The 57,671-nt window shown below is 41.5% G+C and carries 48 protein-coding genes, 1 other RNA gene and 1 pseudogene (1 of these 50 running past the window's edge); 30 read left to right on the forward strand and 20 right to left on the reverse strand.

The genetic code is table 11. The features are described from left to right. Positions 1–191: 191 nt before the first annotated feature. Positions 192–1,475 (reverse strand): cytosine permease, encoded by a 1,284-nt coding sequence (locus AACX38_RS19595; RefSeq protein ID WP_228863325.1) that lies wholly within the window; start codon positions 1,473–1,475, stop codon positions 192–194. 23 nt (positions 1,476–1,498) lie between these two features. After that, positions 1,499–2,194 (reverse strand): helix-turn-helix transcriptional regulator, encoded by a 696-nt coding sequence (locus AACX38_RS19600; protein WP_228863264.1) that lies wholly within the window; start codon positions 2,192–2,194, stop codon positions 1,499–1,501. Between the two features lie 410 nt (positions 2,195–2,604). Between AACX38_RS19600 and AACX38_RS19605 the strand changes: the two genes are divergently transcribed. Beyond that, positions 2,605–3,219: a helix-turn-helix domain-containing protein gene (locus AACX38_RS19605; protein ID WP_228863265.1), complete on the forward strand. Its 615-nt coding sequence runs from the start codon at positions 2,605–2,607 to the stop codon at positions 3,217–3,219. Beyond that, positions 3,203–4,060: a queuosine precursor transporter gene (locus AACX38_RS19610; protein ID WP_099121403.1), complete on the forward strand. Its 858-nt coding sequence runs from the start codon at positions 3,203–3,205 to the stop codon at positions 4,058–4,060. Before AACX38_RS19605 ends, AACX38_RS19610 begins: the two co-directional genes overlap by 17 nt. An 818-nt stretch (positions 4,061–4,878) precedes the next feature. Here the strand turns inward: AACX38_RS19610 and AACX38_RS19615 are convergent. After that, positions 4,879–5,415, reverse strand: a complete 537-nt coding sequence (locus tag AACX38_RS19615; RefSeq protein WP_228863266.1) for a TetR/AcrR family transcriptional regulator — start codon at positions 5,413–5,415, stop codon at positions 4,879–4,881. A 251-nt stretch (positions 5,416–5,666) separates the two neighbouring features. On the opposite strand from AACX38_RS19615, the gene AACX38_RS19620 reads away from it, so the two are divergent. The 4 genes and pseudogenes from AACX38_RS19620 to AACX38_RS19635 all read left to right on the forward strand — a co-directional run bounded on the left by AACX38_RS19620 (position 5,667) and on the right by AACX38_RS19635 (position 10,656). Next, positions 5,667–6,146 carry a nuclear transport factor 2 family protein gene (locus tag AACX38_RS19620; RefSeq protein WP_228863267.1) on the forward strand — a complete coding sequence of 160 codons (480 nt, stop codon included), beginning with the start codon at positions 5,667–5,669 and terminating at the stop codon, positions 6,144–6,146. A gap of 361 nt (positions 6,147–6,507) precedes the next feature. Continuing rightward, positions 6,508–8,109 (forward strand): annotated as a pseudogene (locus AACX38_RS19625) (SEL1-like repeat protein); the annotation flags it as partial. A 30-nt stretch (positions 8,110–8,139) separates the two neighbouring features. Then, the gene (locus AACX38_RS19630; RefSeq protein WP_339385699.1) at positions 8,140–9,468 is read left to right on the forward strand and encodes an SEL1-like repeat protein; all 1,329 of its coding nucleotides are present in this window, start codon (positions 8,140–8,142) and stop codon (positions 9,466–9,468) included. A gap of 36 nt (positions 9,469–9,504) precedes the next feature. Further along, the gene (locus AACX38_RS19635) at positions 9,505–10,656 is read left to right on the forward strand and encodes a tetratricopeptide repeat protein (protein ID WP_228863269.1); all 1,152 of its coding nucleotides are present in this window, start codon (positions 9,505–9,507) and stop codon (positions 10,654–10,656) included. A gap of 90 nt (positions 10,657–10,746) precedes the next feature. Here AACX38_RS19635 and yegD read toward each other — a convergent pair whose 3' ends face one another. The 4 genes from yegD to AACX38_RS19655 form a co-directional block, all read right to left on the reverse strand. Next, positions 10,747–12,099 (reverse strand): molecular chaperone, encoded by a 1,353-nt coding sequence (yegD, locus tag AACX38_RS19640; RefSeq protein ID WP_228863270.1) that lies wholly within the window; start codon positions 12,097–12,099, stop codon positions 10,747–10,749. A gap of 214 nt (positions 12,100–12,313) precedes the next feature. Continuing rightward, positions 12,314–13,165 (reverse strand): S-formylglutathione hydrolase, encoded by an 852-nt coding sequence (gene fghA / locus AACX38_RS19645; RefSeq protein WP_228863271.1) that lies wholly within the window; start codon positions 13,163–13,165, stop codon positions 12,314–12,316. A 41-nt stretch (positions 13,166–13,206) separates the two neighbouring features. Then, positions 13,207–14,316, reverse strand: a complete 1,110-nt coding sequence (locus AACX38_RS19650) for an S-(hydroxymethyl)glutathione dehydrogenase/class III alcohol dehydrogenase (RefSeq protein WP_099111786.1) — start codon at positions 14,314–14,316, stop codon at positions 13,207–13,209. Positions 14,317–14,494: 178 nt separating this feature from the next. Further along, complete coding sequence (locus AACX38_RS19655) at positions 14,495–15,799, reverse strand: MFS transporter (RefSeq protein ID WP_228863272.1); 1,305 nt, start codon at positions 15,797–15,799, stop codon at positions 14,495–14,497. A gap of 447 nt (positions 15,800–16,246) precedes the next feature. Here AACX38_RS19655 and AACX38_RS19660 point away from each other — a divergent pair, with 447 nt between their 5' ends. The 5 genes from AACX38_RS19660 to AACX38_RS19680 all read left to right on the forward strand — a co-directional run bounded on the left by AACX38_RS19660 (position 16,247) and on the right by AACX38_RS19680 (position 20,898). Next, entirely contained in the window at positions 16,247–17,038 is a 792-nt protein-coding gene (locus tag AACX38_RS19660; protein WP_228863273.1) for a HisA/HisF-related TIM barrel protein, read from the forward strand. 2 nt (positions 17,039–17,040) lie between these two features. Next, complete coding sequence (locus tag AACX38_RS19665) at positions 17,041–18,324, forward strand: hypothetical protein (RefSeq protein WP_228863274.1); 1,284 nt, start codon at positions 17,041–17,043, stop codon at positions 18,322–18,324. A 2-nt stretch (positions 18,325–18,326) separates the two neighbouring features. Then, positions 18,327–18,986, forward strand: a complete 660-nt coding sequence (locus AACX38_RS19670; protein WP_228863275.1) for an HAD family hydrolase — start codon at positions 18,327–18,329, stop codon at positions 18,984–18,986. Positions 18,987–19,187: 201 nt separating this feature from the next. Beyond that, the gene (locus AACX38_RS19675) at positions 19,188–20,447 is read left to right on the forward strand and encodes an adenylosuccinate synthase (protein ID WP_228863276.1); all 1,260 of its coding nucleotides are present in this window, start codon (positions 19,188–19,190) and stop codon (positions 20,445–20,447) included. Positions 20,448–20,463: 16 nt separating this feature from the next. Continuing rightward, on the forward strand, positions 20,464–20,898 hold the full coding sequence (locus AACX38_RS19680) for an NUDIX domain-containing protein (protein WP_228863277.1): 435 nt from the start codon (positions 20,464–20,466) through the stop codon (positions 20,896–20,898). Positions 20,899–20,977: 79 nt separating this feature from the next. Here AACX38_RS19680 and AACX38_RS19685 read toward each other — a convergent pair whose 3' ends face one another. Then, entirely contained in the window at positions 20,978–22,177 is a 1,200-nt protein-coding gene (locus AACX38_RS19685; RefSeq protein WP_228863278.1) for an MFS transporter, read from the reverse strand. A gap of 135 nt (positions 22,178–22,312) precedes the next feature. On the opposite strand from AACX38_RS19685, the gene AACX38_RS19690 reads away from it, so the two are divergent. Together AACX38_RS19690 and AACX38_RS19695 are read left to right on the forward strand one after the other, a co-directional pair. After that, on the forward strand, positions 22,313–22,900 hold the full coding sequence (locus AACX38_RS19690) for a TetR/AcrR family transcriptional regulator (protein ID WP_228863279.1): 588 nt from the start codon (positions 22,313–22,315) through the stop codon (positions 22,898–22,900). 32 nt (positions 22,901–22,932) lie between these two features. Continuing rightward, a complete protein-coding gene (locus tag AACX38_RS19695) occupies positions 22,933–23,808 on the forward strand; it encodes an EamA family transporter (RefSeq protein ID WP_228863280.1) in 876 nt (291 codons plus the stop codon). 134 nt (positions 23,809–23,942) lie between these two features. On the opposite strand, the gene AACX38_RS19700 is transcribed toward AACX38_RS19695, so the two are convergent. Beyond that, positions 23,943–25,532, reverse strand: a complete 1,590-nt coding sequence (locus tag AACX38_RS19700) for an ATP-binding cassette domain-containing protein (protein ID WP_228863281.1) — start codon at positions 25,530–25,532, stop codon at positions 23,943–23,945. Between the two features lie 419 nt (positions 25,533–25,951). On the opposite strand from AACX38_RS19700, the gene mutT reads away from it, so the two are divergent. Then, complete coding sequence (gene mutT, locus AACX38_RS19705; RefSeq protein ID WP_099111411.1) at positions 25,952–26,353, forward strand: 8-oxo-dGTP diphosphatase MutT; 402 nt, start codon at positions 25,952–25,954, stop codon at positions 26,351–26,353. Between the two features lie 227 nt (positions 26,354–26,580). Here the strand turns inward: mutT and yacG are convergent, their stop codons facing one another. The 6 genes from yacG to ppdD form a co-directional block, all read right to left on the reverse strand. Beyond that, entirely contained in the window at positions 26,581–26,778 is a 198-nt protein-coding gene (yacG, locus tag AACX38_RS19710; protein WP_086955899.1) for a DNA gyrase inhibitor YacG, read from the reverse strand. Positions 26,779–26,809: 31 nt separating this feature from the next. Continuing rightward, a complete protein-coding gene (zapD, locus tag AACX38_RS19715) occupies positions 26,810–27,568 on the reverse strand; it encodes a cell division protein ZapD (protein WP_228863282.1) in 759 nt (252 codons plus the stop codon). Beyond that, a complete protein-coding gene (gene coaE, locus AACX38_RS19720) occupies positions 27,561–28,184 on the reverse strand; it encodes a dephospho-CoA kinase (protein ID WP_228863283.1) in 624 nt (207 codons plus the stop codon). The genes zapD and coaE overlap by 8 nt, the downstream gene beginning before the upstream one ends. Positions 28,185–28,372: 188 nt before the next feature. After that, positions 28,373–29,572, reverse strand: coding sequence for a protein transport protein HofC (gene hofC, locus AACX38_RS19725; protein WP_228863284.1), 1,200 nt, complete (start codon positions 29,570–29,572; stop codon positions 28,373–28,375). A 30-nt stretch (positions 29,573–29,602) separates the two neighbouring features. Continuing rightward, positions 29,603–31,111 (reverse strand): type II secretion system protein GspE, encoded by a 1,509-nt coding sequence (gene gspE, locus AACX38_RS19730; protein ID WP_228863285.1) that lies wholly within the window; start codon positions 31,109–31,111, stop codon positions 29,603–29,605. 122 nt (positions 31,112–31,233) lie between these two features. Then, positions 31,234–31,656 carry a prepilin peptidase-dependent pilin gene (gene ppdD / locus AACX38_RS19735; protein WP_228863286.1) on the reverse strand — a complete coding sequence of 141 codons (423 nt, stop codon included), beginning with the start codon at positions 31,654–31,656 and terminating at the stop codon, positions 31,234–31,236. Between the two features lie 334 nt (positions 31,657–31,990). Here ppdD and ampD point away from each other — a divergent pair, with 334 nt between their 5' ends. The 9 genes from ampD to mscS all read left to right on the forward strand — a co-directional run bounded on the left by ampD (position 31,991) and on the right by mscS (position 46,191). Next, a complete protein-coding gene (gene ampD, locus AACX38_RS19740) occupies positions 31,991–32,542 on the forward strand; it encodes a 1,6-anhydro-N-acetylmuramyl-L-alanine amidase AmpD (protein WP_099121384.1) in 552 nt (183 codons plus the stop codon). Next, positions 32,539–33,393: a beta-lactamase regulator AmpE gene (ampE, locus tag AACX38_RS19745; RefSeq protein ID WP_228863287.1), complete on the forward strand. Its 855-nt coding sequence runs from the start codon at positions 32,539–32,541 to the stop codon at positions 33,391–33,393. Before ampD ends, ampE begins: the two co-directional genes overlap by 4 nt. 1,085 nt (positions 33,394–34,478) lie before the next feature. After that, positions 34,479–35,243 (forward strand): pyruvate dehydrogenase complex transcriptional repressor PdhR, encoded by a 765-nt coding sequence (gene pdhR, locus AACX38_RS19750; RefSeq protein ID WP_228863288.1) that lies wholly within the window; start codon positions 34,479–34,481, stop codon positions 35,241–35,243. 240 nt (positions 35,244–35,483) lie between these two features. Next, a complete protein-coding gene (gene aceE / locus AACX38_RS19755) occupies positions 35,484–38,147 on the forward strand; it encodes a pyruvate dehydrogenase (acetyl-transferring), homodimeric type (protein ID WP_099121381.1) in 2,664 nt (887 codons plus the stop codon). 13 nt (positions 38,148–38,160) lie between these two features. After that, positions 38,161–40,026 carry a pyruvate dehydrogenase complex dihydrolipoyllysine-residue acetyltransferase gene (gene aceF / locus AACX38_RS19760; RefSeq protein ID WP_228863289.1) on the forward strand — a complete coding sequence of 622 codons (1,866 nt, stop codon included), beginning with the start codon at positions 38,161–38,163 and terminating at the stop codon, positions 40,024–40,026. A 202-nt stretch (positions 40,027–40,228) separates the two neighbouring features. Then, entirely contained in the window at positions 40,229–41,656 is a 1,428-nt protein-coding gene (gene lpdA, locus AACX38_RS19765) for a dihydrolipoyl dehydrogenase (RefSeq protein WP_099121379.1), read from the forward strand. Positions 41,657–42,086: 430 nt separating this feature from the next. Beyond that, positions 42,087–44,684 (forward strand): bifunctional aconitate hydratase 2/2-methylisocitrate dehydratase, encoded by a 2,598-nt coding sequence (gene acnB / locus AACX38_RS19770; RefSeq protein ID WP_228863290.1) that lies wholly within the window; start codon positions 42,087–42,089, stop codon positions 44,682–44,684. A 164-nt stretch (positions 44,685–44,848) separates the two neighbouring features. Further along, positions 44,849–45,220, forward strand: a complete 372-nt coding sequence (locus AACX38_RS19775) for a YacL family protein (RefSeq protein WP_228863291.1) — start codon at positions 44,849–44,851, stop codon at positions 45,218–45,220. Between the two features lie 98 nt (positions 45,221–45,318). Next, positions 45,319–46,191 (forward strand): small-conductance mechanosensitive channel MscS, encoded by an 873-nt coding sequence (gene mscS, locus AACX38_RS19780; RefSeq protein WP_228863292.1) that lies wholly within the window; start codon positions 45,319–45,321, stop codon positions 46,189–46,191. Between the two features lie 126 nt (positions 46,192–46,317). On the opposite strand, the gene AACX38_RS19785 is transcribed toward mscS, so the two are convergent. Beyond that, positions 46,318–48,204 carry an enterotoxin gene (locus tag AACX38_RS19785; RefSeq protein ID WP_228863293.1) on the reverse strand — a complete coding sequence of 629 codons (1,887 nt, stop codon included), beginning with the start codon at positions 48,202–48,204 and terminating at the stop codon, positions 46,318–46,320. Between the two features lie 348 nt (positions 48,205–48,552). Here AACX38_RS19785 and argO point away from each other — a divergent pair, with 348 nt between their 5' ends. Continuing rightward, positions 48,553–49,176, forward strand: coding sequence for an arginine exporter ArgO (gene argO, locus AACX38_RS19790; protein ID WP_228863294.1), 624 nt, complete (start codon positions 48,553–48,555; stop codon positions 49,174–49,176). A 218-nt stretch (positions 49,177–49,394) separates the two neighbouring features. Then, positions 49,395–50,123 carry an oxidative stress defense protein gene (locus AACX38_RS19795; RefSeq protein ID WP_228858401.1) on the forward strand — a complete coding sequence of 243 codons (729 nt, stop codon included), beginning with the start codon at positions 49,395–49,397 and terminating at the stop codon, positions 50,121–50,123. Here AACX38_RS19795 and AACX38_RS19800 read toward each other — a convergent pair. After that, a complete protein-coding gene (locus AACX38_RS19800) occupies positions 50,120–51,025 on the reverse strand; it encodes a LysR family transcriptional regulator ArgP (protein WP_099121372.1) in 906 nt (301 codons plus the stop codon). The two genes, AACX38_RS19795 and AACX38_RS19800, sit on opposite strands and share 4 nt — an antisense overlap. Positions 51,026–51,220: 195 nt before the next feature. Between AACX38_RS19800 and rpiA the strand changes: the two genes are divergently transcribed. Next, positions 51,221–51,880 carry a ribose-5-phosphate isomerase RpiA gene (gene rpiA, locus AACX38_RS19805; RefSeq protein ID WP_228858403.1) on the forward strand — a complete coding sequence of 220 codons (660 nt, stop codon included), beginning with the start codon at positions 51,221–51,223 and terminating at the stop codon, positions 51,878–51,880. Positions 51,881–52,150: 270 nt separating this feature from the next. Beyond that, complete coding sequence (gene serA / locus AACX38_RS19810) at positions 52,151–53,392, forward strand: phosphoglycerate dehydrogenase (RefSeq protein ID WP_099111390.1); 1,242 nt, start codon at positions 52,151–52,153, stop codon at positions 53,390–53,392. A 70-nt stretch (positions 53,393–53,462) separates the two neighbouring features. On the opposite strand, the gene AACX38_RS19815 is transcribed toward serA, so the two are convergent. The 3 genes from AACX38_RS19815 to zapA all read right to left on the reverse strand — a co-directional run bounded on the left by AACX38_RS19815 (position 53,463) and on the right by zapA (position 54,809). Further along, on the reverse strand, positions 53,463–54,059 hold the full coding sequence (locus AACX38_RS19815) for a 5-formyltetrahydrofolate cyclo-ligase (protein ID WP_099121370.1): 597 nt from the start codon (positions 54,057–54,059) through the stop codon (positions 53,463–53,465). A gap of 50 nt (positions 54,060–54,109) precedes the next feature. Beyond that, positions 54,110–54,294, reverse strand: a non-coding RNA gene (gene ssrS, locus AACX38_RS19820) — 6S RNA. A 209-nt stretch (positions 54,295–54,503) separates the two neighbouring features. Further along, positions 54,504–54,809, reverse strand: a complete 306-nt coding sequence (gene zapA, locus AACX38_RS19825; protein WP_086955933.1) for a cell division protein ZapA — start codon at positions 54,807–54,809, stop codon at positions 54,504–54,506. Positions 54,810–55,051: 242 nt separating this feature from the next. On the opposite strand from zapA, the gene AACX38_RS19830 reads away from it, so the two are divergent. From AACX38_RS19830 to ubiH, 3 genes are all read left to right on the forward strand, one after another. Beyond that, complete coding sequence (locus tag AACX38_RS19830; protein WP_228863295.1) at positions 55,052–55,627, forward strand: YecA/YgfB family protein; 576 nt, start codon at positions 55,052–55,054, stop codon at positions 55,625–55,627. 47 nt (positions 55,628–55,674) lie between these two features. Next, complete coding sequence (gene pepP, locus AACX38_RS19835; protein WP_228863296.1) at positions 55,675–56,985, forward strand: Xaa-Pro aminopeptidase; 1,311 nt, start codon at positions 55,675–55,677, stop codon at positions 56,983–56,985. A 90-nt stretch (positions 56,986–57,075) separates the two neighbouring features. After that, positions 57,076–57,671, forward strand: partial view of a 2-octaprenyl-6-methoxyphenyl hydroxylase gene (gene ubiH, locus AACX38_RS19840; protein ID WP_228863297.1) — the 5' portion only. The gene runs 595 nt beyond the window's last position; 596 of the gene's 1,191 nt are visible here — the first part of the coding sequence; it begins with the start codon at positions 57,076–57,078; the stop codon falls past the right edge of the window.

Here is a 57,671-nt window from a genome sequence, read left to right on the forward strand (position 1 = left end):
TATCTGCGGTGCTTTCGTGTATTTAACGGGGCCAGAAGCCCAATCACGTGCCCAAAAAGGATTGTTTAGGGATGAGGCAGGAAAAATCGAAAGATAAGGATTTATAATGAAAGCAACAAACCGCGTTATTTTCAACGCGGTTTGTCAGCAGTCTGATTGCTCCCTTAGTAGGGAGCAATATCTGGGGTGAATCATGGCAAGCGTTTAAGAGCAGATTTAGTGAACCAGTAAACCCCACTTGCTATTAATAATGAATTAAGGGCGGGTATTCCCCATTCAACAGTTAACCCAATAATACTGCCAACGAGACTGGCGATAATAGCAGCCCAGCCTATAACCGGTGTTTCAGGCGGAAGTTGTCCTTTTTGTCTACTTTCATCCAATACCTTTCGATAAGAACGCAAAATATAGTAATCAACCAGCATGACTCCCAAAATTGGTGGGAAGACAACGCCGAGTACAGTAAGGAAATCCACAAATCGATCTAGAATACCCAAAATAGAAAATAGGGTTCCCAATATCCCAATTACTATTGTTGTTGGAGGATAACGTAGTTTTTTCCCGGTAATTCCTTCGACAGCAATGATAACGCCCAATGATGAAGAGTACAGATTCAGGTCATTCACTCTTAATGTTGAAAACACTACAACGAACAAACCCGCACCACCCGCGGCCTGGGACATAATGGTGACAACATCGGCTGTATTTAATGCTTTCGCGATTAAAATAGCCAGCCCATTAATAACAAACTCACCGGCAAGAATCGTCAACAGTGTGATCCCAAAAACATGTTGCCCTGATTTGGTATAACGAGTCAGATCAGGAGTCATCAAACTGGCAACAATTGCGCCACCGACAACTATGGTGATACCTGCACTGATAGATAAAGTTTCATCTGAATGAGGTAACTGCATAATTTCATACCAATTCTGGGCGGAATCACCGGGCAGTACAATGGTGGAAATATAAACAACTAACAGGATAAACATGGGGACAGCAATTCTGGCAGTGAATCGCAATGCTTTAAAACCAAAAGCGACAAGAGTCGTCAATATAGTACCGGATATGATTGCCGCTAGACTAAAGCCAAGTTTATCCCCGCAAGCGAAGTTAAGGGATTTAGCGAAAATAGCATTTTGAATGCCAAACCAGCCTAATAAACTGACGGCAATAACAAGACCGATCAACACGGAACCTATTCGTCCAAAACCGCACCACCGGGCCAATAAACTACCGGATAAGCCTTCACGCATGCCGGCAAAACCGAGGCCAAAAGTGACAATACCAAATATCAGACTGCCAATAAAAATAGCAATAAATGCATCGGTCAGTGTCATAGCGTTGCCGAGGACAGCACCTAACATAAATTGATCCAATGCGGTTAACATGCCCATATGGACGATAGCCACGCTCAGCAAAGATAAACGTTGTTGTTGTGGTACTCGGCTTAGTGGGCTGTGTTCAATTTTGACCACTACCATCGATCATTCCCTGATTTTTAGATAAATAGAACGCCTTTCTCAATTAGACGTTCAGGAATATAACTATCTAATTGTAAATGCCTGCAAAATTCCTCAAATTGCTGATTCGAGTGAACATTCGCTTTCTGATAGATGTTATATATCCGATTTTCTATTGTCTTAGGCGTGACATTGTAAATCTGAGCTATTTCCTTACTTGAACGCCTTTGCAACATCAAAAAGATGACATCCAGTTCCCCTTTGGTAAACAGGTCTGTTTCAGCCTCAGTTGTTAACACGCTGGGTTTGTGTTGATTAATATATTTCAGAGGGGAAAGACTACTGAGTGGCTTGGCATTCCAGACAATGCCAATGCATTCTTTTTCATCGTTGTACACAGGGAATTTTTCGCTGATAAAAGGGGCGAGGCTATTTTTTCCATACCAATAATGGGTTTCGATGATGGAAACCCTGTCTTTTGATTCTTCGGTTCTCCGGTCATGCTCTTTTAAATCTTGTGTAAATTGATCTTCAGACCAGTGAGCCGGAAATTCACAATCAAGTTTACCCTCTACGTCAAAATTTTCAGGTGTATTAGTGTATAGATAGGCTGCTTTATTCATATAGATATGACGGGACTCTAAATCCTTTATGCCCCAAGGATCGCTGAGATGTTCCATCATAGCGATCAACCCTTTCAAGTAGGTTTCATTATTTTTATAGAGTGAACTCATTTTTATCTCATATAGTTTACATGTGGTAAATTTTATTATGTAAATAGTAACCAATATATCTATATGTTATTCCTCATTGATCTTTAAATAGAAGTCATAATTTTGATATGGAATGGGCGAGTTTTTGATAAAAAGCATTGGCATAAGTCATATTTACTTTATTTAATATTATTTTTGTATTTTTATTATTATTTTTTAATGGTGTTAATCAAAATATAACTCGAAAAATTAATATTTTCCATAAAAAACAATTTAGTTGTATTATTAAATAATAAGGTTAGAAAGTAAATTGCTACCATTTTTTATGCTTTATAGCAAGAGTGTTCTTCACTCTTCCGAAATTTAATAAAAAATGTTTATCCTAAAAGGTCATATAAATTAGATGGTTACATATTTTCCTGGGCATTGCTATGTATAAAAAACAAAAAATGGAATACCTGAGAAAAAATTTACAGTATTTACTTGATTCTAGAGGGGAAACCCGGGTGTCACTTTGTGACCGGACGGGGCTTAATCGAACAACGATCTACAATATTTTAGATGGTCGGGTACAAAGTGTTCACTCCTCAACAATCCAAAAAGTATCTAATTTTTTTGGGATTTCTTATAGTGAGATCGAGGCGATTGATATCGCAGAAAAAGAGCGCATTGATGCAATTGTTTCTTATGAAGGGAATATGAATCCGTGTGCTGTCCCGCTGTTTATGCAATCTGAGTGTGTTACTGCCGAGTTTTATGAAAGTAAAATTGGCACACTTATTGTCGGAAGAACATTAACTTATTATTTTGGTTCTGGCCCTAATGTTGTCGCTATTTTACTTGAGAATGATTTTTCGGGTAAATATAATGCTGGTGATTTACTAATAGTCAGGAGAGGTAATTATCAGAGCGACAACCCTAAATTATGTTTCGATCCAAAACAGAAAAAGTTTCATATCAATGAGTCTTTTGTTGAGAATTCAGACGATTTTGCAGTGATTGGAGATATAATGGAAGAGCGGTTTGGGTATGGGAAAAAAATATAAATTATTGGGATTTAACAGTTACGATAATACAGCCAATGTATTGATTTTATCAACAGGAAAAGTTTTAAAAATCAATGTGAAGGAGTTAGAAAAGAGTGAAATAGCAGATGACTTAGATAGTCACGAAACGAAATCGCTCTACAGAAAAATATATTCTAGTTTTCCAAATTCACCCTCAATCTATGAAATTGAGGAGCGTAACGAAAAATCCTGGGTTGTTTATTCACTTCTCGCCCTGTTACTAACAATTTTCTATACTTTCAGTAATATAGCGGCAGCGAAACCTGTCTATATCGAATATTTTGATATTATTGTGACTCCGGGTACTTTCATTTATCCGTTCTCATTTTTAGTTATTGACTTGCTCAGTGAGTTTTACGGATTCCGGCTGGCAAGAAAAGCAATATATATGTCTCTGGTTTCTAACCTGATTATTGTCTCGTTATTAAGCATATCGACGGGTCTACCGGCCATTCCGGGCTGGGGTTTGAATGAGCAGTATAATGCTTTGATGAATCACATCTTGTCGGCGATTTTTGCTTCTTCATTGTCATTTTTAGTCTCAGAGCTGGTTAATTCGTATGTCTTGTGTAAGTTAAAAGACATGACAAATTCTCGGTTTCTGGCACTAAGGGTGTTTTTTAGTACGTTTATAGCATCAATCCTTGATAGTTTTGTTTTCTGTTTTGTTGCATTCTACGGAAAACTTCCTACCAATCAGATTATTGGAATGATGGTAGTTCAGATCTTAATTAAAATCTTCTTTGCTTTGTTTAACGTCTTTCCTGCTTATGGCTCGCGTTATTTGTTCAATCGCTGGGTTGTTAAGGCTGCACATTAATCAACCGCATGGAGAGCATTTCTCCATGCTATTTCATCGATAAAATCCTGCCTAATGTAGTATAACATCCTGCTATATCCCCTGTTTTCTATGTTGATTTTTTGTTGTCTGTGCTCCTTTATTGTCTTAATACAACTCGAAACTCATGGGGGATATTGATGAAATTGCTGATGGTTAGCCTTCAATTTAAACTTTATCGTGATTAAAAGGATACTATAAATTCCGTATATTTATACAGTAGTACTTTTCATATTCACGTTACCTATGCAATAAATTTCGTAAAATATGCTTATTTTTTTGTATTTAGTAAAAAACTCAGCAAATTAAATTTTTATTGATATAAATCAATAAGATAAATTAACGTTAATCATTTTGTATTTTTTGCTAGTTAAATAAAAACGCGAATATTGTGTAGCTAAATCAACATTTGAGCTTTTATTTGTTGATTTTGTCATGAGTCTGGTGTATTAATTTGGCTGTAAAAATATAAGTTATAATTAAGATTTTGTCAGATAACCGGGGAGTGAGTTATCACTGCCTTTTATTTAGACAAATAATTTTCATTATTTTGAATATACCTAATGGATTTCGAGTTGCATCGGGCGGTAAGGGAAAGACTCTCAGGAGCATAGTCAACTATGTGACAGGGGGAAGTGAACGAAGCCAACAAAGTAGCAGCTTGAAAGACAGAAGGTAATTAGCTTTAAACTAACCCAACACCAGGGTAATCTCTGAACGTTTTTTGTTCTTATGGTAATCGGTCTCTTGGTCAGCATCGCTGGCTAAGAGACCGAAAAACCTTCATCTGGTAACACATTCTAAATGAATCGTTTTGCTATTGTTCGATAACATTCTTCCTGGCCTGAAATCTCACCAAACTCAGCTCTTATTATCATTCCTTCTATAAATGTTATCAGTGCTTCTGCTTTGCTCTCTGCATTTCCCTGATTGGTTGAGTAAATAGATAACAATAGTGATTTTATCCATGCCTTATGTTGTTGGGATTGTTTAACGATAGCTTCATCGTGCCCTTTAAATTCAGCCAGAGCATGCATGAACAGGCACCCTTGAAAATCTTCCGTAGCAAACCATGAAAAATGCCAGTCGAGGATTGCATTAATTTTGTTTTCAACTCCCTCCGCTGAAGATGCAGCAACAGTGAGTTCCTGCTGAAATCTTTGGTGGCGTCTGAGTAACACTTCTTCAATCAGCTTATTTTTAGAACCAAAGTAACGATACATGGATGTCTTGGAAACATTTGCCTGATCTCTGATCAAGTCGACACCAACAGAGTTATAGCCAAATTGATTAAATAGCGACTCTGCAATATCTAAGATGTGTTCTTTTTTGCTCATGATGTTTCTTCTTAGTTATTCAAAAAAGTTCTAGTGATATGGTTTTTAATATGATTCTAGTCTTGCTTTATTGTGAACAGGTCTGTACATTTAATTTTAGTGTACAGATCTGTTCACATGGTATCATATTATTGGGATTTATGGCTTTCAGCTAATCTAAAAATTAAATAATCCATATTTTTGTAATGTAGTTAAGAGAGCTTATAAGGCCATTAGTTTTTCTACTACTCGCTAAATGGTACGGAGAAAATATGTCTGTGTTCGTTGAGAAAAGATTCCCTATTCCTCCATTTAATTATGAAACAGCTACACAAAAAGTCCGTATTGCTGAAGATAGCTGGAATACGCGTGATGCTGATAAAGTTGTGTTGGCATACAGCAAAGATACTAGGTGGCGAAATAGAACAGAATTCGTTAATGGCCGGGATGAAGCAAAAAAATGGCTAGTTCGAAAATGGATAAAAGAGAAAAGTTATCGGTTAATTAAAGAGTTATGGGCAGTGGAAGGAAACCGGATTGCTGTAAGGTATGCCTATGAATGGCATGATGATTCGGGTAATTGGTTTCGTTCATATGGTAATGAAAATTGGGAATTTGATGAGCATGGAATGATGATAAAACGTTTTGCAAGTATTAATGATATCCCTATAAATGAAGATGAACGTAAATTTCACTGGCCTTTGGGGCGTCGACCAGATAATTATCCGGGGCTAAGTGAATTAGGTTTGTAATTTTAATAAGTTAAAAAACTAACTTATGGTTTTGAAAAATTATAGGGCTTGTACAAAAATCTCCGTACAGGCTCACTAGCTTTGGATAGATCATAATCTGTCGATTTTCGGTTGAATTAACTTACTTGTTCATTTCAGTCTGTTTTGACTGATAATTTTCTTTTGGGTGTTACAATATTTTATTTCATTCTGGTTTTTTAAGTTATTATTTCTTCAATAGACTGTTTTTATAAAAAGATAATAAACCCCACTTTTTAACATTTATTGAAATAATCAACATTATTCCCCCATCATATAATATTTGTTAATGTGTATTCACTTTGCCCTCCTACTGAACTCCCAAAAATAAGGAATTAAAGACATGGAACGCGTTCCCTTGCTTGCTCTTTTATTCACTCTGACTGTTTCTATTTCAGCATGTAAGCCAGCAGATTCGTGTCAGGTTGATGGATCTTCTTTTCTTACTTGTCTGAGGTTAGCTGATGAAGGTGATGCAGTTGCGCAATATAAGATCGGGAAAATGTATGAAAAAGGACTAGGAGTTCCATTAGATAATCAGGAAGCAATCAGGTGGTATACCGAATCTGCTCAACAGGGAAATACTGATGCTCAGGCGGATCTTCATGAGCGCTATAAGGTAGAGGCTGAAAAATACAAAATTGCTGCGGATCAGGGGGATATCGAGGCACAAAATACTCTTGCTGGTCTCTACCATAAAGGATGGGGAGTAGAGCAGGATTATAAAGAGTCTTTCAAATTGTATCTCGCTGGTGCTAATCAGGGGAATGTTTATGCTCAGTATTTTGTAGGGTATTACTATAAGGAAGGATTAGGCGTCGAGCAGGATTATCAGGAAGCGTTCACATGGTATGAGAAATCGGCTGAACAGGGAGATCCCGATGCACAAGTGGACATAGGGTATCTTTATGAGAAAGGGCTTGGTGTACAGCAGGACTATCAGGAAGCAGTAAGGTGGTATCTCCAGTCGGCTGAGCAGGAACACGCTTTTGGGCAGGTCAGTCTTGGCAATCTTTATAATCAGGGACTGGGAGTTGAGCAGAACTATCAGGAGGCCGCCAAATGGTATCTCTCCGCAGCTGAGCAGGGCAGTGTTGATGCTCTGAATCATCTGGGGTATTTCTCCTTTAAAGGAATGGGTGTTTCTCAGGATTATAAAGAAGCAATGAAGTGGTTCAGTCAGGCTGCTGAACAGGAGAATGCCTATTCACAGTATTTTATTGGCTACTTATATAAAGAAGGGCTAGGAGTAGAACAAAACTATCCGGAATCGGTTAAGTGGTACCTCAAAGCCGCTGAGCAAGGGGATGTCGATGCACAGTTTGATCTTGGTAATCTTTATCGGGATGGATTGGGCGTAGAAAAAGATCATCAGCAGGCTATGAAATGGTATCAGGCAGCGGCTGATCAGGGAAATGCCTATGCACAGGTCGAGCTAGGTGATTTCTACTAGGATGGGTTGGGTACAGAGCAAGATTATCAGCAGGCGCTGAAATGGTATCAGGCAGCGGCTGAGCAGGGAAATGCCTATGCACAGGCTGAACTGGGTGATTTCTACAAGGATGGATTGGGTACAGAGCAAGATTATCAGCAGGCGATGAAATGGTACCGCGCCTCCGCTGAACAGAAAAGCCACTATGCGCAGTATTATATGGGGGAGTTTTATTACTACGGATTCGGCGTTAAGAAGGATTATCAGGAAGCACTCAAATGGTATAAACAATCAGCTGAGCAGGGTGATCCTGATGCAATGTTTAGTATCGGATATCTCTATGATAAGGGGCTGGGAGTAGAACAGAACTATAAGGAAGCCGCCAAATGGTATACCGAGGCCGCTGAACTGGGGCATACGAAGAGTCAGGATAATCTTGGCGATTTTTATAGACGAGGTTTTGGTGTAGAACAGAATTATCAGGAAGCGATTAAATGGTATCTGCCGGCCGCAGAAAAAGGTAATACCAATGCGCGGGATAATATCGGGTATTTATATTTTAAGGGGAAAGGAGCCCCTCAGGATTATAAAGAAGCCGCGAAATGGTTCAGTCAGGCTGCGGAGCAGGGAAGTGCCTACTCACAATATTTTATTGCCTATTTATATAAAGAAGGCTTGGGGGTAGAACAAGACTATCCGAAAGCTGCTAAATGGTATCTTAAATCAGCCGAACAGGGAGATGTTGATGCGCAGTCTGATCTTGGCAGTCTTTATCGGGATGGATTAGGAGTAGAAAAAGATTATCAACAGGCAATGAAATGGTATCGGGCAGCGGCTGAACAGGGAAATTCCTATGCTCAGTATTATGTGGCTGATTTCTATTTTGATGGTTCCGGTGTAGAACAGGATTATCAGGAAGCGCGTAAACAGTACTTGAGAGCTGCTGAGTTGGGAAGTACTGATGCGCAAGTTAGCATCGGATATCTTTATGAGAAAGGATTTGGCGTAGAGCGGGACTATCAGGAAGCCGCCAAATGGTATGCCGAGGCGGCTGAACAAGGAAATTCGGTTGGTCAGACTAACCTTGGCTTGCTTTATGAAGAAGGATTAGGTGTCGGAAAAAACTATCAGAAGGCAGCCAAATGGTATTTTCTTGCTGTTGAACAACAGTACGCCAGAGCCCAGTTCAATCTGGGGACTTTATATCTGAAGGGGCTGGGGTTTACACAAGATTTTGAAGAGTCAGCCAAATGGTTTACTAAAGCGGCTGAGCAGGGTTATTCAGACGCTCAGTTTAATCTTGGTTATCTGTATAAATATGGGCTAGGTGTACCACAAAACTATACCAAATCAGCTAAATGGTATATGAAAGCGGCTAAACAAGGGGATGTCGATGCACAGTATATACTGGGGGAATATTACGCATCGGGATTAGGAGGGCATCAAGATTATGAAGAGTCGGCTAAATGGTATCTTAAAGCGGCTGAACAAGGGGATGTTGATGCGCAGGTTAATATTGGCTATTTCTACATGGATGGTTTCGGCGTTCAAAAAAATAGCAAGACTGCAATGGAATGGTTATTGAAAGCAGCTGAGAAAAACTCCGCATTGGCAGCAAATAATATTGGTGCACTTTACTTGGGTGGTAATGGGATAAAAAAAGACGCTAAAAAAGCGCTAGAGTGGCTTATCAAAGCGGCTGAACAAGGTGATGCTACCGCACAATTAAATCTGGGACGCATTTATGAACAGGGCCAAATTGTGCAGCATGATGATGAAAAAGCACTTTTTTGGTATCAAAAAGCGCAGGAAAACGGAGCGGCGGGTGTCGGGAAGAAAGTGGAAATATTAATGAAAAAACTCAGGAAATAACGAAGCTCTCCACAATAATCAATCAGGAACAACAACATGGAACGATTACTCTGTATCAGCTTTTTTCTGGTTTTCAGCGTATTAACCACAGCATGTAAACCCCAGGATCCCTGCCAGATAGAAGAAGGGGCTTTTTCAGCCTGCTTACGATTAGCGAACGATGGTAATACGCAAGCGCAATTTAAAACCGGGCGATTGTATGAAAAAGGATTAGATGTCCAGCAGGATTATAAAGAAGCTGCTAAATGGTATAGAAAGGCTGCTAATCAAGGAGATGCAGGGGCACAATATTATCTGGCTTCTCTTTATCATAAGGGACTCGGAGTAACACAGGACTCCAAAGAAGCAGCTATATGGTTTCTCAAAGCGGCTAAACAAGGAAATTATGATGCTCAGTCAAATATTGTCGGTCTTTACCTTGAGGAATTAGATGTCGGGCTGGATGACAGCGATATATACAAATGGAATATTCGCTCTGCTGAACGGGGAAAGGCGATTGCGCAGGCTAACTTAGGATATATGTACTTTAATGGATTAGGTGTGCCACAAGATTATGATGATGCTATTAGCTGGTACGTTAAAGCCGCAGAAAAGGGAGATCTGTATGCTCAAAAGATGCTTGGACATATTTATACTGAAGGATATAACGGGCAGAGCAACTATTCCAACTCAGCAAAATGGTATGCTGAAGCTGCTAAACAGGGCGATGCCGAATCACAAGTAAAATTGGGCGATTATTACCGAACCGGTTCTGGCGTGTCTCAGAATTATAAATTAGCGTACAAATGGTATGAAAAAGCAGCCAAACAGAAAGATGCTAACGCCCAGAATGCGCTGGGTTATTTATATATGGAAGGGCTGGGAGTAGAGAAAAGTGGCTGGATAGCAATGGGATGGTTTTCAAAAGCATTTCTGCAAAAGAACCTTCAGGCTTCAGAAAATATTGGTCATCTTTACTGGACCGGCAATTGGATAGGAAAAGATCACAATAAGGCCATGGGATGGTATCTGAATGCTGAAGAGTCTCTGTCGGCTTTAGCTCAGCGAAATCTGGGGATAATTTATGAATTGGGTGAGGTTGTCCCGAAAGATGAGAAAAAAGCACTTGAATGGTATCAGAAAGCGTTTGATAACGGATTTATCGATTTAGATACCAAAATTCAGGATATGAAAGATAAACTCAAATAAAATTGTTGATCCTGTATACAAATTTATAAATTCCCCCGTCATATTGAGCGGGGGAATTCAAAACAGTGAAGTATTAACTTGCTCGTAATATCAAGAAAAACAAACTTTCGCCCAGCGTGCCAGACCTGTCGTCACAGACCCAAAGTAGTTACCACTGACCAGAGGCACTTCCGGTAATACCTGCTCAACCGCCTGACGCAGAATAGGAGAGCTGGCTGAACCACCGGTCATAAAAATGACGTCCGGTTGGATGCCACCTTGAGTAACTGCCTCGCTGACCAGTCTGGTCATTTTATCTTTCGTAGATTCGATAGCAGTTATCATTTGATCGCGCTGAATATCGACTTCAATAATTTCTGATAATAAATTTAACTGAGCACGGTATTCACTGTTATTTGACAGTGCAATTTTCGCTTCTTCAGCACTGCGTACCAGACTGTAGCCCAGTGTTTCGTGGTGAACTTTCAGTAACCGTGCCAGTTTTTCCGGCTCTTGTGCATCTCGGTGTAAAGATTTTAATGCGGTTAAGTTCTGGCGAGAATAAAACTCTTTTTGTGCCTGCACATCATTGATGGCAATCGGGTTCCAGAACTGGGTGAGGGGCATCTCAATACCTGATGCAAATTTACTGCCTAAGCCAAAAGGGTGCATCAGTTGTTTAAACGTCAGATTGATATCCAGATCGTTACCACCAACACGTTGACCGGTGTGCGCCAGTAAACTGTCACTACGTTCAGATTTACCACACCAGTCCGGCCCCATCTGAATGAGCGAACAGTCTGTTGTTCCGCCGCCAATATCAACGACTAAAACGACTTTATTTGCAGTCAGGGTGGATTCATATTCCAGCCCCGCCGCGACAGGCTCAAACTGGAATTCTATATTGCGAAAGCCTGCCCGTTTCGCTGCCTGTAACAAAATCAACTCGGCCTGCTGGTTCGATTTTTCACCACCACGTCCGTGAAAGTTAACCGGCCGGCCAATAACGACTTCTTCAACACATTGCTGGGTTTTGTTTTCTACCTGCTGCTTGATGTTGGACATCATGGCGCAAACCAAATCTTCGAAAAAGCTGATTTGCACTTCTCTTAGCCCCATGGCACCGAGGAAAGATTTTGGTGATTTGACGTAATAAATATCCTGAGGGTCTTCCAGATATCGTGCCAGTGCAGCCTGACCGAATACGATATCTTCAGGTAAAAGTTCGATACCTTCCTCACGATTTGCCGTAATTGCGCTGCGGAGTAACTGCTCACCGACTGGAGAACCCGGAGTAATATTTCTGTGGCGAAACAAGTGCTCAGAAACTGATTCTCGGGTTGGTGCTGCCAGTGCAGAAGGCATATAAAAATTGTCATTTTCAATAGCGATCAGCTGTGGCGTATTTCCGAACATTTCTGCTACTGCGCAATTTGATGTGCCATAGTCAAAACCGATGAACATAGGTTTCCTCGTCTTCAATTGTCGAAAAATCGTAAAAAGGGCGCAGATGCTATCGCAAATTAAATTCAAAGGCGAGTGACTTCGATAAGATTATCTGGATGGTTTTGTCAGGCTGGTTTCCAGTAAGCTGAAATATGTGCTGGAAACCAGTTTATTATCAGAAAGGCGGTGGGTATTTACCGCTTTCAGGAAAGGTAGATTATGGCGTTAAAGTTTATTGCCTTTCAGCCCGTCTTTGCATTGCTCTGGCATGATAGGCGATATGCTCCTCAATAAAGCTGGCAATGAAATAGTAGTTGTGATCATAACCCTGACGAAAGTTGATTGTTATCGGGTAATTTTCTTCATTACAGGCATTCAGTAATAAGTCGGGGCGCAACTCGCGGTTCAGAAAATCGTCACCCGTTCCTTGCTCAATTAAAAGTGGTAATTGTTCTTTTACTTCACCATTTTTAATTAATTCTACCGTATCATATTGTTTCCATAGCGATCGGTCTTCGCCCAGATAAGCAGAAAACGCTTTTTCTCCCCACGGAACCTGACTCGGGGCTACAATTGGTGCAAATGCCGACACACTGCAATAACGTTCCGGGTTTTTCAACGCAATAACCAACGCACCATGTCCACCCATAGAGTGCCCACTAATGGCCCGTATATCGTTAACATTAAACTGCTTCTCAATTAACTCAGGTAACTCTGAAACAATGTAATCATACATCTGATAATGCGCTGCCCAGGGCTGTTTCAGTGCGTTGAGATAGAACCCGGCCCCTTTTCCAAGATCGTAGGCGGGATCGTCAGGAATATCATCGCCTCGCGGACTGGTATCCGGAACAACAATAACGATGCCATGTTCTGAGGCGTAACGCTGAGCACCGGCTTTGGTAATGAAATTCTGCTCAGTACAGGCTAATCCGGAGAGCCAGTACAATACCGGTAATTTCTTGTCTTTTATCTGAGGCGGCAGAAAAACTGCAAACTTCATCTGACAATTCAGAGTACTGGATTCATGTTGGTAGACATCCTGCCACCCGCCAAAGGATGCGCGATGTTCAATTCTTTCCATTACTTTTCTCTCTAAAACGGTAGAATGTGGAGACTGTGCAATTAGTAGTGAATTACCGTCCGGATAGATTTACCTTCATGCATCAGCTCAAAGGCTTCATTAATATCTTCCAGTGGCATTTTATGTGTCACGAAAGGTTCCAACTCAATTTCACCCTTCATTGCATCTTCAACCATTCCCGGTAGCTGGCTGCGCCCTTTGACACCGCCAAAGGCTGTTCCTTTCCATGTCCGACCGGTAACAAGCTGGAATGGACGAGTAGAAATCTCCTGTCCGGCACCTGCAACACCGATAATGACTGACTGACCCCAGCCACGATGAGCACTTTCAAGCGCTGCACGCATGACATTGACGTTACCAATACATTCGAAAGTATGGTCAACTCCCCATTTCGTCATATCCAGAATAACCTGCTGAATAGGTTTGTCATGATCGTTGGGATTGATGCAATCTGTAGCACCAAATTGTCTGGCTAATTCAAACTTAGTCGGGTTGGTATCAATAGCGATAATACGGCCTGCTTTAGCCTGACGAGCTCCCTGAAGGACGGCAAGCCCGATACCACCCAGCCCGAAAACAGCCACAGAATCTCCCGGTTGAACTTTAGCCGTATTATGTACAGCACCGATACCAGTCGTTACGCCACAACCTAATAGGCAAACATGTTCATGATTTGCTTCCGGGTTGATTTTTGCCAGTGAAACCTCGGCTACAACGGTATATTCGCTGAATGTGGAACATCCCATATAGTGATAAACAGGTTGTCCGTTGTAGGAAAAGCGGGTTGTTCCATCAGGCATCAGACCTTTTCCCTGAGTATCGCGAACTGCAATACAGAGGTTAGTTTTACCGGACTGGCAAAAATCACATTGACCACATTCAGCTGTATACAATGGAATGACATGATCGCCGGGTTTAACACTGGTAACGCCTTCACCAACTTCAATAACGACTCCAGCACCTTCGTGTCCGAGCACAACAGGGAATAAACCTTCGGGATCATCACCTGAAAGCGTAAAAGCATCAGTATGGCAAACACCGGTATGACTAACTTTGATCAGTACTTCACCGGCTTTCGGCGGTGCTACATCAATTTCAACAATTTCGAGTGGTCTGTTTGGCCCAAAGGCAACGGCAGCACGTGATTTCATAACATCCCTCTTTTTGATGAGATAAAAAAGTAAAGGTGAGATTGTGTGCATATGGCTATGACGCACACAGAAAAAGTTGTATCGCAAATTTGCTCATCAATTGATTGCGCCTGATGAAAATTATGAACGATATTGCATTCAGTTTACCTGATTGTGAGTGATAATCATCATGTACTGTTTAATCGCTTTGTTGCGATAAACCCCAGCGCAAACGGAGCACTGAAATAAAACTGAGGCTCAAGAGCATGAGCATAAATATCATACCCGAATGTATTGTTTCGAAATAAGTGGTGATCCACTGGAAACATAATGCTCCTAATGCCAGTCCACCAAAAAATGCAGAGGATACTCTTCCTGATGCTATGGGAATATCTCCAAAACATTCGTGCTGTATGAGCATAGCCATAGCCAGAGCGTTGGTTGCTACAAGGGTACAGCCAATTCCTATCACTCCGACATAAATTAACCAGAGATTTTGATGGGTTGCATTGAACGTTGCAATTAAGGCCAGGAATGCAAATATAAATAGTAATGCCAATAAATCAGATTCCTGCTTGAATCTATTTGCCAGAGGTGTCAGAAATAAACGGGAACACCAGCCGATTAATCCAAATAACGTGATAAGAAATGCTGCCTGTTCCAAAGACATCCCCAGTTGAACAGCAAAGATTGGGACTTGAGTAATAAAAGCGGATAAGACAACACCAACACAGCCCTGCATTAACATCAGCATACTTATCATATTTAACTGTGCTGAATTCCGGTGTTTTATTGAGGTTCTGGGTTTTGTTGGATAAATAGTTATTTTAGAAGACCAATTATGAACATAGACTAAAAGTGCCATCAATAAACATAATGGAATTATTGAACCTAATGCCGCTTTCCAACCCGATTGTGTAGCAATCAATGGTAAAACTGACCCTGCTGCTAGTGCGGCTATTTGAACACCGGATTGCTTCAATCCCACCATGAATGATTTGTTTTCTGGAGCAACCTGAGATGCAATCGCTTGGTTAGTCATTGGATTTGATAACGCTTGTGCAATGCCGCAAATCGCTATTGCTAACATCATTAACCAAGGATGGTTTGCCAGAATTAATACTGTAAATGCCCCTCCAGTAGATAGAAATAAGATAATTCCCGCCCAGCGAACGCCCCACTTTTTCACCCATTGCCCGGCAAATAAAGATAAAATGGCTGCCACACCAAATGCTGCCAGTGTAAATCCTCCCAAGAGTTCACGATCAATTATTCCTTCTCTTAGAATAAAAGGTGCTAGCGCTCCACACGCGTAAAGAATTAGCATAGGTAGTGCCATCGCTAGTATTAGAATAATTCCCAGAGATAGTTTCTCTTTTTTATTATTTCCTTCCATTTTTCTCACCATGGTTTTCCTCATAAAAATAATTATTTTTAATAAATGTATCTTTATAATTGATATGGTTTTAACTAATTTATAGTAAATATAGCCTTCGTATTTCAAGTTTATTCTTTGTTAGCTCTGTTCATCCCTTTGGTTACTATGGTTATAAATAGGGAGTTATCTATGCTGAATGGATTCGTTTTTTTCCCGTTCAACGTAATCTGAAATCCATTGAATATACCATGTTAAGAATTTTATTCTGATAACAAGATAATGACTGGATAGAGTGAGTGTTTATTTTTGTTTGTTGGGTTTTATTTCTGTCTTTATTTTATTTGTTTGCTATAAAAAAATAAAAATGCGTAACAAAATAACTTTATTGAAAAGTCATTTCTTTTTCTTATTATGATTTTTTGAAATGGTTAACCGAAATTATTAATATAAACTAATGTGAATGTCATTGGTTATTCAGGATGAACGTTGTTTATTCAGCAATGAGTAGTAATCACATTAATGATTTTTGTTATTAAGCTCCGGAAATATATTTGTAATAAATCAGGTGGGTAAATGATAGGTACGAAAACGTTCGAGGTATTCCCTTCTGTTGATATTGTCGATGGAATAGCGATGACATCAAATTCTGCAATTCGTCTAACTCGTGGTGAAAGTGCAACATTACGGCGGCCTTTAGGTACTCCGGCAGAAGTCGCGTTGGCCTGGCAAAATGCTGGAGCAAAATGGATACATGTAGTTGATCTTGATGCTGCGTCAGGCCGGGGTTCAAACAGTCATTTGATTGCCGATGTTATCGAGGCGGTCGATATTAATGTACAAGTCTGTGGCGGTATCAGAAATGAAGAGATCTTGAGCCGGGTATTGGCAACCGGATGCCAGCGGGTAAATTTAGGAACCGCCGTATTAGAAAATCCGGACTGGTGTGCCAGAGCTATTGGTGAATATGGCGATAAGATTGCTATTGCGTTGGATGTAAGGAGTACGCCGGAAGGTTATCAACTGGCAACTCATGGGTGGAATGTCAACAACGGCAAGCTTTGGGATATTCTTGAAGATCTGGAAAGGCAGGGATGCCAGCGTTATGTTGTCACTGATGTTGAACGGGGCGGCATGATGAGTTCCCCCAATTTTACCCTGCTGAGTGAAGTATGCGCAAAAACCTCATCGCCGGTCATTGCTGGTGGTGGCGTCTCAAGCATAGATGACCTGCGTGTTTTAGCCGATATGTATGATCAGGGTGTTGAAGGTGCCATTCTTGGTCAGGCGTTACATATCGGTAAAGTGCCACTTGAAGAAGCAATTGCCGCAACCCGAACACCAAAAGCGCAAGCTCAGAGAGGTTAAATATGGCTGAGTTTCTTTCACCTTCTTCAGTTATTCCATCAATTTTAGACCTGCATGCTGTTGGTTTATTAGGTGATTTACGCGGTGTCTCCGGAACAAGTCACTTGATGAAAGAAGTTATGGAGCTTCCGGGAGTAGTCGCGAAGAAACAGTATTTTCTCAGTTCCCGAGGTTTTGCTTATTACGAACCCAAAACCTGTGATGAGTTATTGGCAACAGTAAAATATTATGTAGACATCATCATTAAATTGCAGTGCACAGATAAACAATGCGCAGTGCCTTCAAAATATATATTGGCTGATCATTGTCTGGTGAAACTGTTACGTATTATCGACAGTTTATTAGGTGCTCCACAGATTACTAATGAAGACATTGTACCTTTTATTGATGGGGTAAAGGCGTGTGCTGAAATTATCTGTTCAACACTGATGGGAAGAAAATCCGGTTTTTCTCCTTCCTTACTTCAAAACTTGAAACTTCCGGCTGGTACTGGGCATCAGGTTCCAAGAACATATATCGAGGGAGATAATCACCTGTTAACACTGGCTGCTGCGCAAATAGATGTATGTCCTAACTCTTCCGTTATCGGGGTTATGTTAGGCGGTGCAGCGACAGCGGCAGTCACTGCCGCAGCATGGAATAGTGAACTCAATTTAGTGAAAGTTTCCCGCTATGATGATGCATGTAGCAATAATCATAATATCTGGGGACGTAACATTCCATCCGGGCATTCTATTTCGATTATTGATGATAATTGTGGAACCGGGGATACATTACGACAGGTCAGGGATCTGGTTATAACTCAGACAGGAATAAAACCAAAGTTACGGGCTACTGAATTACATTGGGAAAAACTCTTGCGTACCCGTGTGTATGGATATTCTGATCGTGTATTCAGCCCTGAATTTTTAGATGTACTGACTCCTTGGTGTTTCAGGCATCATAAGATGCTGAATCATTTAGTGAATCAGCTCTCAGCTGATGAAGGTAAACATGTCCATACGGTTCATTCCCATACAACTCATTCCCATACAACTACAGCGGATTGGGTCAGCTATTCATACAGTTTATTGTCGGTTTTGTATGACACTCTGGAAGATTCTACCTGGGCACCTGAATTACTGGGTTTTTTAGCGACTCTGGTATCTCGCCAAAAAATGGATTGTAACCAACCCATTGATGCATTTAGAGATATTGCGCAGCAATGCCCTGAATGTTTATCCCGTAACCGTGAGTTTGGAGCAAATCGTTCGGAACAGGCAAATACAGCTAAGGAAGTTAATTGATTATGGCAACAGCACATATTATCTGGGACTGGAATGGCACACTACTGAATGATGTTAGTGTTTCAGTCAGCGCAACAAATTTAGCACTTGCAGAAATTGGTATTGAACCACTGACGCTGGAACAATATCGGGAATATTATTGTGTGCCGGTGCAGATTTTCTATAAACAGGTTATTGGACGCGAACCATCCTCTGCTGAATGGTCAATCATAGGAAAAACATTTAATACCCACTATCGGCCCGGTATACAAAAAGCAAATTTAGCAGCAGGAGTGACTGATCTGCTTGCTGCCCGCTATCAGTCAGGTGCGACCCAATCATTATGTTCACTGATGCAGCATGAAGAATTAGTTCCGATGATTAATAACCACGGTATAACTAAATTTTTTACCCACGTTGATGGCAGAAATACGCCGCTATTGACTACCGGAAAGTCGGAACAATTAGCTAACCATATTAAAAAGATCAATATCGCTCCTGAAAAGAGCGTTGTGATTGGTGACGCAACCGATGATGCCATTGCAGCATTAGCCGCAGGTACTCATGCCATTCTTTACACTGGTGGAACGCATAGTCGTTTAAGCCTTGAAGCTGCGGGTGTACCTGTTGTTGATACATTAAATGAGGCTTTATTAATGGCTGATTACTTAGTCAGTAAATAAGAAAATATTAATCCACTGAAATAAATTATTTTTATCATCACTATCATTTTAAAAGATGTATTCTTTATTATGTTTTTAAATAACGCTGTTAATATTATGTATAAATAGCGGAATAATATAAATAATTAAAGTTGTATTTTTATTAAAATATAAAAGAAAACACCATTTAAAAAACTATTTATAAATGGGAGATTCGCACGTATGTTAATATCTGTGGTTGGGCTTCAATTTGGAGATGAAGGAAAAGGTAAATTTGTTGATTACTTATCTGGTGGTGTGAATAACATCGCCAGATTTAACGGGGGAGCAAATGCAGGCCATTGTGTACAATATGGAAATGTGAGAGGGTCTTTTTCTCAATTACCGGCATCACTTAATAAAAGGAATCTCTATATTTGTCAGGGTGCATTAATTAGTCTTCCGGTGCTTGTGAAAGAAATTGATTTTATAAAAAGAGAAAATATTAACTCCAGCATCTCAATTGATCCCCGATGCCATATTGTATTGCCATTACATGCAGAACTAAATAAAGCATCTGAAAAATATAAAGGTAAGAATAAAATAGGATCTGTAGGAGTGGGTGTTGGTGCCTGTGTTGAAGATAAATCGAACCGGCATGGCATTCGGCTTATTGATACTCTGGATAAAGAAAAACTCAGAAGTAAATTAGAATTTCTTTGGGGCATCAGGGAAAAACAAATCAACCACGTTTTTAATGATAATTCGACTTTAGATTTTGAGGGAATGTTAGAAATAACGCATCAATATGGAAAAAAGATCGAGCCTTATTTCACATTTACTAATGAAGCCATCCGTGACTTATTGAGTGCCGGAGAAGATATCTTACTTGAAACATCACAAGCCACTTTTTTGGATAACAGTTTTGGTACGTACCCTTATACTGTAGCGTATCAGACTCTGGTTCAAACCTGTTTTGCCATGATTGGTATACCAGCACAGAAAATGCATATTGTCGGTGTGATGAAGGCCTATATGATCCGGGTCGGTAATGGCCCGTTCCCGACAGAATTACAGGCTGAGCGGGCTGATTATATCCGGGAACGTGGAAACGAGTATGGTACTGTTTCCAAAAGGCCAAGGCGCTGTGGCTGGCTGGATCTATGCTTGATCAAGCATGCGGTAAAACTTAACGGGGTAACAGAACTGGCAATAACTAATACTGATGTTTTAGCCGGGTTGGAGGAAATAAAGGTAGCTATTGCATATGAAATTGATAATGAACAGGTTTGCTGTGATAACGCCTTATTGCAGCTTGAGAAAGTTAAACCTGTTTATAAAGTTTTTAAAGGTTGGGGAGAGCTGAATGCATCGTATACTCAATTTACAGAGTTGCCTGCTGAACTAATTGATTTTCTCAATTTTATTCAGGATTATGCTGGAGTTCCAATTAAATATATTTCACATGGTCCTGATAGAGAACAAACATTAATAGTGCAGTAATGAGGAAAGGAAGATAATGATTCACTATGTGACTGGTTTTATGTTTTCTGAAGATAAGAAGCATGTTGCTCTTATTTCTAAATTACAACCCAGCTGGCAGAAAGGGCAACTCAATGGTATTGGCGGAAAAATAGAAACAGGTGAAACGCCTCAACAGGCAATGGCAAGGGAATTCGCGGAGGAAGCAGGAATTAATACTCAGCCTGAAGAATGGAAATTATTTACTGTGCTAACTCGTCCTGATGCTTATCAGGTGAACTTTCTCTATACGTATGATGACAGAATTTATTCTGCAAAATCTGTTGAAAAAGAAATTGTTAATATTTATGAAGCACAATCATTACCTGATAATATTATCTACAATTTACGCTGGCTAATTCCAATGGCTCTTGATGAACATTTACGCTTTGACAGGCCTATTGAGATTATAGAAATGAGGGAAAACTCATAACTTGTCTCTGTAAATTTTCTATTCTAATATTGCTCGCTTTACAGCGAGCACCTTTTATTATTTATAAGAGCATGTGCTTTTATTGAATGATTTTTTTTGAATTAGTCAGTGTAAAATAACCATAATATGTGGCTATAATAATCCCTATTCCGGCAATCAAAGACACTATAAATCCACCATGAGAGCCATATATATCGACAAACTGTCCTGCAGCAGTTGCTCCTAAAGCGGCACCAGTATTGAGACCGGAAAGCAACCAGGTGAACCCTTCCGTTAATCGTTTCTCCGGAACTATTTTTTCAATTAATGCCATCGAGATGATCATTGTTGGTGCAAAGAATAAACCCGCCATGAAAACAGTGAAAGCTAAGCCGGAAATGCTGTTAACCATTAAAAAAGGAAGGGTAGTTAAAGCAGTGCCTAACCCGCCTATAAGAAATAGTTTGTATAGTGGCGTTTTCAGTTTAACTGCACCAAATATCAATCCGGCAAGGCAAGAGCCTACGGCATAAGCTGATAACACTAAACTGGCTGCAACCGGACGCCCTAATTCTTTGGCAAAAGCAACACTCGCTATATCAACAGTTCCGACAATAATCCCCATAAAAATAAACAGTAATGATAAAACCCATAAACCAGATATTTTAATAATTGAACTGTTTGTTTCTTTCGTGGTTTTTGGAATTTCAATAGTAGGTTCTGTCCTGCGAAACATCACAAATAAACATACACCTATAGCTAGCAGAAGAGCGGCCACTAGAGGCCCGGCTTGTGGGAAAAAGGCTACGCTCAGGCCAATTGATATCGGTGGGCCAATAATGAATGATATTTCATCAAATACTGTTTCGAGGGAATATGCAGTTTGTAGTTGAGGTTGACCACGATAGATAGCTGTCCAGCGGGCACGCACCATTGCCGACATACTGGGCATAAAACCAGCCAGAGAAGAACATAAAAATAATGTCCAGATAGGTGCCCGCCAGTACGCACAGGCTAAAAGGGCTAATATACCCAAAACGCTTATAGTTGTAGCAATGGGTAGGACAATATATTGTCCATGATGATCTGCTAAGCGAGAAATTTGTGGGGATATCAGTGCATAGGTTAATATAAAAATTGCTGATACTGATCCCGCTAATCCGTAGCTACTACTTAGCTGTGATAACATGACTATGATGCCAATTCCAGTCATAGGAAGTGGCATACGAGCTATAAAACCCGCCAAAGAAAATCTTGCTGCACCAGATGCTTTGAATAACTCACTATAAGGATTGCTCATATTGCTTCTCATTGTGATAATTGGTTGCATAAAAGTTAGGTTGCCAACAAACATACGATACGTATGTAAAATTAACATGCCAGCATACGCAGCGTATGTCAATGAGTTGTAAATTGCATATTAACGGAAGGATAAATGGCCCGGCGAACCCGTACAGAAATGATAGAAGAGACACGTAGCAAATTATTGGCTGCTGCGCGCAATGCTTTTGGCTCTTTAGGTTATGCTAATACTTCAATGGATGATTTTACGGCTAAGGCTGGTCTTACACGTGGTGCTTTATATCACCATTTCGGTGATAAAAAAGGCTTATTAATGGCTGTAGTGGAACAAATCGATTCAGAGATGGATCAACATCTCCAGTCGATATCTGATAACGCAAAAGATTCATGGACTGGATTTCGTGATAGATGTCGGGCTTATTTAACAATGTCACTTAATCGGGAATTCCAACAAATCGTATTAAGAGATTCGAAAATTATTCTTGGCGATCAATTCAGAGAATCTCAATCTTACTGTATTTCATCAATGAAAAAACTACTGGAAAAAATGATTATTGAGAAAAAAATAAAAGATGTTGATGCCGAATCTTTGGCTTGCCTAATAAATGGAAGCTTAGTTGAAGCCGCTTTGTGGATTGCTGATGATACAGATCAAAAAGCTAAACTTGAAAAAATCATTCCTGCTTTTGATTTATTACTTGATGGTTTGAAATGTGATTGATTTTATAACTAATTTAATAAATGTATATAAATATGAAATTATCAGATTTACTGCTAGCCATAGCAGTAACCGGGGTATGGGGATTAAATTTTAGTGTTATTAAGTTAGGGCTAAATACGCTAGATCCATTTTTATTAGCTGGGTTACGTTTCTTATTATGTGCTTTACCAGCTGTATTCTTTATTCGTCGACCTGATGTTCCAATGAAAATTGTTGGGTTATATGGACTAATCTTTGGTGTGGGTCTATGGGGAATGGTGAATTTTGGTGTCAAAATGGGAGTTTCTGCGGGTGTTTCCTCTCTATTGTTACAATTTAGTTCATTTATTACTATCGCAATGGGGTATTTCTTTCTCAAAGAGCACATTCATTTTCATCAAATAATAGGTTTTATACTGTCAGTTATTGGTTTAGGGTTTATTATGGCTTTAACTGATGGCTCAATTACCTATTTAGGTGTGATTGTAATACTATTTGGCGCTGTGAACTGGAGTGTCGCTAATATTATTGTAAAAAAATCAGGTGGGAAAAATATATTTGGTTTTTTAGTCTGGTCATGTGTTTTCTCCCCTTTACCTCTATTTCTTATGGGGTATGGGATTAATGGTTCTACGGTATTATTTAATTTTGTTGAAAATTTGAATGTGACTGCTATATTTTCCATTCTATTCCAAGCCTATCTTACAACTTTAATAGGGTATTGGATATGGAATTTATTGTTGAAAAAATATCCCGTTTCCAAAGTTGCTCCGTTGTCTTTATTGGTTCCGGTTTTTGGTTTTATTGGAAGTGCAGTTATTTTTGGTGAAGTGATGAGTAATGAAAAAATAATTGCATGTGTTTTTATTTTGATTGGACTGGCCATATCGCTATATGGGAATAAGTTAGTGAAAAAACCTCGAGCATGAATAGTTTGATTTTCGGGATAGCTTATCATCATTTTGTATTCCCCAATTTTCGGGGAATACAATTATTACACTAGAAATTTATATTTAAATGATTTCTATATATTTATAGTAGTGCATAAAATCACATAGTCAGATTAACCTCCCAGTATAAGCTCCTGCATATTGCCTATACTCTCAATAAATTGATCATCATGAGAAATTAATACCATAGCACCAGTGTAATCATGTAGTGCTTTCTGGAGTAACTCACGGGATTCAATATCCAGATGATTATCCGGTTCATCTAACAGCAGGAGTGCCGGTGCTGAAGGCCCACAAAATAAACAGGCAAGGGCGACTTTCAGTTGTTCTCCTCCACTTAGATAACCGACAGGTTTTAGAGCCTCTTCACCTCGCATACGCAGTTGCGCCAGCCGAGTACGATAACGATCTTCCGTCCAGCCTGGTGACTGTAATTGAAAGTTATACAAAGCTGACTGGGTTTTATCGAGGAATGAGAAATGCTGGTCCATTAAACGATGTGAAGGTGTAATGCGACAAGCGCCCTGTTTTGGCATCAGTGAGCCAGTTATGACTTTCAGTAAAGTCGATTTTCCGCTGCCATTTTTCCCTGTGATAGCGAGGCGCTCACCGTTATTGATGGTCAAGCTGATAGGGGAATCTGACCCAAAGGGTAAAATAATATCCTGTAGATAAAGTAACGGAGGTGTTGCTGCCTGAGGGGTTGCAACAGCAATTGACAGCGGATCAATAATGTCGAGTTTTGCTCTGGCATCAGTCGCTAAGGAAGAACTGCGCTGTAGCCTTTCTTCATTCTGTTTTGCCAGCCGTGACAGTGTGGATTCAGAGCGGTTCAATGCGCGATCCAGCAGAATTGTAGCTTGATTAGCATTTTCCCTACGTTGTTTCCCCTGGCTCTGTCTTTTATCAGATTTTTCTCGATCTCTTTGTTTATCCCGTATGGCTTGTTTGAGGTTTTTTCTGGTCTGATCTACATCGCGCTGTATACCTAGTCTTAGCTGTTCTTTACTGTTCAGCCATGTTTCCCAGCCACCAATACTACGTGATAATCCTAACCCGTTCAGCTCATAAACAACGGAAACATGCTGTAAGAGCTTAGGATCATGTGTAACCAGTAAAATGCCACCGTTGAAAGTTGCCAACCATTGTGCTAACCAGAGACGCCCCTGTCTATCAAGGTGATTACTTGGTTCATCCAGAATCATAAAGCCGGCCCCCTGTTTTTTGAGAGACAGTAGCCGAAGTCGGGTTTGTTCTCCTCCGCTGAGTAAATTAAAGGGCTGGTTTAATATCTCTGGAGCCAGTTCACCTTCTGCCAGTAAAGATTCGATCTGAAATTGCCAATCCCAGTTTCCTTCCATAACATCAAAATCTGCGGCTTCACCAATACCTGCAAGAATACGCTCATTCGCATTGATAATATCAGTGAGTCCGAATATGTTGGCTGAACTACCTGTAAAAGCAGACAAGCCTTGCGACAGATAACCCACATCACAAAAATGTTTGACACTTCCTTCCGATGGTGGAGTTTGTTTTGCCAGTATTGATGCTAACCAGGATTTACCAATACCATTACGGCCTACCAGTGCGTGTTGCCCTGCATGCAGAGTAATATCAATATCGGAAAATAGTGGTTTAAGTTCACCCGAAAATTGATGGGCTATTTTTTTTGCTTCGATTAATGGTTGACCTTCATATTGCATGAATGATTCTCCCTCAATCTTTATTGTATGATTTAATTATTTTTATTCTTGGATAAAACCTTATTTGACGTTTTTTCCATTCATTTTCTAGCTGCCTTCTTTTTGTCGTATTGTTTGGTTAATGTAAGTTTGTTGTTCTTCAAATTGCTTTTTATTATCTGCGTTGTTCATCCGATTAGCGTAGTTACAAGCATAGATTATCTAAGCGCCTAAGGAGTGTTTTTTTGCCGCAGTGATACACTTTGAAATCGATTGAATATACTTCTTATGAATAGAAATGCATCAAGTATATATAATATTCTTTTATGCATGAAGATACAGATAAAAAGAAATGTGAATTGATGCAGGTCTCGTGAGATTATATCTTCCCATAAGGCTGTTTATTATGGCCTGTAAGAACGACCATCATGGAAAACGTTATGGAAAAAAAACATCTGCATATTGCGGCAGGCATTATTAAAAACAGCAATAATGAAATTTTTATTACCCAACGTCGTGCCGACTCACATATGGGCGGATTTTGGGAATTTCCGGGAGGAAAGCTTGAACAGGGAGAAACACCAGAACAAGCTTTAATAAGGGAGTTAAAAGAAGAAGTTGGTATCACGGTAACTCATTGTGAACTGACGGAAACTATCACTCATGAATTTACGGATAGGAATATCACTCTTTACTTTTTTATGGTTGATCAATGGGAAGATGAGCCATTTGGAAAAGAAGGGCAGCCTTCCCGCTGGCTCCTGCAAACTGAATTAGTTGCTGATGAATTCCCGCCAGCAAACCGTAGTATCGTTGGTTTATTGACTAAATCTGCGGGCTAACTTGAGCAAAGATAGCGTCGAACTTATCCGACGCTATCTACACTTCATCTTTCAATTGCCTCTTTGTTGGCTACGCTTGCTCACCCTAGTCACCGTTTTCATAAAAAGACGGTTATCTATGTTCCCAGAGATTACTGAGAGGCCAGCCTTTGGCTGGGCAAATTCGTTCCCGACGAATTTGTTACTCCCTTGCCGCCACGACGCATCTTGAAATCCATCAAGTGATTTTACTGTTCAGGCAGTTCACTCCATTCATCGTTTTCTGTGCTGTCGCCCTGACTTGGTATTTTCTTTTCTTCATTAGCCCATTCGCCTAAGTCGATTAATTGACAACGCTTACTGCAAAACGGTCGGTGTGGGCTAATTTCCCCCCAGATTACGGCCTGCCCACATGTAGGACATGCGACAGTCAATATTTCAGACATGCTGTTTTCTCCTGCTTAGTTTGAGGGTATGTTAACAGCAGGCCAATTCAAATGACAAATGTGCAGGTACCGTACCATTTTCACTGTCCATTGGCAGAAACCGGATAGCAAAGCGGGTTTTGTGGCCAGAAACTTGTGGATAAATTAATTGGTTTTCCGAAATATCTAGTTTTAACCTTAGCAAATCGGCATCACCAGCATTCCCCTGAAAAAAACCGTTATGGCTTACCTGAGAAGAGAACATTGTTGACTGTCGTATCAGCTCCAGAATGCTTTCTAATGCCTGTTTTAATGGTAGGAGGCTGTTTAGCCAAGAGCTGACGGTTTCATCCCGGGTAGACTGTGGCAGATGAAGCCACAGATACAATGTCGGCAGATCAAAACTACAACATCCGCCCGGAATACTGAGTCGTTGGCGAACCATGCTGATGATTCGGTCTTCTTTAATCTGTTGGCTAAGGCGGGGAGCATGGTGTAACGCAAGGCTCCGTTCCTTCAGTTGTTCTACCAGACTGTGAACCATCGTCGTATCTACATTGGGAGCATTGAGCCATTGTCTTAATTTTATTTGCTGGCGTTCCAGTTCCTTTAATAACTCAGAACGTACTTCACCACGTTCCAGTATCTCAATTAACTCGGCGATTGTGCGAAAAAATGCCAAGCTGTTTGCTTGTGAATCCAGATGAGACTGTTTTTCGAGTTGTTGCAGTGAAGATTCAATCCTCAACCATGAACGCATCTTTTCATTTAGCGGGTGTTCAAAAATAATAGTAGAGGTTGCATCATTCATTGCGTTCTTCCTGTCTGACTGATTCTGCTTGTTTCAAATATTGTTGATGTAGTTCGGCTATACGTACAGTGAGATCTTGCTCTTTTTGATCGTTTAATATGACATCATCTGCTTTTTCCAGACGTTCATTGCGGTCAGCCTGTGCAGCCAGAATATTTTCAACCTGTTCCCGGCTGACGCCATCACGCGTGATTGTCCGGCTGATTTGTACTTCAGGGGAAACATCAACTACTAAGATTCGGTCAGCTAAATGCATTAAATTATTTTCTATTAACAGAGGTACAACCCAAATAGCATAAGGGGTATTGATTTGGTTCAGTTGTCGTTGTGTTTCTGCGTGTATTAGTGGATGAAGAAGTGAGTTGAGCCACTGTTTTTCTTCTGGCGCAGCAAAAATTTTTTGGCGTAGCACGGCGCGGTTTAAACAACCATCCGATAATAGGATATCCGAGCCAAAGTGTTCAGCGATTGTTTGTAATGCGGGAGAACCAGGGGCAACAACTTCTCTGGCAATAATATCTGCATCAACAAGCGGGACACCAAGGGATGAAAATACATTAGAGATAGTTGTTTTACCACTACCAATTCCACCTGTGAGTGCAACAATATAAGTCATTCTATCCTTCAAATATTCTGATAGCCTATATAAATAAATTGTAACTCAAGGGAGGCATATGGGCTATAAACAAACATATATAATTCTTGTTATTACAATCATGCTCCACTTACATAGTTATCGATCCCCTTGGAAGGTTGATATCAGTACCGCCGTAACATAACTAGAAATTCAGTGTATATAATATGTTAGGTCAAAATAGTACCCAATTGAAAAATTGGCAAATACATAGCGAGTAGTAACAGGCCTACAATTATTGCCATGATCAGCATTAATACAGGTTCAAGTAAGTTAGCTAAATTATCAGCGCAGTTTATAAATTGCTCTTGATACCATATCGCTAGATTACCTAAAAATAACTCAAGTTCACCTGATTCTTCACCAATTATGACGAACTGTTTACATAATGGGGGAAAACAATACTCTTTTTTTAAGGCATGACTCATTGGTACACCTTGCTGTATTTTTCGATGAAGGTTTTTGATTCCAGCTATAAATAAAGGATGATGGGTTGCATTCATTGCACATTCCAAACCAATGGTTAACGTTAATCCCGCTTTTTGAGTCATAAATAGAATATGAAATATCTGGCTGGTATGCCGATATGTTATGAGTTTTTTGAAAAGTGGTAGTCGGGTAAAAAATATTTTTTCTTTTTTGTACAATGTAGGAAACCGAGAGCGTAATCCTAAATAACTAATTGTCATTATTAATGTTGTTATGAAAATAAAGAAACCATGATTAATCAGAAAGTCAGAGACAGATAAGAGTAGCTGTGTTAATAAAGGTAGTGAGGCACCAAATGCAGAATAAACCTGTTTGAATTCAGGTAGAACGAAAATCAGCATTAATAAGATAACGATTATAGCAACAAGAGAAATTATCAATGGATAACGATACGCTTTTTGGAATTTTTTATGCAATATATTCTGCTGCTCTAGTCGATTAATAAGCAACTGACAGCAAGATTCAAGTTGACCTGTTTGTTCTCCTACTGCAATAAACTGACAGAATAAAGGAGAAAACAGTTGTGGATAATTCTGTAAAGCGATAGAGAATGATTCTCCCTGACTAATCTTATAGATAATATCAGCTAATATGCATCTCCAAATCACATTTTTACATTCTGGTAAGAGAATATTAAGAGCCTGTAACAAGGGAATACCTGATGTCAGCAGTGTATTTAGTTGCTGGGTGAAATGTAGCCGATAAGACATTTCTTTTTCACTGTAATAAATAATCTGTCGGCGTCTAATGGTGTAGGGTTGTAGTTCAAGCTGGCTCAGATAGTTGAAAATCACTTTTCTGTTCTCACCTATATTTTCTCCTGTTACAATATTTCCTTTTTTATTCACAGCTTTCCAGTGATAAATAAATTCTATTTTCATTTTTTTGCCTTCTATATGGATATTTATTGATTATGCTTCCTGGCCTAGAGTCTGATAAATCTCTTCCAGCGTTGTTATACCTTGCCCGACCAATGTTAATCCGGCAGATAAAAGCGTGGATTTTTGTTGCAGGGTTGGTAAGCAGGGTATCTTGTCAGAAGGTTGTTCTGATAAGGTCTGTTGAAGTTCAGGTTTTATTTCGAGAAATTCATAGATGGCTGTTCTGCCATAATAGCCAGAAAAGCAGTGCTCACAACCAACAGCGACCCATGTTTTTACTGCTATATTTTGTTTTTTATCGTTATTTTCAGTATGTATAAATTCAGACTTTTCTGCGGGTTGACGGCAATGGGGACAAAGCTTGCGGACTAATCTCTGAGCAATAATTAATTTAACACATGAAGCGGTGGTATAACCTGAAATCCCCAGATGTTGCAGGCGTGATAAGGTATCTATCGTCGAATTAGTATGTAGGGTGGATAAAACCAAGTGGCCTGTTTGAGCAGACTTCATCGATATTTCAGCAGTTTCGTTATCACGAATCTCACCAACCATGATGATATCGGGATCCTGTCTGAGTAATGCCCGCAAAACTTTGGCAAAATCTAGCCCGATTTTATTATTTACTTGTGTTTGATTAATTCCCTGTAAGGGGATTTCTATAGGATCCTCAACGCTACAGATGTTTTTCTGAGTTTGATTTAAATATTTCAGGCAACTGTATAATGTGACGGTTTTCCCGCTTCCTGTTGGGCCAGTTACTACAATCATTCCTTGTGGTACATGAAGTTTTTGAACTAAAAGCTGTAGCTGAGATTCAGACAGGCCAAGTTGTTCCAATGATAGTTGTTGTATGGTGCTGAGAATACGTAGAACAATTTTTTCTCCATATAGGGTGGGTAATGTTGAGATGCGTATTGCATAACGGTTTTTATTATCATTCCAGTCAAATTGCCCATCTTGTGGCTGACGTTTTTCCGCAATATTGAGTTTCGCCATAATTTTTAAACGGGCAGGGATGCCTGTATTCATTTGAGGAGGAGGTGGTGGCATAAAATGTAATGAACCATCAACCCGAATACGTATTTGATAGTTATTTTGTAATGGCTCAAAGTGAATATCTGACGCTCTTTTTTGTATAGAGATAGATATTGTTTGATTAATTAACTGAATAACAGGAGTGTCAATGTTTTCTGGATTGCTTTCAATTATTTGTTTTTCATTGTAATTGTTATTTTGAGTAGTTAAATTTTCTATCCGATAGGTTTCTGTTTCACCATTTTCTGAGCAGTAGTTTTCTGTGTAGTTAGGTAGTATGTGTTTCTGTGTCAACATGGATTCTATTTTGGCTTTTGGCCAAATATTAAAATCAATTATGGCACCAGAAATAAAACGTAATGCAGTAATAAACTCTTCATTAGGTGATTGGCTACAGGCAATAGTGATAGAATAACTATTTCTTTTTATAATTATTGCCTGATGTTTCTGGCATAATTCGTCAATTTCTTTTTCCATTAAATTGCTTTCCATATTTCTCATTTAACTTATTCCTTAGGTTTTAAAAACGAATGGCTGTTTTTGTAAATATAAGGCTGTTTGCATTTTCAGTGGAGGTTTATATTTAATCTCTTTTAAATGCTAATATTTTTTTACTTGTTTTTTTAAAATTTTAATGTTTCCTGACATTTTGTTTTTAACGATTCACTTTCAGAATTGCACATAACTTGCCAATGAGTCATACCAGTTTTGGTATCTTGATCTGGTTTTAAGGTGATATTTAGGCCACTGAGGTTTTTCTGGCCAATAATATTGGCTTCTCCTTCTTTTACTGTAATTGTATTGATGTAACGGCTATTAAACCCTGATGGAATTGATTTATGCCCAGAACTGCATTCTTTGTAATTTCCGGTTTCAAAATGACAAATATCAATGCCAGATTTATAAGGAACAATAGATTGTAGCATATCAGTCAGTGCTGCCTTTTGGATATATCCCTGATAGCTAGGAATACCAATCGCACCGAGGATAGACACTATTGCCATTACCACCATAACTTCCATTAATGTAAATCCTTGTTGATTCATATTATTGCTTCCTCATTTTGTGTTTTTTATTCGATCTCTACATAGCTTCGTTATTTTTTAAAATAAAAGCATGATATTTATTATTTGCTGATGCCAGTTAGCATGAATGTTTTCTTAAAAAATAAAATAAGATAAATGAAATTTATGGAAGAGATTCAAAGAAAATAATTATTAATTACATTTAATACCGGGAAATTTTCGAGCTTGCTCGCAAATGAAAACATGAACAACAATACTCCTCGATTGAAAAATTTAACCTGTTACACTTTGGCTGCATCTTGAAATTCATAGGGTATATACTCAATAGATTTTGAAAGATGGAGGAATCGAGGGTATGAGGTTACATGAAGGGTGGATTGTTGATGCCAGAAAGGTGATTTCACCGCATTATGATCTGCGCCCAGCAGGGGAAATCCCATCATTATTGGTTATACATAACATTAGTTTACCGCCTGGTAAGTTTGGCGGGCCGTATATTGATCAGCTATTTATGGGGACGTTGGATCCGAATGAAGACCCTTTCTTTCAGGAAATAAAAGGATTAAGGGTTTCTGCGCACTGTCTGATTCGTCGTGATGGTGAAGTTGTGCAATATGTTCCTTTCGACAAAAGAGCCTGGCATGCAGGGGTTTCCTGTTATTGTGATCGGGAAACGTGCAATGATTTTTCAATAGGCATTGAGTTAGAAGGTACTGATTACGAGCCATTTACTGAAATTCAGTACACTAAGCTGGCGGAGGTGACTGAGTTACTTATCAGTCATTATCCTGATATCCGTAATAATATTACAGGTCATAGTGATATCGCTCCGGGCAGGAAAACTGACCCAGGGCCTTATTTTTACTGGGAACAGTATCGGCAGTTATTAAAGGAGCGAGTTGGATGACTCTCTTTATTCTATTGTTAATACTGGCATGGGAACGCATTTTTAAGATGGGAGACCATTGGCAGTTAGAACATTATCTGTCTCCTTTTTTTGCCAGAGTAAAAGTATATTCACTGTGGGTCAGTTTAGTGATGGCATTTGTAGTTGCTTTTTTGACCTGGAAAATTATTGATGTACTGAGTGTTATTGCTTTTGGTATCCCTGCGATCCTGTTATGCATCATGATTAGCTTGTTATGTATCGGTGCCGGCTCTTTGCGCCATAGTTATCGTGAATATCTCCGTTCTGTACGCACTGGTGATTTAGAGCAACAGAATATTCATCTTACAAATTTACTTATAGGGCAACAGAACCCGCCTGAGATGACAAAAGATGATCGCTTGCGTGAAATACAGAACGCATTGATCTGGATAAATTTCCGCTATTATCTTGCCCCTATTTTCTGGTTAGTTGTTATGGGGGAGTTTGGTCCGGCCATTTTAATGGGATACTGTTTCCTGAGAGCTTATCAGAGATGGTTGGCGCAATGCAGAACTTCTGTGCAGCGTGCACAATCCGGAGTTGATGCGTTATTAAATTGTTTGGATTGGATACCAGCACGTTTGGCGGGTATTGCTTATGCTTTGCTAGGGCATGGGGAAAAAGCGTTACCGGCCTGGATTGCATCACTTAGTGATTTGCGGACATCACAATATAAAGTGGTCAGTCAATTGGCTCAATTTGCATTGAGCAAGGAACCTCATTTAGATCTTTTGAATAGCCCCCTTGCTGCGGTAAAAATTGCGAAAAAAGCAACATTTACCATTGTGATTATTGTCGCACTGTTGACGATTTATGGGGCGTTAGCATAAAAAAATCCCGCCTGTGTCTATATGTGGCATCTGGCGGGAATTACTTTAAAAGGATTTTTATACCGTTCATTTTTTCAGGTTGTAGCTTCCGGCTAGTGATACTGCTAATGGGCATCATTGACCCCAGTTAGACAACTTGAAATATGTTGGTATATATCAAATTAGCCTGAGTATACCCTTAATCTTTAGAGTAACTTCTGCGTTGGCTGGTTTTTCAGTTACATATACATAGTTCTCTATGTTACTGATAACCGACTCTATTTGCATTTGCCGACGTGACTCAACTCGAAATCTATTGGGTATATATTCATCCTGAAACGTTAGAATATTCCCTGAGTTGGCAATTAAATTAACCAATTAAGAAATGTCCATAACATTTTTGTTATTCCTGGGGGAGGGTATTGTATTTAACGCTTTTTATATGTGTTTTTGACTACTTGTTGCTGCCACTGCATTGGTTTGCCACTGCTATCTTGTCTGCAACTGTAATAAAATGATTCAGTATGAAATCTGCACGGTAGATTGGCTCCATAGTAAAATACTTAAGTTATTTTTGTGATTAACTATTTTAAATTAAGTTCTGTTAATTGCATAATCATGGTGCTGTCTTGATAAGTAATAAGTGCTATGGCCCTTATTTTATTCACTATATTGTGTAAGTTATATGTTATATCGTAACGTATAAATTTAAATAACAAATAAACAAAAGAATCAATATATTAAATAAATTATAACAATGACTAATGAGTTTAATCTGTATCTTTACCACTCCTACCTGTTTTACTGCCTAAAAATTCCATTTAGTTATAATTTTCTGATAAAAATTAAAATAATTTGTTAAAATTTGCAGGTTTTTATGATTTAGCCCAAGGTCTTTATAGACAGCTAGTGAATACTTTGTTACTTTATGGCCTGTATTCTAAATTGGTATTACCAATTGACTAAATCCCAGCTAAACGAGGTTAATTGAATGAGGTCGATCAACTGAAGGTTAGTCTGAATACTCTGTTAAACAGGGTATAGGGGTATAGTTCATCATAAATTGTTCAAAGTAACACTTACTTACTGAATGGCTTACAGCAGATATGGCTTATAGCAAAATTCGCCAACCAAAGTTATCAGATGTGATTGAGCAACGTCTGGAAAACCTCATTCTCGAGGGCTCGTTGCGCCCCGGGGAAAAGCTGCCGCCTGAGCGTGAGCTGGCGAAGCAGTTTGAGGTATCACGTCCTTCATTGCGCGAAGCCATTCAAAAACTAGAAGCCAAAGGGTTTCTTTTCCGTCGTCAGGGTGGAGGAACTTTTGTACAGAATAATCTCTGGCAAAGTTTCAGTGACCCGCTCGCCCAACTTATTGCAGAGAATCAGGAATCACAGTTTGATCTCCTCGAAGCACGTCATGCGCTGGAAGGTATCGCAGCTTATTATGCGGCGCTCAGAGGGACAGATGAAGATTTTAAACGCATTAAGGAAAGCCATCTCGCGATTCAGGAAGCACAGCAAAGCGGGAATATTGGTGCGGAATCTGATGCAGTTCTGCAATATCAACTTATTGTCACAGAAGCAGCACATAATGTGGTTTTGCTGCATTTACTGCGTTGTATGATCCCGATGCTGGAACAAAATATCCGGCGCAATTTCGAGTTCATTTATACCCGTAAAGAAATGTTGGCGGCAGTGAGTGACCATAGGGCAGCGATTTTTCACGCAATAATGGCGAAAGAACCGGAAAAAGCCCGTGAAGCTTCGCATCGTCATTTGTCTTTCATTGAAGAAGTTTTATTGGATCTGACTCGTGAGCATACCCGTCGTGAACGCTCACTGAGACGGCTCCAACAACATCAGGAATAAGAGCCTATCCTCTGGGGCGTCATGGATTAAAACAACTCCCAAATGGGGTAGGTCCTAAATTGACTGTGCAGATCCTGGCTGCTGCGTCTGTACAGTCGTTATGCTCTTTTTGAAGAGTTTTAGCGGCAACATATAGCAGGGCCTATCTTCCGGTCATGACTGACTGAATGTCAAAGGGTATGACCAGAAGATAGGCTCCAAAACAACCATTAGAAATAGATAACAGATAAGGAACACACCATGTCAGATATTTTGAAAAATGACGTGGATCCGATCGAAACTCGCGACTGGTTACAGGCGATCGAATCGGTCATCCGTGAAGAAGGTGTTGAACGCGCTCAATTCCTGATTGATCAGGTTTTGAACGAAGCACGTAAAGGTGGTGTTAGTGTAGCAGCTGGTACTGCAAGCCGTGATTACATCAACACTATTCCGGTTGAGGATGAGCCGGCTTACCCTGGTAATCTGGATTTGGAGCGCCGTATTCGTTCCGCAATTCGCTGGAATGCCATCATGACTGTTCTGCGTGCATCCAAGAAAGATTTGGAGCTGGGTGGTCACATGGCTTCATTCCAGTCTTCCGCTACTGTTTATGAAGTTTGCTTTAACCATTTCTTCCGCGCTCGTAATGATAATGATGGCGGCGACTTGGTTTACTTCCAGGGCCATATTTCTCCGGGCGTTTATGCTCGTGCATTCCTTGAAGGTCGTCTGACTGAAGAGCAGATGAACAACTTCCGTCAGGAAATCGGCGGTAACGGTCTGTCTTCTTATCCGCATCCTAAACTGATGCCTGACTTCTGGCAGTTCCCGACTGTTTCAATGGGTCTGGGCCCAATCTCTGCAATTTATCAGGCTAAATTCCTGAAGTATCTGGAAAACCGTGGTCTGAAAGATACGTCTAAACAAACCGTTTATGCATTCCTGGGCGACGGTGAGATGGATGAGCCAGAATCCAAAGGTGCGATCACTATCGCAACCCGTGAAAAACTGGACAACCTGGTATTCATCATCAACTGTAACTTACAGCGTCTGGATGGCCCAGTAACTGGTAACGGTAAAATTGTTAATGAACTGGAAGGCATCTTCGCAGGCGCTGGCTGGCAGGTACTGAAAGTCCTGTGGGGCGAGCGTTGGGATGCACTGCTGCGTAAAGATACCAGCGGTAAACTGGTTCAGCTGATGAACGAAACTCTGGACGGTGACTATCAGACATTCAAGTCTAAAGATGGTGCTTATGTCCGTAAACACTTCTTCGGTCGTTACCCAGAAACTGCGGAATTGGTCAAAGATATGACTGATGACGAGATTTGGGCTCTGAACCGTGGTGGTCATGATCCTAAGAAAGTTTACGCTGCACTGAATAAAGCGCAGGAAACTAAAGGCCAACCAACTGTAATCCTGGCTCAGACCGTTAAAGGTTACGGCATGGGTGATACAGCTGAAGGCAAAAACATTGCTCACCAGGTTAAGAAAATGAACATGGAAGGCGTTCGCCAGTTCCGTGATCGTTTTAATGTGCCTGCATCTGATGAGCAAGTTGAAAACCTGCAATACGTGACTTTCGACAAAGACTCAGAAGAAGCTAAATATCTGCATGAGCGTCGTAATGCACTGGGTGGTTACCTGCCAAGCCGTCGTGTTAACTTCGACGACAAACTGGAAATCCCAGCACTGGAAGAGTTCAACTCTCTGCTGGAAGAGCAATCCAAAGAAATTTCTACCACTATCGCTTTCGTTCGTGCCCTGAACGTAATGCTGAAGAACAAGTCTATCAAAGATCGTCTGGTTCCAATCATTGCTGACGAAGCACGTACATTCGGTATGGAAGGTCTGTTCCGTCAGATCGGTATCTACAGCCCGAATGGTCAGCAGTATACTCCGCAGGACCGTGAGCAGGTTGCATACTATAAAGAAGACGCGAAAGGTCAGATTCTGCAGGAAGGTATCAACGAACTGGGTGCTGCATCATCTTGGCTGGCGGCTGCAACTTCTTACAGCACCAATAACCTGCCGATGATCCCGTTCTACATCTATTACTCCATGTTCGGATTCCAGCGTATCGGTGATCTGTGCTGGGCTGCTGGCGATCAGCAGGCTCGCGGCTTCCTGGTTGGTGGTACTTCCGGTCGTACGACTCTGAACGGCGAAGGCCTGCAACACGAAGATGGTCACAGCCATATTCAGTCTCTGACTATTCCTAACTGTATCTCTTATGATCCAGCGTTCGCTTATGAAGTGGCTGTTATCATGCATGACGGTTTGGATCGTATGTATGGTGAGAAACAAGAGAACATCTACTACTACCTCACCACTCTGAACGAAAACTACCACATGCCAGCAATGCCGGAAGGTGCTGAAGAAGGTATCCGTAAAGGTATCTATAAACTGGAAAGCATGGAAGGCGCGAAAGGTAAAGTTCAGTTGCTGGGCTCTGGTTCTATCCTGCGTCACGTTCGTGAAGCAGCTAAGATCCTGTCTGACGAGTACGGTGTTGCTTCTGACGTTTATAGCGTAACTTCCTTCACTGAACTGGCTCGTGATGGTCAGGATTGTGAGCGTTGGAACATGCTGCACCCATCAGAAGAACCACGCGTTCCTTATATCGCTCAGATCATGAACGAAGCACCAGCAGTTGCTTCTACCGATTACATGAAGCTGTTTGCTGAGCAGGTTCGTAACTTTGTACCAGCAAGCGAATTCCGCGTACTGGGTACTGACGGCTTCGGTCGTTCTGACAGCCGTGAAAACCTGCGTCACCACTTTGAAGTTGATGCTTCTTACGTGGTTGTTGCTGCTCTGGGTGAATTGGCTAAACGTGGCGAAGTTGATGTGAAAGTGGTTGAAGAAGCCATCAAAAAATACAGCATCAACCCAGAAAAAGTTAACCCACGTCTGGCATAAGAGGTAAAGATTAATGTCTATCGAAATTAACGTGCCTGATATTGGTGCAGATGAAGTTGAAGTTACCGAGATTCTGGTGAAAGTTGGTGACACAGTAGAAGTAGAACAGTCACTGATCACTGTTGAAGGTGACAAGGCTTCTATGGAAGTTCCTTCTCCACAGGCGGGTGTGGTTAAAGAGATCAAAGTTACAGTTGGTGACAAAGTTGAAACCGGCAAACTGATTATGATCTTTGAATCCGCAACTGGTGCAGCAGAAGCAGCACCTGTACAGCAGGAAGCGGCTCCGGCAGCAGCGCCTGTTGCCGCTGAAAGCAAAGAAGTTGCTGTACCGGATATCGGTGGTGATGAAGTTGAAGTTACCGAAATCATGGTAAAAGTCGGTGATACCATCACTGAAGAGCAATCTCTGCTGACTGTTGAGGGTGACAAGGCTTCCATGGAAGTGCCTGCGCCATTCTCAGGTACTGTGAAAGAGATCAAAATCGCGGTTGGCGATAAAGTAAAAACTGGTTCTCTGATCATGGTATTTGAAGTTGCAGGTTCTGGCGCAGCGCCAGCTCCGGCAGCAGCTCCTGCTCCAGCAGCAGCGCCTGCGGCATCTGCGGCAAAAGAAGTTAATGTACCGGATATCGGTGGTGATGAAGTTGAAGTTACCGAAATCATGGTAAAAGTCGGTGACACCATTGCTGAAGAGCAGTCACTGATCACTGTTGAAGGTGACAAGGCTTCCATGGAAGTGCCTGCGCCATTCGCAGGTACTGTGAAAGAGATCAAAATCGCGGTTGGCGATAAAGTAAAAACTGGCTCTCTGATCATGGTATTTGAAGTTGCAGGCGCAGCACCTGTGGCAGCACCTGCAGCGGCTCCGGCTCCTGCGGCTGCACCGGCGAAAGCAGCACCAGCTCCGGCTGCGGCTAAGCCAGCAGAAGGCAAAAATGAGTTTGCAGAAAATGACGCCTACGTTCATGCAACTCCGGTTATTCGCCGTCTGGCTCGTGAATTCGGTGTAAACCTGGCTAAAGTTAAAGGTACTGGTCGTAAAGGTCGTATCCTGCGCGAAGACGTTCAGGCTTACGTGAAGGATGCGATCAAGCGTGCTGAAGCTGCACCTGCGGCTGCGGGTGGTGGCTTGCCTGGTATGCTGCCTTGGCCGAAAGTTGATTTCAGCAAGTTTGGTGAAATCGAAGAAGTTGAAATGAGCCGTATCCAGAAAATCTCCGGTGCAAACCTGAGCCGTAACTGGGTAATGATCCCTCATGTTAACCTGTTCGATGAAGCGGATATCACTGAAGTTGAAGAATTCCGTAAACAGCAGAACAAAGAAGTAGAGAAGAAACAGCTGGGCGTGAAAATCACTCCGCTGGTATTCGTCATGAAAGCGGCTGCAAAAGCACTGGAAGCAATGCCTCGCTTTAACAGCTCTATCTCTGAAGATGGCCAAAAGCTGATCCTGAAAAAATACGTCAACATCGGTATTGCGGTTGATACGCCTAACGGTCTGGTTGTTCCTGTATTCAAAGATGTTAACAAAAAAGGCATCATGGAACTGTCAAGAGAACTGGCTGAAGTATCCAAGAAAGCTCGTGCTGGTAAGCTGACTGCTTCCGACATGCAGGGTGGCTGCTTCACCATCTCCAGCCTGGGTGGTATCGGTACAACCGGCTTTGCACCAATCGTGAACGCGCCAGAAGTGGCTATTATGGGTCTGTCCCGTTCTTCTATGAAGCCGGTCTGGAATGGCAAGGAATTCGTTCCTCGTCTGATCCTGCCAATGTCTCTGTCTTTCGACCACCGTGTGATCGATGGAGCTGATGGTGCTCGTTTCATCACTTATATTAATCAGTTGATGAGCGACATTCGCCGTCTGGTGATGTAATGCAAAGGCCGGTGAATAGCCGGCCTAATAATTACGACAGTGATGGAAATTTTATACTTGTATCTGACAGGTTGAGATTCCCGTCACGTTAACGCGCTTTTCAGGTTATTTACAATTCTGTAAACTGCTCGCGGTGTGTACGTCCCGGTGGAATATGGTTTTTTTTCGTCTGACCCGCCGGACAAACAATTAAGAGGTCATGATGAGTACTGAAATTAAAGCCCAGGTAGTGGTGCTTGGAGCAGGCCCAGCAGGGTATTCTGCTGCTTTTCGTTGTGCAGACTTAGGTTTGGATACCGTTCTGGTTGAGCGCTACTCTACTCTGGGTGGTGTTTGTCTTAACGTTGGTTGTATCCCATCTAAAGCATTGCTTCACGTTGCTAAAGTAATTGAAGAAGCAAAAGCGCTGGCACAACACGGTATCGTGTTTGGTGAGCCACAAACTGATATCGATAAAATCCGTCTCTGGAAAGAAAAAGTTATTTCCCAGTTGACAGGTGGTCTGGGTGGCATGGCTAAGGGCCGTAAAGTTAACGTTGTTAACGGTGTTGGTAAATTCACAGGTGCTAACACTCTGGTAGTTGAAGGCGAGAATGGCGCAACAACGATTAATTTTGATAATGCCATTATTGCAGCGGGTTCACGCCCAATTCAGCTGCCATTCATTCCGCATGATGACCCTCGCGTATGGGATTCTACTGATGCACTGGAGCTGAAAACAGTTCCGGAACGCATGCTGGTTATGGGCGGCGGTATCATCGGTCTGGAAATGGGCACTGTTTATCACGCTCTGGGTTCTCAGATTGACGTGGTTGAAATGTTCGATCAGGTTATCCCTGCTGCGGACAAAGACGTTGTTAAAGTATTCACTAAGCGTATCAGCAAGAAATTCAATCTGATGCTGGAAACCAAAGTGACTGCTGTAGAAGCCAAAGAAGATGGTATCTACGTAACAATGGAAGGTAAAAAAGCACCGGCAGAACCTCAGCGTTATGACGCAGTTCTGGTTGCTATCGGCCGTGTACCAAACGGTAAACTGATCGATGCTGGTCAGGCAGGTGTTGCTGTTGATGAGCGTGGCTTTATCAATGTTGATAAGCAAATGCGTACTAACGTACCTCATATCTTCGCTATCGGTGATATCGTTGGTCAGCCAATGCTGGCACACAAAGGTGTTCATGAAGGCCATGTTGCTGCTGAAGTTATCTCCGGTAAGAAACATTACTTCGATCCAAAAGTGATCCCATCCATTGCTTACACCGAGCCAGAAGTTGCATGGGTTGGTCTGACTGAGAAAGAAGCGAAAGAGAAAGGCATCAGTTACGAAACTGCAACTTTCCCATGGGCTGCTTCCGGTCGTGCAATCGCATCTGATTGTTCAGATGGTATGACTAAACTGATTTTCGATAAAGAAAGCAACCGTATTATCGGTGGTGCTATTGTTGGTACTAACGGCGGCGAACTGCTGGGTGAAATCGGTCTGGCTATCGAGATGGGTTGTGATGCAGAAGATATTGCTCTGACTGTTCACGCTCACCCGACTCTGTACGAATCAATCGGTATGGCTGCTGAAATGTACGAAGGCAGCATCACTGACTTGCCAAACCCTAAGGCAAAGAAAAAGAAATAATGCATTAGATTTTGCGTTATTTTTGCAGTGAATATAGGCGGCTTCTATTGTAGAAGCCGTTTGTTATTTATTTTTTCGTTAATTGGCTCTTGCATGGAGAGTCTGCTGTTTTCCTCATTTAATTATTTTCATAAATATAAATAGAGATAAGAGGTTTTCAGGACAAAACATCAACAAATAGTATTTAAATCTTAAATACACACTTTATGCACCTCTATCCAGAACTTTACTGCACTCCAATGTTGATTTTATGTGAATGAATTAACATGCCATTCAAATTTTGGTATGCTAATTGCCCGAAGCTCGGCATAATTTTGATGTTATGTGAGCAAATCCTCTGACCTGGCATCCCTAATGGTCATTTCATGGTGATCGTTACCGGGTGCAGACAGCCGGGCATATAAAAGACAATGAGAGCGAGGAGTTAGTCGTGCTAGAAGAATACCGCAGGCACGTAGCCGAACGTGCAGAGCAAGGCATCGTCCCTAAACCATTAGACGCAGCTCAAGCAGCCGCGCTGGTCGAATTACTGAAGAACCCACCTCAAGGTGAAGAAGATTTCCTGCTAGATCTGTTGACTAACCGTGTTCCCCCCGGTGTTGATGAAGCCGCTTATGTAAAAGCGGGTTTTCTTGCTGCAATCTCGAAGAGTGAAACGACTTCACCACTTATTACACCGGAAAAAGCGATTGAATTATTGGGAACCATGCAGGGTGGGTACAATATCCATGCTCTGATTGACGCTCTCGATGATGAAAAACTGGCACCCATTGCCGCTAAGGCCCTGTCTCACACGTTACTGATGTTCGACAGTTTCTATGATGTGGAAGAAAAAGCGAAAGCAGGTAATCCACATGCCAAACAAATTATCCAGTCATGGGCAGATGCAGAATGGTTCCTGCAACGCCCGGCACTGGCTGAAAAAATTACTGTTACGGTCTTCAAAGTCACTGGTGAAACTAATACAGATGACCTTTCCCCTGCACCAGATGCGTGGTCACGTCCCGATATTCCATTACATGCGTTAGCCATGCTGAAAAATGCCCGTGAAGGGATCGAGCCTGATCAGGCTGGTGTTGTTGGCCCAATTAAGCAAATTGAAGCACTCAATGAAAAAGGTCATCCTCTGGCCTATGTAGGGGATGTTGTGGGAACTGGTTCTTCCCGTAAATCTGCTACAAACTCCGTTTTGTGGTTTATGGGTGAAGATATCCCGTTTGTACCGAATAAACGTGGCGGCGGTGTTGTATTGGGTGGAAAAATTGCTCCAATATTCTTCAACACAATGGAAGATGCTGGTGCATTGCCGGTTGAGGTTGATGTATCCCGACTGAATATGGGAGATGTGATTGATATCTACCCATATAAAGGTGAAATCCGTCTTCATGATACCAATGAAGTACTGTCAACTTTTGAACTGAAAACAGATGTACTGATTGATGAAGTACGTGCCGGAGGCCGAATTCCATTAATTATCGGCCGTGGCCTGACAACCAAAGCCCGTGAATCTTTAGGGTTGCCATACAGTGATGTTTTCCGTCAGGCAAAAGCGATTGAGAAAAGTAACCGGGGTTTCACACTGGCACAGAAAATGGTTGGCCGTGCCTGTGGTACTACCGGGATCCGTCCGGGAGAATATTGTGAACCGAAGATGACTTCTGTTGGTTCGCAGGATACAACCGGGCCAATGACCCGTGATGAGTTAAAAGATTTGGCCTGTCTGGGTTTCTCCGCGGATCTGGTTATGCAGTCATTCTGCCATACTGCGGCTTATCCAAAACCTGTTGATGTAACGACACATCATACATTACCTGATTTCATCATGAACCGTGGTGGTGTATCTCTGCGTCCGGGTGATGGTATCATCCACTCATGGCTGAACCGTATGTTACTGCCGGATACCGTAGGTACAGGCGGTGACTCCCACACCCGTTTCCCTATTGGTATTTCTTTCCCTGCGGGTTCTGGTTTGGTCGCATTTGCAGCGGCAACGGGAGTTATGCCGTTGGACATGCCGGAATCTGTATTAGTGCGTTTTAAAGGGAAAATGCAACCGGGTATCACTTTGCGTGATCTGGTTCATGCCATTCCTTACTATGCGATTCAGCAAGGTTTATTAACCGTAGAGAAAAAAGGTAAGAAAAATATTTTCTCTGGTCGTATTCTGGAAATTGAAGGTTTGCCAGAACTTAAAGTTGAGCAGGCATTTGAACTGGCAGATGCATCTGCCGAACGTTCTGCGGCAGGTTGTACGATAAAACTGGATAAGTCACCGATTATTGAATACCTGCAATCCAATATCGTTCTGTTGAAGTGGATGATTGCAGAAGGTTACGGTGATCGCCGGACGCTGGAACGCCGTATTATTGGTATGGAAAACTGGCTGAAAGATCCTCAGTTACTCGAGGCGGATACAGATGCAGAATATGCTGCAGTGATTGAGATTGATCTGGCTGAGATCAAAGAGCCTATTTTGTGTGCCCCCAATGATCCGGATGATGCTCGCCTGTTATCTGATGTAGCTAACAGCAAAATTGATGAAGTGTTTATCGGCTCCTGCATGACAAACATTGGTCACTTTCGTGCTGCCGGTAAGTTACTCGATCAGCATAAAGGCCAGTTACCAACTCGTCTGTGGGTTGCTCCACCAACCAAAATGGATGCGGCTCAGCTGACTGAAGAAGGCTATTACAGTGTCTTTGGTAAGAGTGGGGCGCGCATCGAAATTCCGGGCTGTTCATTGTGTATGGGAAATCAGGCTCGGGTTGCTGATGGTGCTACGGTGGTTTCTACTTCCACGCGCAATTTCCCGAACCGTTTAGGTGCAGGAGCTAATGTTTATCTTGCATCTGCGGAACTGGCGGCTGTTGCTTCATTGCTGGGTCGTCTGCCAACGCCTAAAGAGTATCTGCAATTCATGGAGAAAGTTGATGAAACCGCAGCGGATACTTACCGCTACCTCAATTTTGATCAGTTGAACGAGTATACTGAAAAAGCGGATGATGTTATCTTCCAAACTGCCGTGTAAAAAAGTATATTGCTGAATGAATAAGGGAGGCGGATGCCTCCCTTTTTTGTGCCTGATTTTTGCGGCAGATTTTGTGTCAGTTTGTGGGCTGGCTCTGAGGTGGGAGCATCGGAAATGTTTAAAATTCGGATGTGATTGAGATAAGTAAAATGTGGAGGTATGTGATGGAATATGAATTTATGCAGGATATCACTGGTCAGGTTACAACGCGTTTTTCAATGGATCATGAAGCTATTGGTCATTGGCTTAATGAGGAGGTGAAAGACGATTTGAGCATATTAGATAAAATAACTTCAGCGCTGCTAGAAATAAAAGGCAGTGCACGCCAGTGGCAGTTGAATGGTCATGAATACACACTGTTAATGAATGAAGAAGAAATCATGATAAGAGCCAATCAACTCCAGTTTGATACTGAAGAAATGGAAGAGGGAATGAGTTACTACGATAACGAAAGTCTGGCATTTTGCGGTACAGATGATTTTATCGATATGCTGGCAAATTATAGAGACTTTGTTTTGCAAAAAAATAAAGGGTAAGTGGTTATGTTCAATCCATGGCCGCTTTCTGCCATAATTTCTATTCCATCGCTTTCGTGTTCATGTAGATAGGTTCCAACAAAAAAAGGTAGGCTTTTATGGAAGAGATCAATCTGTCCGGTGAGATAGATAAAGCAACACATTGGCTGGTCAATAATCAAGAAATACTGATCCAGTATGCAATGAATATCGTATTTGCCATTTTAATTCTGATCGTCGGTCTGTCTATTGCCAAGCTGGCATGTAAGGCAGTGAAACGCGTTATGTCGTTACGTGGTGTTGATACGACTATTTCTGACTTTTTATCAGCCATAATTCGTTATGCCATTATTGCGTTTACTATCATTGCCGTTCTCGGAAGGTTAGGGATCCAGACTGCATCTGTAATTGCGGTTATTGGTGCTGCTGGTTTAGCTGTTGGTCTGGCATTACAGGGTTCATTATCAAATTTTGCGGCAGGTGTGCTGCTGGTTATTTTCCGCCCGCTTCGTGTTGGTGAGTATGTCATCATTGGGTCAGTGGAAGGGACTGTTGTACAGGTGCAGATTTTCTCTACAACATTACGTACAGCAGATGATCGTATCATTGTTATCCCTAATGGAAAGATTATTACAAATAATATAATCAATACCAGCCGTGAACCAAACCGCCGTACTCAGATTATGGTCGGTGTGGCATATGACGCAGATATTGATGAAGTTAAGAAAGTATTGGGTGATGTTATTCAAGCGGATAACCGTATTCAGCATAACAAAGGTGTAACTATTCGGTTGCATGAAATGGCACCTTCATCACTTAATTTTATTGTACGTGTATGGACAACCAATGGTGATGCCTGGAGTGTTTATTGGGATCTGATGGAAAACTTTAAGCGAGCTTTAGATAAACATAAGATTGGTATTCCTTTCCCACAAATGGATGTTTATCTTCATCAGCAGCAGATTGCTTTGCAGAAGAACACAGATAATTAACCAAAACTTTTGATGTAAGAAAGAATTGATGTGAGAAATACTTGGTGTGAGGAATAGATACACTCACACCAAGTCAGAGTTTGCTTAAACGGCATTTAAACTTTTAATCAGAGAAGTCGGTGTTGTTTACTGCATAGGTACGGCTTCAAATACAAGCATTTCCAGCGGTTTTAGTGTCACGGTGACAGCTTTGGTATAGTTTTCCGGTACAGTGGCGTTATTGCCGTATACGGGGATTAGTCTGAAATGCGAGGTTTCTCCCCGCGGAATTTCAAAATCTTTTGCCATATCCAGGTAATATGTTTGTGCTTTATCTGACGGATTGCGAAGACCGAGAATTGCTTTACGTTTATTCCATGATGCCCAGCCGTAAACTTTCAGTGCATGAGGATCGCCGCCTATCCAGTGGCTATCTATCAGTACATCTGAATTACTCTGTGACCACTTAGCCGCTTTCGCCAGCGTATCCCATTTGGCCTTATTCAGCATAGACGGTGTGATATATAGCTCCTGTAGCTGTGAGCCGGTGGCGAAGTAGCTCCAGACCTGATCGGCGAAATCGCCATCCGTTTGCACCTTCTCCAGCCCATCATAGGAGCTTTTCGCGCTGACGATGCCGTGGTACATCAATGAATTAAGCGGTAATAACGGACTCTTTTTCACAATCGAGCGATAAGTTTCTGCATCACGGTAAGTGACCCACTTCTGAGCTGGTGAACCTTTACCGTCTAAATTGATATCAGCACCCTGACGCCAGATAGAATCGGCGTAGAATAGCCAGGAAGGGCTGGCAGTGGTACCGGTTGTCAGGTTGATGAACAGATCCTTGTTAGCCGCTCGCATATTATTAATGAGGGCAATCGAGGCATCGAAATCGGAAGCAAACGGGCTACCTTCAATATGCGAATTGGCGTTACCCATACCGTCCAGCTTGAAGGAAGTAATGTGTTCATTTTTGATGAGGTTGAGAACTTGGGCGTTAAAGCTTTTGAAATAATTTGGACCGGAGAGAGCGAGCCTTCCATCAGCTGTTTCAAAACCATACTCTTTGGCATGCGAGACGCGGATTTGGCCTGAACCACCATAGCCGCCCCACGGGGAAAGCCACAAACCTATTGAACTGTGCAGGCTGGCTGCCTTGTTTCTAACGGTATCGAAATGGCTGAAGGCCGGGCTAAACAACCATCTGCCAGTGAGGTCATCCCAGCCATCATCCAGTAGAAAGGCATCAAGCTTCACACCACGCCCGGTAATGAATTCTTTATTCCACTCATCTATCCGTTTCAATACATCTTGTTCGGTGTAAGCGGAGCCAAAGCCTATATCCATCCAGCTATTGTAGTGTAGATAGGGTTTATATGGACGTGGACGCAGTGCGTTGATCAGTTGGTTAACACTGCGGCGTAGTTGATTGGTTTCCGGAAAGGTGCCAAGGAAGATAGTATAGCTGAGCGGAATTTTAGGCTGGATGGCCATTTTCAGCTCGACGTTCAGACTACTGCTTGCTTCATGGACATTGGTGTTCACAAAAGGTTTTTTGGGCAGAATAACAAATGGGTTGGCAATGATTGGTGAGCTGTTGATTTCTCCATCAATATAAGGTGTCGGAGATTGCTGCTTAGTTGGGAAGAAGGTGATGTTAGTAATTTCTCTGGGTTTACCTACCGCAGCGATAGTGTAATTAATGCTGGCATATTTCTTTTTCAGCATGCTCAGTACGACGGTGACGTTAAAATCCTTGTGAGAATAATCAATCTTAATTGCGTTATCCAGTTGCTCTATATGTTTGATTTTAAAATCAGAGGTATGAATCACATCTTGATTTGGCAGCGTTAGAAAAAAAAGTTCCTGTGATGTGATCTGGCGGTGGAACGGTTTATCCTGAATCGTAACTACAGACTTCGGCTCTTCAAACGAGATCTTAATATTGTCGTTGGTCAGGACATAATTTGCGGCAAAAGCGCTATTCGAAATAAGCAGACTAAGTAATGAAACTTTTGTGATATTTTTCATAGGAGGCTCTTTATTTTTATTTAGAAAAAGAAAACATTTCAGTAATTGAAATAAGAATAAAAAATGAAAAATGTTTTTAGCTTGGCAGCTGCATTCATGTTCAAATAAAAACAAACCGGAAGGGGAAGAGTATGTCTCTATCCCCCCTTATCAAAGGCTATATGTAGCATGGTGTACTTCAACCGTCTGTCACACGCGGAAGGAAATAATCAGGCGGACTGCTTACCTGCTTAGTGCTTTATTAATTTTATTAATGATGAATAAGAATAATTAATTTTTACTAATGAATGTATGTGCCTAATATGCAGATAGACCTTATTTTATTGAATAATTATTAGGAATTTCTGCATGTTTTCGACGTTAATTCAGGGTTTTTTTCTTAGTGCTGCAATGATCATCCCACTTGGACCACAAAATGTTTTTGTGATGCAGCAGGGCAGTAAAAAACAATTTCATCTGATGAGTGCCGCATTATGTGCCATCAGTGACATTATTCTGATTATGGCTGGGATCTTTGGAGGAAGTGCCCTACTTGGGAAATCTACTTTTCTGTTACAGGCGGTGACATGGGGAGGCGTTGCATTCCTCTTATGGTATGGATGGGGGGCTTTTCGGGTCGCATTATCTGCGGACTTTACACTTTCTAATAAAGATGTGGTTGTTCAAAGCCGCTGGCGGATTATTGTGACATTATTTGCAGTCACCTGGCTGAATCCTCATGTTTATCTGGATACCTTTATTGTATTAGGTAGCATTGGAGGTGGATTATCAGCTGAGTTGAGGCCGTGGTTTACTATCGGTGCAGTGACCGCCTCTATCAGTTGGTTTTTCGCATTGGCGATACTCGCCGCGTGGTTTTCTCCAATCCTTAATCAACCGCTTTCTCAACGTATCATTAATCTGTTTGTGGGATGCGTAATGTGGTACATCGCATGGAATTTATTGAAACAGGGATTACAGATTTTTAATTAACTGACACAATTCTTTATAATTTAAACAATTCTTTATAAATAGTGTGCTAATGTTTCTGAAAATTGCTTGTCTTACTGTCTATTGGGATCTTCTAGCCTATTAGACTGTTACAGGTTATTAGAGTCTGACCAAAATGCTTATTTATTTGCTGTATATCCAGTTTGTTTCGAGTTAACAGTGGCTTGAAAGAGGGTGGGTATATCCGAAAGGAGGTTTTAGTGAAACGTAACTCACTGATATTTGCTGTTATGCTGGCTGTAGGCAGTATGTCAGTTTCAGCGGCGGAATTACCATCTGTCCCACATATATCTACTTCTGGTAGTGCAACAATCAAAGCAGCCCCGGATATGGCAACTCTGATGATTCATGTCAAAGTGAGCCAGAAAAGCGCGACCGAGGCCAAGCATAAAGTTGATGCACGTGTCGCCAAATATTTTGATTTTTTGAAGGCGAGTGGTATCGATAAAAAGGATATTAATGCGGCTAATATCCGGACTCAGCCAGAATATCAATATGATCAGAAAAATGGTAAATCAACCATTATAGGGTATAGCGCATCTCGCTCAGTTGAAGTCAAAGTACATAAATTGGATCAACTGAATCCGTTGCTGGATGGAGCTTTGAAAGCAGGACTGAATGAAATTAATTCTGTGCAATTCAGCGTTGCTGATCCTCAGCTATATCGTAGTGAAGCCAGACAGAAAGCGATCGCAAATGCGATTCAACAGGCAACTGAACTGGCAAAAGGCTTTAACAGTAAGTTAGGTGCTGTATATAGTGTCACTTATCGTCCCCCTGAAGCTGTACCTTATCCAATGAATAGACTGCAATTAAGGACAACTCAGATGGCCGCTGCGCCAGCAGGGGATTCAGCAGATGAAACTTATGAACCACAAAGCATAGAGTTTTCTGATCATGTTGATGCAGTTTTTGAATTACAGCGTTAATTAATCTCATCTTCCTGACGTAACATCTGGCGCCCAAGTTTTAACAGGGCGTCAGTGACTTTTCTCATTGCACTGCTTTCTGGGGCAAACCGGTGCCAGTAAAGCATACGGCGCTGGTATAGCCCGGGTGTTAAATCAACTAATTCACCTGCTTTTAGTTCTCTGTCAATTTGTAAATGAGGGATCATACAGCATGTTGTGCCTTGTTTTGCTAATTGAACAAAGGCTTCAGATGAGTTAACGATATGGCAGGGCACACTACCCGGCGATAAATCAAAATACTGCTGTAAAAAGGCCTGATGCATATCATCCAGATGATCAAATGCAACCGCCGGAGCTTTCAATAATGCAGAGCGTGTCACTCCATTAGGGAAAAAGCGATCGGCAAATTTAGGAGAAGCGACGAAGAGATAATCGAGAGCGCCTAATTTATCCACCAGACAGCTTGGCAATGGTTGTGACTGAATACTGATGGCACCGACAACTTCCCCGCGTCTCAGGCTTTCCTGTGTCCGGGTTTCATCTTCCACCTGAATATTGAGCCTGATGGGTAAATCAGAAAGCACCGGATGGAGTGCGGGTAAAAGCCAGGTAGCCAGACTATCTGCATTGACCGCAAGAGAAAGTAGCAGAGGAGTTTCATTGCCATTCTCATCACCGAGCCATTGTGCTTCGAGTAATTCCACCTGATGTAATAACGCCAGCAATTTCTGTCCCTGCTCTGTAGGACGGGGCGGAACAGTACGCACTAAGAGTGGTTGACCAAATAAGTTTTCTAATTGCTTGATACGCTGGGATACGGCGGATTGAGTAATACAAAGCTTTTGGGCTGCACGTTCGAAGCCGCGTTCGCGGATCACGGCGTCTAACGCCTGTAAGGATCGGTAATCAGGACGTTTCATTGAAAATCAGGCTCTCCGTTTGTCATTAACTCTTCGATTATTCTGGAATGGTATTTATTCTAGAATGATATTGTGTGCCCAAAATATTTTTCGGTCTAGGTAGCACTATGCCATATTTTTTCACAGGGTAAGATAAAATATTGTTTATACTGGCAGCTGGATTTTTCTTGTAATTGATTATAGGCAGTGATTGATATGACACAGGATGAACTGAAAAAAGCGGTAGGCTGGGCAGCGCTGGAATATGTTAAACCGGGAACAGTTGTGGGAGTAGGCACCGGTTCAACGGCATCTCATTTTATTGATGCTCTGGGAACAATGAAAGATCAAATCGAAGGTGCGGTATCCAGCTCGGAAGCATCAACTGAGAAATTGAAAAGCCTTGGCATCCCTGTGTTTGACTGTAATGAAGTTGACTCTTTAGACATTTATGTTGACGGGGCTGACGAAATTAATGCTCAAATGCAGATGATTAAAGGTGGTGGTGCGGCACTGACCAGAGAGAAGATCATTGCTGCGGTAGCAAAGAAATTCATTTGTATTATTGATGAATCCAAACAGGTTGACGTGTTGGGTAAATTCCCGTTACCTGTGGAAGTGATTCCGATGGCTCGTTCTTATGTTGCCCGTGAGCTGGTAAAACTCGGAGGAACACCGGTTTATCGTCAGAATGTTATCACTGATAATGGTAACGTTATTTTAGATGTTCACAATCTTGCCATTCTGAATCCTATCGAGTTAGAAAATAAAATTAATGCTATTGCAGGAGTAGTAACGGTAGGCTTGTTTGCGAATCGTGGCGCGAATGTCGTGCTGGTTGGCAGCTCCAACGGAGTGAAAACGATTACAGAGTAACCGCTTGCGAAGGGCAGAATATTCTGCCCTTAAAAAATTTTCTGACTTTTTCAAAAAATAAAATTCAGATATATATATTGTATTATTGATTAAATCTTCCTCAAAATCCTGATTTTACCTTGTAACGAAACCCTTTACTTTGTGTAACAACTTTTTTACTGTTTCTTATGCTGTTTTACAGGCAAACGATTATATTGCTGTTGACGTTTTTTTTGTTATTTTAGTGAAATCTATCGGCATTATGAAAGTTAGTACAACTAGGGCGGGTAAATGGTTAAGGTATCTTTAGAAAAGGAAAAAATTAAGTTTCTGCTGCTGGAAGGTGTTCATCAAAGCACAGTCGACAATCTGCGGGCAGCAGGGTACAGCAATATTGAATATCATAAAGGGGCATTAGAGCCGGAAGAGCTGAAAGAAGCTATCCGTGATGCCAAATTTGTTGGGATCCGTTCCCGTACTCAGTTAACTGAAGAAATTTTTGCGGCGGCGGAAAAGCTGGTAGCAGTCGGGTGTTTCTGCATCGGTACTAATCAGGTTGATCTGAATGCAGCAGCAAAACGCGGTATTCCCGTATTCAACGCCCCATTCTCTAATACGCGCTCAGTGGCTGAAATGGTATTAGGGCAGCTGTTGCTGCTGTTACGCCGTGTTCCTGAAGCTAATGCAAAGGCCCATAAAGGTATATGGAATAAACAGGCTGCGGGCTGCTATGAAGCACGTGGTAAAAAACTGGGCATTATTGGTTACGGTCATATCGGCTCACAGCTAAGTGTTCTGGCTGAAAGTATCGGCCTTAATGTTTATTTCTATGATTTGGAACACAAACTACCACTGGGCAACGCTCAGCAGGTTCATCACTTATCTGAATTGCTAAATATGAGTGATGTTATCAGTCTGCATGTTCCTGAAACTCATTCAACCAAAAACATGATTGGTGCAGCAGAATTAGAACTGATGAAACCGGGCTCGATTTTGATCAATGCATCACGTGGTACTGTGATCGATATTCCTGCACTGACTGAAGCGCTGGAAATCGGGCACCTTTCTGGTGCTGCGATTGATGTTTTCCCTGAAGAGCCGGCAACAAACAGCGAGCCTTTTGTCTCACCGCTAATCAAATTTGACAACGTATTGTTGACGCCTCATATCGGTGGTTCTACACAAGAAGCACAACAGAACATCGGTTATGAAGTTGCAGGTAAACTGGTTAAATATTCTGATAATGGTTCTACATTATCCGCAGTAAACTTCCCGGAAGTTTCATTGCCTCTGCATGCGAAGGATACCAATCGATTACTGCATATCCACGAAAATCGCCCGGGTATCTTAACCAGCATTAACCAGGTTTTCACCGATCAGGAAATCAATATCGAGGCACAATATCTGCGTACTGAAGGCGATATGGGTTATGTTGTTATCGATATTATGACGCAAAATCCGGCTCAGGCGGAATTAGTCCTGCAACAGCTAAAAGCTTTGCCTGGTACTATTCGCTCTCGTATGCTTTACTAACTTAAATGATATAAGGGCTATAATAATAGCCCTTATGCATTGAAATTTAAGTATAAATAATTTTCAGCGGTTATACCCAGCGCCATGTTTTTTCTGGAGTAATTATTTCGGGTAAAGGAATATCCCAACTTGCGCTGGGTAATGAGTCAACCAGTTGAAAATTATGTGCTAACCCAATCGGATAAAATTTTTGCTGTTGCCATTTGGCAAGTGTCCTGTCGTAGAAACCTCCGCCCATCCCTAAGCGCTGCCCGCTACGATCAAAAGCAACGAGCGGAATAAACATAATATCCAGCTCAGAGACAGGTAAAACCTGCCGGATATCCAGTGGCGGTTCTTCTATCCTGAATTGATTCCGGATGAGAGGAGTGTCAGGCTGATAACGAAGAAACAGCAAATGATTCCGACTGAAAGGGTGTAATACAGGCAAATAGACCTGTTTATTTTGTTGCCAGAGTTGCTGAATCAATGGGCGTGTATCTAGTTCACCATCAAAAGAGAGATACAAGGCAATTTTTTTTGCTTGCAGGATCTTAGGATGTTCCATAACCCGCTCAGCTGCCTGTAGGGCGAATCGCAATTGTTGTTCAGGGGAGAGGTTTTTACGTAGTTGACGAATGTCTTGTCTGATGCTTTTTCGAAGAGAGAAAAAGGAATCTGATTGCATAGTACCTGCCTATTAAAGTAGTGCAGAAAAGGATACAAAACAGATAGATAGGGTTCTCCAAGATGCCGCTGCAGGTGGTAACCCTTGAACCCTTGGTTCAAGGTGAACATGGTGTCGCCCCTATTAGGCTTCTTGGACTAGCCAAGCATGCTCACAAGAAACGGAGCACCACATTCTATCAGATATGAAATATCGGCTCAGGGGACATCCCCGCTCACGAACACCTCAGAGAAATTTTTTATTACTTTAAACTAATTAGCCAGGAATCTTCAATCAGAACCTACCCATTTAGTCTTAAGTAATATCATGTAGCCTATTGTATGGAACTAAATGGAGAAAGCAACTGCTTATGTTCATCTATCGTGACTACTGCCTGATTTCTAAACAAGGATAAGTCTACTGACGATATAAAGCTGGCTAATTTCGGGTTTTTGTTACTTTGCCCTAACTTTTGTTACCTTGCTCTAACAGTGCCTGCTCAATCGTCTGTTGAAGCATTTTAATTTTTTGTTCCATATTATAGGCGTAATCACGGGTTTTCATTTTTTCCTGTGCCAACTCGTGACAGATATTCAGCGCCACAATAAAAACCAGTTGCTCAGTGTTAGTCACTCTGGTGCGTTCTTTGAGGTTATGCAAACGCTGATCAAGTTCATCCGCAGCAGCCTGCAATGCTTCTATCTGCTCTGGTGGACAATTGACACGTAATGACCGCCCAAAAATCTGAATATCTACTGGTTGTGCAGACATGACACCTTCCTGATTTATTACTGTGCCGATACCTTAATTTTGACATACACCCTTTATCTTTCCAGAGTTGCGGTAATCTGGAAAAATAAAGGGTGTAAAAACATATTCTGGTATAAAAGTAAGGCCGACACCAATCATTACCGTGCAATACCAAAAAACAACCTGATTATGTTGTCTGGTATAGCGACTCCCCTTGATGGTAGCATAGCATGAACTTATATCGCCAACGATGATCAATATACATGTCTATACAAAACTCATTACCTAATTATCAGTCATTTGATGAAATTTTGCATCAACAGTCCGTAGCTTTAACTGCCGCGGAAATGCACGGTTTAATCAGCGGGTTACTGTGTGGTGGAAATCACGACAGTAGCTGGCAGGCTCTTGTCCATGATCTTGCCAATGACGGTCTGGCATTTTCACAGATCCTCGCGCAGCCAATCAGAGAATTGTATGAAACAACCTTCGAGTTATTGGATGACAGTAATTTCCACTTTAATTTACTGCTTCCTGCTGATGAAGAGGGTGTTTTTGCATGTGCCGATGCGTTGGCAGGTTGGGTAAACCACTTCTTGTTAGGGTTAGGCGTAGCTGATCCTAAGTTAACAGAAAGAAAAGAAATTCAGGAAGTTATTACGGATTTACGTAATATAGGGATGCTGGGATACGATGAAAGCGAAGATCAGGAGGAGTTAGCTCAGGCACTGGAAGAAGTACTGGAATATGTTCGTGTTGCAGTGCAACTCTGCTACATCGCACTGGCGACACCTAAAAAAGCAGGCAATACCAAAAACGAAAAACCAACGCTGCATTGATTGGTGATTAATTAATAACTAATAATAATGAGATTGCAGGAGAGGGTATGACCAAACAAGAATATTTGTCCCGTCGTCAGGTATTATTGTCGAAAATGGCACCGGCCAGTGCGGCCATTATTTTTGCAGCCCCGCATGCGACACGCAATTCAGATAGTGAATATCCTTATCGTCAACATAGTGATTTTCTTTATTTAACTGGATTTAATGAACCAGAGTCGGTTCTTATCCTGATCAAAAGTGATGAAACTCATAATCACAGTGTGTTGTTTAACCGGGTGCGTGATTTGACGGCGGAAATCTGGTCTGGTCGCCGGCTCGGGCAAGAAGCTGCGCCGGAAAAACTGGGCGTTAATCGTGCTTTACCCTTTGATGCTCTTGACGAGCAACTCTACCTGCTGCTGAACGGGCTGGACGTGGTTTATCATGCACAGGGCGAATTTGAATATGCGGACGAGATAGTATTCAGTGCCCTGGATAAATTACGGAAAAACAGCCGTCGTAATCTCACTGTGCCATCAATCATGGCTGACTGGCGCCCGTGGCTGCATGAAATGCGTCTGTTTAAATCAGAAGCTGAATTGGAAATCATGCGTAAAGCGGGGAAAATCAGTGCACAGGCTCATACCCGAGCAATGCAGCGTTGTCGCCCGGATATGTTTGAATATCAGCTTGAAGCGGAAATTCACCATGAATTTACCTATCACGGTGCACGCTATCCTGCTTATAACACCATTGTTGGTTCCGGCGAGAATGCCTGCATTCTGCATTACACAGAAAATGATCGCTGTATGAAAACTGGCGATTTGGTGCTTATCGATGCCGGTTGTGAATATAAAGGTTATGCGGGCGATATTACGCGGACATTTCCGGTCAATGGTAAATTTACCCGCCCCCAGCGAGAAATTTATGACATTGTGCTGAAATCCATCAATGTCTCGCTGGAGCTTTATAAACCGGGTACCAGCATGAGAGAAGTGACGGGGCAGGTTGTGCGTATCATGGTTGAAGAATTGGTTAAGCTGGGCATTCTGCACGGAGAAGTCGAATATTTGATCGAGACCAATGCTTATCGCCAATTTTTCATGCATGGTTTAAGTCACTGGCTGGGTCTGGATGTTCACGATGTAGGGCACTATGGTGTGGATCGTGATCGTATTCTGGAACCGGGCATGGTACTGACTGTTGAACCGGGGCTGTATATCGCACCGGATGCTGATGTACCGCCGGAATATCGGGGAATTGGGATCCGTATTGAAGACGATATTTTGATTACAGAATCAGGTAATGAAAATTTAACCGAATATGTCGTTAAAGATCCTGATGAAATTGAAGCACTGATGGCACAGGCAAAATAGAGTTAGAGTCATACACCCGATGGATTTCAAACTGTATAGCAGTCAGCAGGCAGTTTGAAAAACGAAGGGGAAAGTAATCAGGAAGTGATAATGAGCGTGATTATCGTAGGAGGAGGAATGGCCGGTGCAACACTGGCGCTTGCCATTTCTGCTTTAAGTCGGGGGCAGTTACAGGTTTCTTTAATTGAAGCGGCAGAGCCGGCACAGGAACATCCGGGTTTTGATGCAAGGGCAATTGCCTTAGCTTATGGCACATGTCAGCGTTTAAACCAGATAGGCATCTGGTCTGCCCTGAAAGATTGTGTGACGCCAATTACTCACGTTCATGTCAGTGATCGCGGTCATAGCGGTTTTGTGAATATCCGAGCGGATGACTATAACATTCCGGCATTGGGCAACGTGATTGAATTGCACAATGCCGGAAGTCGTTTATTTGGTTTATTAAAACAGGCACCGAATATCCGGCTTTACTGTCCGGCGAAAGTGAATTCTGTTGAGCGTTTCGACTCTTCTGTCTCCATTACTTTGGATAACGGTGAAAAACTGACGGGAAAACTACTGGTAGCAGCAGACGGAAGCCAGTCCGCTGTGGCCAGTGCCTGTCATATTCCTTGGCAACGGCAAAATTATGGTCAGGCGGCCATTATTGCCAATGTTCTGACATCTGAAAATCCTCAGGGACGGGC

The organism is Xenorhabdus sp. PB30.3, from assembly GCF_963895965.1.
Lineage (GTDB): Bacteria > Pseudomonadota > Gammaproteobacteria > Enterobacterales > Enterobacteriaceae > Xenorhabdus > Xenorhabdus stockiae.

What these genes read in the sequence shown, in the direction of transcription:
- ampE (WP_228863287.1), top strand. Translation starts at nt 32,539, where the DNA reads ATGACTCTCTTTATTCTATTGTTAATACTGGCATGGGAACGCATTTTT.
- aceE (WP_099121381.1), top strand. Translation starts at nt 35,484, where the DNA reads ATGTCAGATATTTTGAAAAATGACGTGGATCCGATCGAAACTCGCGAC.
- AACX38_RS19700 (WP_228863281.1), bottom strand. Translation starts at nt 25,532, where the DNA reads ATGCAATATGAAGGTCAACCATTAATCGAAGCAAAAAAAATAGCCCAT.
- AACX38_RS19800 (WP_099121372.1), bottom strand. Translation starts at nt 51,025, where the DNA reads ATGAAACGTCCTGATTACCGATCCTTACAGGCGTTAGACGCCGTGATC.
- AACX38_RS19650 (WP_099111786.1), bottom strand. Translation starts at nt 14,316, where the DNA reads ATGAAATCACGTGCTGCCGTTGCCTTTGGGCCAAACAGACCACTCGAA.
- AACX38_RS19690 (WP_228863279.1), top strand. Translation starts at nt 22,313, where the DNA reads ATGGCCCGGCGAACCCGTACAGAAATGATAGAAGAGACACGTAGCAAA.
- serA (WP_099111390.1), top strand. Translation starts at nt 52,151, where the DNA reads ATGGTTAAGGTATCTTTAGAAAAGGAAAAAATTAAGTTTCTGCTGCTG.
- AACX38_RS19635 (WP_228863269.1), top strand. Translation starts at nt 9,505, where the DNA reads ATGGAACGATTACTCTGTATCAGCTTTTTTCTGGTTTTCAGCGTATTA.
- AACX38_RS19675 (WP_228863276.1), top strand. Translation starts at nt 19,188, where the DNA reads ATGTTAATATCTGTGGTTGGGCTTCAATTTGGAGATGAAGGAAAAGGT.
- AACX38_RS19685 (WP_228863278.1), bottom strand. Translation starts at nt 22,177, where the DNA reads ATGAGCAATCCTTATAGTGAGTTATTCAAAGCATCTGGTGCAGCAAGA.
- argO (WP_228863294.1), top strand. Translation starts at nt 48,553, where the DNA reads ATGTTTTCGACGTTAATTCAGGGTTTTTTTCTTAGTGCTGCAATGATC.
- ppdD (WP_228863286.1), bottom strand. Translation starts at nt 31,656, where the DNA reads ATGAATCAACAAGGATTTACATTAATGGAAGTTATGGTGGTAATGGCA.
- lpdA (WP_099121379.1), top strand. Translation starts at nt 40,229, where the DNA reads ATGAGTACTGAAATTAAAGCCCAGGTAGTGGTGCTTGGAGCAGGCCCA.
- yegD (WP_228863270.1), bottom strand. Translation starts at nt 12,099, where the DNA reads ATGTTCATCGGTTTTGACTATGGCACATCAAATTGCGCAGTAGCAGAA.
- zapD (WP_228863282.1), bottom strand. Translation starts at nt 27,568, where the DNA reads ATGAATGATGCAACCTCTACTATTATTTTTGAACACCCGCTAAATGAA.
- AACX38_RS19600 (WP_228863264.1), bottom strand. Translation starts at nt 2,194, where the DNA reads ATGAGTTCACTCTATAAAAATAATGAAACCTACTTGAAAGGGTTGATC.
- mutT (WP_099111411.1), top strand. Translation starts at nt 25,952, where the DNA reads ATGGAAAAAAAACATCTGCATATTGCGGCAGGCATTATTAAAAACAGC.
- AACX38_RS19610 (WP_099121403.1), top strand. Translation starts at nt 3,203, where the DNA reads ATGGGAAAAAAATATAAATTATTGGGATTTAACAGTTACGATAATACA.
- AACX38_RS19620 (WP_228863267.1), top strand. Translation starts at nt 5,667, where the DNA reads ATGTCTGTGTTCGTTGAGAAAAGATTCCCTATTCCTCCATTTAATTAT.
- AACX38_RS19660 (WP_228863273.1), top strand. Translation starts at nt 16,247, where the DNA reads ATGATAGGTACGAAAACGTTCGAGGTATTCCCTTCTGTTGATATTGTC.
- AACX38_RS19665 (WP_228863274.1), top strand. Translation starts at nt 17,041, where the DNA reads ATGGCTGAGTTTCTTTCACCTTCTTCAGTTATTCCATCAATTTTAGAC.
- fghA (WP_228863271.1), bottom strand. Translation starts at nt 13,165, where the DNA reads ATGGAAAGAATTGAACATCGCGCATCCTTTGGCGGGTGGCAGGATGTC.
- pdhR (WP_228863288.1), top strand. Translation starts at nt 34,479, where the DNA reads ATGGCTTATAGCAAAATTCGCCAACCAAAGTTATCAGATGTGATTGAG.
- AACX38_RS19830 (WP_228863295.1), top strand. Translation starts at nt 55,052, where the DNA reads ATGTCTATACAAAACTCATTACCTAATTATCAGTCATTTGATGAAATT.
- hofC (WP_228863284.1), bottom strand. Translation starts at nt 29,572, where the DNA reads ATGAAAATAGAATTTATTTATCACTGGAAAGCTGTGAATAAAAAAGGA.
- AACX38_RS19615 (WP_228863266.1), bottom strand. Translation starts at nt 5,415, where the DNA reads ATGAGCAAAAAAGAACACATCTTAGATATTGCAGAGTCGCTATTTAAT.
- gspE (WP_228863285.1), bottom strand. Translation starts at nt 31,111, where the DNA reads ATGAGAAATATGGAAAGCAATTTAATGGAAAAAGAAATTGACGAATTA.
- coaE (WP_228863283.1), bottom strand. Translation starts at nt 28,184, where the DNA reads ATGACTTATATTGTTGCACTCACAGGTGGAATTGGTAGTGGTAAAACA.
- AACX38_RS19670 (WP_228863275.1), top strand. Translation starts at nt 18,327, where the DNA reads ATGGCAACAGCACATATTATCTGGGACTGGAATGGCACACTACTGAAT.
- AACX38_RS19785 (WP_228863293.1), bottom strand. Translation starts at nt 48,204, where the DNA reads ATGAAAAATATCACAAAAGTTTCATTACTTAGTCTGCTTATTTCGAAT.
- AACX38_RS19815 (WP_099121370.1), bottom strand. Translation starts at nt 54,059, where the DNA reads ATGCAATCAGATTCCTTTTTCTCTCTTCGAAAAAGCATCAGACAAGAC.
- AACX38_RS19695 (WP_228863280.1), top strand. Translation starts at nt 22,933, where the DNA reads ATGAAATTATCAGATTTACTGCTAGCCATAGCAGTAACCGGGGTATGG.
- zapA (WP_086955933.1), bottom strand. Translation starts at nt 54,809, where the DNA reads ATGTCTGCACAACCAGTAGATATTCAGATTTTTGGGCGGTCATTACGT.
- pepP (WP_228863296.1), top strand. Translation starts at nt 55,675, where the DNA reads ATGACCAAACAAGAATATTTGTCCCGTCGTCAGGTATTATTGTCGAAA.
- rpiA (WP_228858403.1), top strand. Translation starts at nt 51,221, where the DNA reads ATGACACAGGATGAACTGAAAAAAGCGGTAGGCTGGGCAGCGCTGGAA.
- AACX38_RS19680 (WP_228863277.1), top strand. Translation starts at nt 20,464, where the DNA reads ATGATTCACTATGTGACTGGTTTTATGTTTTCTGAAGATAAGAAGCAT.
- yacG (WP_086955899.1), bottom strand. Translation starts at nt 26,778, where the DNA reads ATGTCTGAAATATTGACTGTCGCATGTCCTACATGTGGGCAGGCCGTA.
- mscS (WP_228863292.1), top strand. Translation starts at nt 45,319, where the DNA reads ATGGAAGAGATCAATCTGTCCGGTGAGATAGATAAAGCAACACATTGG.
- aceF (WP_228863289.1), top strand. Translation starts at nt 38,161, where the DNA reads ATGTCTATCGAAATTAACGTGCCTGATATTGGTGCAGATGAAGTTGAA.
- AACX38_RS19605 (WP_228863265.1), top strand. Translation starts at nt 2,605, where the DNA reads ATGTATAAAAAACAAAAAATGGAATACCTGAGAAAAAATTTACAGTAT.
- ampD (WP_099121384.1), top strand. Translation starts at nt 31,991, where the DNA reads ATGAGGTTACATGAAGGGTGGATTGTTGATGCCAGAAAGGTGATTTCA.
- AACX38_RS19775 (WP_228863291.1), top strand. Translation starts at nt 44,849, where the DNA reads ATGGAATATGAATTTATGCAGGATATCACTGGTCAGGTTACAACGCGT.